46 protein-coding genes, 1 rRNA gene and 1 pseudogene are annotated in these 48,605 nt (G+C 43.5%); 37 read left to right on the top strand and 11 right to left on the bottom strand.

The features are described 5' to 3' along the window. Positions 1-4: 4 nt before the first annotated feature. From rrf to hisC, 8 genes are all read left to right on the top strand, one after another. Positions 5-119 (top strand): 5S ribosomal RNA (rrf, locus tag FTV48_RS08360). A gap of 298 nt (positions 120-417) precedes the next feature. Further along, positions 418-1,869, top strand: a complete 1,452-nt coding sequence (locus FTV48_RS08355) for an RNA polymerase factor sigma-54 (protein WP_179999999.1) — start codon at positions 418-420, stop codon at positions 1,867-1,869. 183 nt (positions 1,870-2,052) lie between these two features. Continuing rightward, on the top strand, positions 2,053-2,385 hold the full coding sequence (hpf, locus tag FTV48_RS08350; RefSeq protein ID WP_005172527.1) for a ribosome hibernation-promoting factor, HPF/YfiA family: 333 nt from the start codon (positions 2,053-2,055) through the stop codon (positions 2,383-2,385). A 133-nt stretch (positions 2,386-2,518) separates the two neighbouring features. Then, on the top strand, positions 2,519-2,770 hold the full coding sequence (ibaG, locus tag FTV48_RS08345) for a BolA family iron metabolism protein IbaG (RefSeq protein ID WP_004730742.1): 252 nt from the start codon (positions 2,519-2,521) through the stop codon (positions 2,768-2,770). 7 nt (positions 2,771-2,777) lie between these two features. Then, positions 2,778-4,034: a UDP-N-acetylglucosamine 1-carboxyvinyltransferase gene (murA, locus tag FTV48_RS08340; protein WP_005172524.1), complete on the top strand. Its 1,257-nt coding sequence runs from the start codon at positions 2,778-2,780 to the stop codon at positions 4,032-4,034. Further along, entirely contained in the window at positions 4,034-4,735 is a 702-nt protein-coding gene (gene hisG, locus FTV48_RS08335) for an ATP phosphoribosyltransferase (RefSeq protein ID WP_004646025.1), read from the top strand. The genes murA and hisG overlap by 1 nt, the downstream gene beginning before the upstream one ends. Before the next feature lie 186 nt (positions 4,736-4,921). Continuing rightward, entirely contained in the window at positions 4,922-6,223 is a 1,302-nt protein-coding gene (hisD, locus tag FTV48_RS08330) for a histidinol dehydrogenase (protein ID WP_081273097.1), read from the top strand. A gap of 151 nt (positions 6,224-6,374) precedes the next feature. After that, on the top strand, positions 6,375-7,466 hold the full coding sequence (gene hisC, locus FTV48_RS08325; protein WP_100328969.1) for a histidinol-phosphate transaminase: 1,092 nt from the start codon (positions 6,375-6,377) through the stop codon (positions 7,464-7,466). A 119-nt stretch (positions 7,467-7,585) separates the two neighbouring features. On the opposite strand, the gene FTV48_RS08320 is transcribed toward hisC, so the two are convergent. After that, positions 7,586-8,917 (bottom strand): anthranilate synthase component I family protein, encoded by a 1,332-nt coding sequence (locus tag FTV48_RS08320; protein ID WP_179999997.1) that lies wholly within the window; start codon positions 8,915-8,917, stop codon positions 7,586-7,588. A gap of 260 nt (positions 8,918-9,177) precedes the next feature. On the opposite strand from FTV48_RS08320, the gene FTV48_RS08315 reads away from it, so the two are divergent. The 6 genes from FTV48_RS08315 (at position 9,178) to FTV48_RS08290 (ending at position 17,338) form a co-directional block, all read left to right on the top strand. Continuing rightward, positions 9,178-10,224, top strand: a complete 1,047-nt coding sequence (locus FTV48_RS08315) for a DUF6160 family protein (protein ID WP_005172505.1) — start codon at positions 9,178-9,180, stop codon at positions 10,222-10,224. 188 nt (positions 10,225-10,412) lie between these two features. Then, the gene (locus FTV48_RS08310) at positions 10,413-11,246 is read left to right on the top strand and encodes a C39 family peptidase (RefSeq protein WP_005095859.1); all 834 of its coding nucleotides are present in this window, start codon (positions 10,413-10,415) and stop codon (positions 11,244-11,246) included. A 34-nt stretch (positions 11,247-11,280) separates the two neighbouring features. After that, complete coding sequence (locus FTV48_RS08305) at positions 11,281-12,486, top strand: hypothetical protein (protein ID WP_074384085.1); 1,206 nt, start codon at positions 11,281-11,283, stop codon at positions 12,484-12,486. A 12-nt stretch (positions 12,487-12,498) separates the two neighbouring features. Next, positions 12,499-14,163, top strand: a complete 1,665-nt coding sequence (locus tag FTV48_RS08300; protein WP_005095864.1) for an OmpP1/FadL family transporter — start codon at positions 12,499-12,501, stop codon at positions 14,161-14,163. Positions 14,164-14,170: 7 nt separating this feature from the next. Beyond that, on the top strand, positions 14,171-15,385 hold the full coding sequence (gene filE / locus FTV48_RS08295; protein WP_179999995.1) for a putative pilus assembly protein FilE: 1,215 nt from the start codon (positions 14,171-14,173) through the stop codon (positions 15,383-15,385). Between the two features lie 21 nt (positions 15,386-15,406). Then, positions 15,407-17,338 carry a hypothetical protein gene (locus tag FTV48_RS08290; RefSeq protein WP_179999993.1) on the top strand — a complete coding sequence of 644 codons (1,932 nt, stop codon included), beginning with the start codon at positions 15,407-15,409 and terminating at the stop codon, positions 17,336-17,338. Between the two features lie 65 nt (positions 17,339-17,403). Here the strand turns inward: FTV48_RS08290 and FTV48_RS08285 are convergent, their stop codons facing one another. Next, on the bottom strand, positions 17,404-17,952 hold the full coding sequence (locus FTV48_RS08285) for an NUDIX hydrolase (protein ID WP_167381261.1): 549 nt from the start codon (positions 17,950-17,952) through the stop codon (positions 17,404-17,406). A 123-nt stretch (positions 17,953-18,075) separates the two neighbouring features. On the opposite strand from FTV48_RS08285, the gene FTV48_RS08280 reads away from it, so the two are divergent. The 7 genes from FTV48_RS08280 to fghA all read left to right on the top strand — a co-directional run bounded on the left by FTV48_RS08280 (position 18,076) and on the right by fghA (position 24,079). Further along, positions 18,076-18,684, top strand: coding sequence for a CoA pyrophosphatase (locus FTV48_RS08280; RefSeq protein ID WP_005095870.1), 609 nt, complete (start codon positions 18,076-18,078; stop codon positions 18,682-18,684). A gap of 24 nt (positions 18,685-18,708) precedes the next feature. Further along, a complete protein-coding gene (locus FTV48_RS08275) occupies positions 18,709-19,236 on the top strand; it encodes a gamma carbonic anhydrase family protein (RefSeq protein WP_373683528.1) in 528 nt (175 codons plus the stop codon). 136 nt (positions 19,237-19,372) lie between these two features. After that, positions 19,373-20,038: a tRNA (adenosine(37)-N6)-threonylcarbamoyltransferase complex dimerization subunit type 1 TsaB gene (tsaB, locus tag FTV48_RS08270; RefSeq protein WP_074384091.1), complete on the top strand. Its 666-nt coding sequence runs from the start codon at positions 19,373-19,375 to the stop codon at positions 20,036-20,038. A gap of 16 nt (positions 20,039-20,054) precedes the next feature. Next, positions 20,055-20,879 carry an undecaprenyl-diphosphate phosphatase gene (locus tag FTV48_RS08265; RefSeq protein WP_005095875.1) on the top strand — a complete coding sequence of 275 codons (825 nt, stop codon included), beginning with the start codon at positions 20,055-20,057 and terminating at the stop codon, positions 20,877-20,879. Then, positions 20,873-21,694 (top strand): class I SAM-dependent methyltransferase, encoded by an 822-nt coding sequence (locus FTV48_RS08260; protein WP_074384092.1) that lies wholly within the window; start codon positions 20,873-20,875, stop codon positions 21,692-21,694. The genes FTV48_RS08265 and FTV48_RS08260 overlap by 7 nt, the downstream gene beginning before the upstream one ends. Positions 21,695-21,815: 121 nt before the next feature. Continuing rightward, on the top strand, positions 21,816-23,198 hold the full coding sequence (locus FTV48_RS08255; RefSeq protein WP_179999991.1) for a C13 family peptidase: 1,383 nt from the start codon (positions 21,816-21,818) through the stop codon (positions 23,196-23,198). 44 nt (positions 23,199-23,242) lie between these two features. Beyond that, positions 23,243-24,079 carry an S-formylglutathione hydrolase gene (gene fghA / locus FTV48_RS08250; protein ID WP_100355870.1) on the top strand — a complete coding sequence of 279 codons (837 nt, stop codon included), beginning with the start codon at positions 23,243-23,245 and terminating at the stop codon, positions 24,077-24,079. 383 nt (positions 24,080-24,462) lie between these two features. On the opposite strand, the gene FTV48_RS08245 is transcribed toward fghA, so the two are convergent. Continuing rightward, positions 24,463-24,741 carry a DUF2218 domain-containing protein gene (locus FTV48_RS08245; protein ID WP_005095882.1) on the bottom strand — a complete coding sequence of 93 codons (279 nt, stop codon included), beginning with the start codon at positions 24,739-24,741 and terminating at the stop codon, positions 24,463-24,465. Between the two features lie 171 nt (positions 24,742-24,912). Between FTV48_RS08245 and rpe the strand changes: the two genes are divergently transcribed. The 4 genes from rpe to FTV48_RS08225 all read left to right on the top strand — a co-directional run bounded on the left by rpe (position 24,913) and on the right by FTV48_RS08225 (position 27,799). After that, positions 24,913-25,599 (top strand): ribulose-phosphate 3-epimerase, encoded by a 687-nt coding sequence (gene rpe, locus FTV48_RS08240; protein ID WP_179999989.1) that lies wholly within the window; start codon positions 24,913-24,915, stop codon positions 25,597-25,599. Positions 25,600-26,228: 629 nt separating this feature from the next. Beyond that, a complete protein-coding gene (sugE, locus tag FTV48_RS08235; protein ID WP_005095886.1) occupies positions 26,229-26,546 on the top strand; it encodes a quaternary ammonium compound efflux SMR transporter SugE in 318 nt (105 codons plus the stop codon). Positions 26,547-26,620: 74 nt separating this feature from the next. Next, positions 26,621-27,103 carry a methylated-DNA--[protein]-cysteine S-methyltransferase gene (locus tag FTV48_RS08230; protein ID WP_100328961.1) on the top strand — a complete coding sequence of 161 codons (483 nt, stop codon included), beginning with the start codon at positions 26,621-26,623 and terminating at the stop codon, positions 27,101-27,103. A 33-nt stretch (positions 27,104-27,136) separates the two neighbouring features. Then, complete coding sequence (locus FTV48_RS08225; RefSeq protein ID WP_180000001.1) at positions 27,137-27,799, top strand: nuclease-related domain-containing protein; 663 nt, start codon at positions 27,137-27,139, stop codon at positions 27,797-27,799. A gap of 52 nt (positions 27,800-27,851) precedes the next feature. Here FTV48_RS08225 and FTV48_RS08220 read toward each other — a convergent pair whose 3' ends face one another. From FTV48_RS08220 to paaZ, 3 genes are all read right to left on the bottom strand, one after another. Continuing rightward, positions 27,852-28,787, bottom strand: coding sequence for a tRNA-dihydrouridine synthase (locus FTV48_RS08220; protein ID WP_179999987.1), 936 nt, complete (start codon positions 28,785-28,787; stop codon positions 27,852-27,854). 187 nt (positions 28,788-28,974) lie between these two features. After that, positions 28,975-30,414, bottom strand: coding sequence for an MFS transporter (locus tag FTV48_RS08215; protein ID WP_179999985.1), 1,440 nt, complete (start codon positions 30,412-30,414; stop codon positions 28,975-28,977). Between the two features lie 194 nt (positions 30,415-30,608). After that, complete coding sequence (gene paaZ / locus FTV48_RS08210; protein ID WP_179999983.1) at positions 30,609-32,720, bottom strand: phenylacetic acid degradation bifunctional protein PaaZ; 2,112 nt, start codon at positions 32,718-32,720, stop codon at positions 30,609-30,611. A 263-nt stretch (positions 32,721-32,983) separates the two neighbouring features. On the opposite strand from paaZ, the gene paaA reads away from it, so the two are divergent. The 12 genes from paaA (at position 32,984) to FTV48_RS08150 (ending at position 44,070) form a co-directional block, all read left to right on the top strand. After that, positions 32,984-33,928, top strand: coding sequence for a 1,2-phenylacetyl-CoA epoxidase subunit PaaA (gene paaA / locus FTV48_RS08205; RefSeq protein WP_179999981.1), 945 nt, complete (start codon positions 32,984-32,986; stop codon positions 33,926-33,928). Positions 33,929-33,961: 33 nt separating this feature from the next. Further along, positions 33,962-34,252: a 1,2-phenylacetyl-CoA epoxidase subunit PaaB gene (gene paaB, locus FTV48_RS08200; RefSeq protein ID WP_004279183.1), complete on the top strand. Its 291-nt coding sequence runs from the start codon at positions 33,962-33,964 to the stop codon at positions 34,250-34,252. A gap of 17 nt (positions 34,253-34,269) precedes the next feature. Then, positions 34,270-35,025 (top strand): 1,2-phenylacetyl-CoA epoxidase subunit PaaC, encoded by a 756-nt coding sequence (gene paaC, locus FTV48_RS08195; protein WP_179999979.1) that lies wholly within the window; start codon positions 34,270-34,272, stop codon positions 35,023-35,025. A gap of 31 nt (positions 35,026-35,056) precedes the next feature. Then, complete coding sequence (gene paaD, locus FTV48_RS08190; protein WP_179999977.1) at positions 35,057-35,557, top strand: 1,2-phenylacetyl-CoA epoxidase subunit PaaD; 501 nt, start codon at positions 35,057-35,059, stop codon at positions 35,555-35,557. Positions 35,558-35,632: 75 nt separating this feature from the next. Beyond that, on the top strand, positions 35,633-36,691 hold the full coding sequence (gene paaE, locus FTV48_RS08185; RefSeq protein WP_179999975.1) for a 1,2-phenylacetyl-CoA epoxidase subunit PaaE: 1,059 nt from the start codon (positions 35,633-35,635) through the stop codon (positions 36,689-36,691). Between the two features lie 42 nt (positions 36,692-36,733). Beyond that, positions 36,734-37,504 (top strand): enoyl-CoA hydratase-related protein, encoded by a 771-nt coding sequence (locus tag FTV48_RS08180; protein WP_179999973.1) that lies wholly within the window; start codon positions 36,734-36,736, stop codon positions 37,502-37,504. Then, the gene (gene paaG, locus FTV48_RS08175; protein WP_179999971.1) at positions 37,504-38,295 is read left to right on the top strand and encodes a 2-(1,2-epoxy-1,2-dihydrophenyl)acetyl-CoA isomerase PaaG; all 792 of its coding nucleotides are present in this window, start codon (positions 37,504-37,506) and stop codon (positions 38,293-38,295) included. Before FTV48_RS08180 ends, paaG begins: the two co-directional genes overlap by 1 nt. Positions 38,296-38,298: 3 nt before the next feature. Continuing rightward, entirely contained in the window at positions 38,299-39,852 is a 1,554-nt protein-coding gene (locus tag FTV48_RS08170; protein WP_179999969.1) for a 3-hydroxyacyl-CoA dehydrogenase, read from the top strand. Between the two features lie 11 nt (positions 39,853-39,863). Continuing rightward, positions 39,864-41,075 carry a 3-oxoadipyl-CoA thiolase gene (gene pcaF, locus FTV48_RS08165; protein ID WP_179999967.1) on the top strand — a complete coding sequence of 404 codons (1,212 nt, stop codon included), beginning with the start codon at positions 39,864-39,866 and terminating at the stop codon, positions 41,073-41,075. A gap of 60 nt (positions 41,076-41,135) precedes the next feature. Next, positions 41,136-42,428, top strand: a complete 1,293-nt coding sequence (paaK, locus tag FTV48_RS08160; protein ID WP_179999964.1) for a phenylacetate--CoA ligase PaaK — start codon at positions 41,136-41,138, stop codon at positions 42,426-42,428. A gap of 63 nt (positions 42,429-42,491) precedes the next feature. After that, positions 42,492-43,430: a phenylacetic acid degradation operon negative regulatory protein PaaX gene (paaX, locus tag FTV48_RS08155; protein WP_159516607.1), complete on the top strand. Its 939-nt coding sequence runs from the start codon at positions 42,492-42,494 to the stop codon at positions 43,428-43,430. 31 nt (positions 43,431-43,461) lie between these two features. Then, positions 43,462-44,070 carry a DapH/DapD/GlmU-related protein gene (locus tag FTV48_RS08150; RefSeq protein ID WP_179999962.1) on the top strand — a complete coding sequence of 203 codons (609 nt, stop codon included), beginning with the start codon at positions 43,462-43,464 and terminating at the stop codon, positions 44,068-44,070. A gap of 309 nt (positions 44,071-44,379) precedes the next feature. Here the strand turns inward: FTV48_RS08150 and FTV48_RS08145 are convergent, their stop codons facing one another. The 5 genes and pseudogenes from FTV48_RS08145 to FTV48_RS08125 all read right to left on the bottom strand — a co-directional run. Continuing rightward, the gene (locus FTV48_RS08145) at positions 44,380-46,848 is read right to left on the bottom strand and encodes a hypothetical protein (protein ID WP_179999960.1); all 2,469 of its coding nucleotides are present in this window, start codon (positions 46,846-46,848) and stop codon (positions 44,380-44,382) included. 30 nt (positions 46,849-46,878) lie between these two features. Continuing rightward, positions 46,879-47,520, bottom strand: a complete 642-nt coding sequence (locus FTV48_RS08140; RefSeq protein ID WP_179999958.1) for a PilW family protein — start codon at positions 47,518-47,520, stop codon at positions 46,879-46,881. 2 nt (positions 47,521-47,522) lie between these two features. Beyond that, on the bottom strand, positions 47,523-47,939 hold the full coding sequence (locus FTV48_RS08135) for a prepilin-type N-terminal cleavage/methylation domain-containing protein (protein ID WP_179999956.1): 417 nt from the start codon (positions 47,937-47,939) through the stop codon (positions 47,523-47,525). After that, positions 47,911-48,420 (bottom strand): Tfp pilus assembly protein FimT/FimU, encoded by a 510-nt coding sequence (locus FTV48_RS08130; protein WP_257222943.1) that lies wholly within the window; start codon positions 48,418-48,420, stop codon positions 47,911-47,913. The genes FTV48_RS08135 and FTV48_RS08130 overlap by 29 nt, the downstream gene beginning before the upstream one ends. 1 nt (position 48,421) lies before the next feature. After that, a pseudogene (locus tag FTV48_RS08125) lies at positions 48,422-48,605 on the bottom strand (hypothetical protein); the annotation flags it as partial.

Here is a 48,605-nt window from a genome sequence, read left to right as displayed (position 1 = left end):
TTGTGCTGGCGACAATAGCAAGAGTGAACCACCTGATCCCTTCCCGAACTCAGAAGTGAAACCTCTTTGCGCTGATGGTAGTGTGGGGTTACCCATGTGAGAGTAAGTCATCGCCAGCTCATTATTCGAAACACCCCCAACTTAACAGTTGGGGGTGTTTTTTTGTGCGCGGGGGGTATAGCAAAATCAAATATAGTAAAAATAATATTCTGAATTTACTCAAAACTCGAAACACCCCTTAGCGAAATCGTTAATGGGTATTTTTATTATTGTGAATCAAATATTTGAAAATTATTAATTTAGAAAAAATAGAAATTTGAAAGCCAGTTCGTATGTTTTTTGGTAAAACTGTGTTATAAAAATTAAAACGGCATAAAAATTGCTTATAGAATAAGATTTTTAATTAAGGGGGTAATAATGAGATTATCAGTGGGCTTAAAAATTGCGAACTCGCTGTCATTAACTCCACAATTGCAGCAAGCAATTCGGCTATTACAATTATCGAGTTTGGAACTGGAACAAGAAGTTCAACTGCAACTTGATAGTAACCCTCTATTAGAAAAAGTTGAAGAACAGATTACCCTTGAACGCTTATCGACACTTGAATCAAATAATGAACACAAAGACCTAACTAATGAGCTCAATGCGGATCACCTTCCCGATGACCTACCTGTAGATACCGATTGGGATGATGTCTATACTCATCAACCTACCAGCTTAGGTGCGGCTGAATTCGAAGAGCGCGAAGACAATCGTCAAGGGCATCAGAGCTTACAGGAATATATGCTTGAGCAAATTAACCTGTTAAATTTTTCACAGCTTGATAAATTAATCGCTTATTGCATTGTCGATTCCTTGGATGACAAAGGCTTTTTAGATGCTGAGCTGACTGAAATTACTGCATCGGTACAACATCTTCTATCCTTGATGGGGAGTGAGGAGGAAATTGAAGATGATGAAGTTGCGGTCGTATTAAAGCATATTCAGCGTTTAGATCCGGTGGGTGTAGGGTCTAGAAGTTTGGCAGAATGTCTATTGGTTCAGCTTGATCATTTACCTGCCTCAACGCCTTGCCGAAATGATGCAATCAAGCTTCTACAACATTATGAATTACTGATTAGTAATGAACTGCCAAAATTAATTAAACAAACCGGGCTAAATCCAGAGCAGTTACGCTGTGCGGTAGATTTATTAAAAACTCTGAAACCTCACCCGGGCTTGGAGTTTGAAAATAAAGAATCGGATTATCAGGTGCCAGATGTTGTGGTCATGAAAAAGAATAACGCTTGGCATGTCAATTTAAATCCGGATGTACTGCCAAAATTACGTGTCAATCCTTTCTATGCCAAAATGATTCGTCGTGCAGATCAAAGTGACGATAATCAATATTTACGTAACCAGATGCTAGAAGCAAAAAATTTCATTAAAAGCGTTGATGAGCGGCATAAAACATTATTAAAAGTGGCAACCTGTATTGTTGAACATCAGAAAATGTTCTTGGAAATTGGCGCTGAAGGGATGAAACCTTTGGTTTTAAGAGATATTGCCGAAGAAGTAGAATTGCATGAATCGACCGTATCTCGTGTGACCACCAATAAATATATGCTGACGCCGCGCGGCTTATTTGAATTAAAATATTTCTTCTCGAGTCATGTGGGCACGACTTCAGGTGGAGAGGCTTCATCTACAGCCATTCGTGCCAAGATCAAAAAACTGGTTTCTGAAGAAAATGCCCGTAAGCCTTTGTCTGATAATGCAATCGCCAATATATTGAAAAATGAAGGGATTGATGTGGCACGACGGACGGTGGCGAAATATCGTGAATCGTTACATATTCCTTCATCTTCTGAGCGAAAGGTCTTGATCTAAAATTTAAAATCTGGCTATTCTAAAGATTCATTATGACAGCATAATGAATCTTTTTTCTTTTGAGGAACAGTGAAAATGATTTGAATCAGTGCTTAAAATACGATTTTTGAGTTATAAGTTGCTGTATTTAAATTATTTTATATTGTGACTCTTCTAATCCTAACGAAGGTGAGGGATAGAACTATGCAAATAACAATTCGTGGACATCATTTATCTATTACGCCAGCAATTGAAGAACGTATAAAAACCAAATTTTCACAAATGACCAAGCATCTTGATCAGGTGAATAGTATGCAAGTGAAACTCTCTAAAGATCATCAAATTGATAAACGCTCCAGAAAAGGCAGTAGTAATCATATCGCAGAAGCGATTATCCGATTGCCGGGCATCGAGTTTTTTGCCCATGCCACAGCAGATGATATGTATACTTCCATTAAACTTCTGACAGAAAAATTAAAACGCCAGATCGATCGATATCGGGAAATACATTTACAGCAGCATGCTTTGGCTTTGTAAAGGACAAATGATGAAAAAGAGGTTTTAAAAGCCTCTTTTTTTTATATATATAATGTATGGATCCATGAATTATTTTTGCTATTTATAGTAAAATGGCTCGTTTTACACCCTTAGTCCTATAAGAGGTCTTGTGATGAATAATGAACAGCTCGCTGAAATTTTAGAAGCCGCTTTTCCCGAGGCGGATGTTGCTGTGAGTGGTCAGGGCGGAAAATTTGATCTCCGTATTGTGGATGATCAATTTGAAGGTAAGCGTCCAGTTGCACGTCAACAAGCTGTTTATGCTCCTCTCAATGCCCATATTGCCAGTGGTGCAGTTCACGCAGTGACAATTCGAGCAATGACAAAAGAAGAATGGCGCAAAGCAAGCTTATTTGGAGCTTAATAAATTAATGGATAAATTTTTAATTCAGGGCGGTATCAAGCTCGAAGGTGAAGTGCGTATTTCTGGTGCTAAGAATGCCGCGCTTCCATTATTAGCAGCAATGATTCTTGCCGATACGCCAATTACGCTCAAAAATGTTCCTGATCTGAAAGATGTGAATACATTGGTGAAGCTGATTGCCGGTCTTGGGATCACCATGACTTATGAAGGCGATACCGTTACTGCGGATACCTCGACATTAGATAACCAGTTTGCACCATATGAGCTCGTGAAAACCATGCGTGCTTCTATTTTAGTGCTTGGTCCTTTATTGGCGCGCTATGGTAGTGCAAAAGTGTCTTTGCCGGGTGGCTGTGCAATTGGTTCACGTCCTGTTGATCAGCATTTAAAAGCGTTGGAAGCTTTGGGTGCAGAAATTGAAGTTGAAGCAGGCTATGTGCATGCCAAAGTCGATGGCCGTCTTAAAGGTGGCGAAGTCGTTTTCGATATGGTGACTGTCGGTGGTACAGAAAATATTCTGATGGCTGCAGTCTTGGCCGATGGTGTGACCACAATTCGCAATGCAGCACGTGAGCCTGAAATCACTGATCTTGCGCAAATGCTGATCAAGATGGGGGCCAAAATTGAAGGTTTGGATACCGATACGTTAATCGTGACTGGTGTTGAAAGTCTGCATGGCTGTGAATATGCAGTGGTGGCTGACCGGATTGAAACGGGTTCATATCTGGCGGCGGCTGCAATCACAGGTGGTCGTATCAAAACCACACACACAGATCCATCCCTCATGGAAGCTGTGCTGGATAAATTTGAAGAAATGGGCGCAGAAGTCACTCGTGGCGACGACTGGATTGAGTTAGATATGCTGGGTAAACGTCCGAAAGCCGTAAGCTTCCAGACCTTGCCACATCCAGAATTTCCAACTGATATGCAAGCCCAGATCATGGCTGTAAATGCCATTGCTGCAGGCTTTGCGACAATTTCAGAAACGATTTTTGAAAACCGTTTTATGCATGTTCCTGAGTTGGCCCGTATGGGGGCAAACATTCAGGTCGAAGGTAATGATGCTGTCGTAACTGGGGTAGAAAAACTTTCTGCCGCACCCGTAATGGCAACAGATTTACGTGCTTCTTTCTCTTTGGTACTGGCAGCACTTGCCGCTGAAGGTGAAACACTGATTGACCGTATTTATCACATTGACCGCGGTTATGAAAATGTAGAAGCAAAGTTACAAAGTTTAGGTGCCCAAATTAAGCGAGTAAATTAATGAGCGATATGAGAAACGATGATCCAAACTTTGACGTAATGGGCAATTTTGATCATGGTTTAACTTTGGCATTAAGTAAGGGTCGTATCTTAAAAGAAACATTGCCACTGCTTGAAACAGCAGGGATTAATTTACTGGAAGATCCGGATAAATCACGTAAACTGATTTTCCCCACTACGCATAAACAGGTTCGTATTTTAATTTTACGTGCTTCTGATGTGCCGACTTATGTAGAAAATGGTGCAGCCGATATTGGTGTAGCGGGTAAAGATGTATTGATGGAACATGGTGCGCAAAATGTCTATGAACCATTAGACCTGAAAATTGCGGTTTGTAAATTGATGACAGCTGGTAAAGTCGGGATGCAGCGTCCTAAAGGTCGTTTGAAAATTGCGACCAAGTACGTGAATTTAACCCGGCAATACTATGCCAGCTTGGGTGAGCAAGTCGATGTGATCAAGTTGTATGGTTCAATGGAACTTGCACCATTGGTCGGTCTGGGCGATTACATTGTCGATGTGGTCGATACTGGTAATACCTTACGTGCCAATGGTTTAGAGCCACTTGAAGAAATCTGTAAAGTCTCTTCACGTTTAATCGTCAATAAAGCCAGCTTCAAACGTAAGCAAGCCTTGTTAAATCCGATTCTGGCTCAGCTTGAAAAAGCAGTCGAAGAACGCGAAAAGGCAAAACAGGCTTAAAATTGATTGCTTAAGAAACCGCCCAATCCGGGCGGTTTCTTATTTCTCTATATATCAGATTCTATTTAAATCCTTTCATCAATTTTACCCAAAGCTATTTTCAATAAAACTCATAGAGCTAGAGCACTATGTCTGCCGACAAAAGCCTAGAAAACAGGTAAACTAAAGCCTTCGAATTCAAACCTGATGGGTAAATTGATGCGACGTTTATCGACCCAAGATCAAAACTTCAAGCAAGCATTTGCTGACTTGTTGGCTTTTGAGACTGTGAATGATCCTGAACTTTTAAAAACTGTAGATCAAATTATTGCTGATGTTCGTCAGCATGGTGATGCACATGTTCTTAAACTCACTCAACAGTTCGATCGACATCCGGCGCATCAATTTTCAGAGCTAGAACTGACACAAGAGCAGCTCAAAGCTGCCTTTGAAGGTTTAACGACTGAAGTTCGTGAAGCACTGGAATTAGCTGCAGCGCGTGTGCGTGAGTTTCACCAGGCCCAAAAACAAGATGGCTGGACTTATGTCGATGCTTTGGGGAATACGCTCGGTCAGAAAGTGACTCCACTGGATCGTGTCGGGATTTATGTGCCGGGTGGTCTGGCATCTTATCCATCCTCAGTACTGATGAATGCAGTGCCTGCACATGTGGCGGGTGTCCCTGAAATTATTATGGTGGTGCCTGCCCCGAATGGTGAACTCAATCCATTGGTATTGGCTGCTGCATATTTGGCTGGCGTAACACGTGTCTTTACGATTGGTGGTGCACAAGCCGTTGCAGCACTCGCATATGGTACAGAAACCGTACCACCTGTCGATAAAATTACTGGTCCAGGTAACCGGTTTGTGGCTGCAGCAAAACGTGCGGTGTTTGGTCAGGTCGGTATCGATATGATTGCAGGCCCTTCTGAGATTCTGGTCTATGCCGAAGGCGAGAATAACGCTGAATGGTTGGCGATGGACTTATTGTCACAGGCTGAACATGACACTGTGGCACAAGCCGTTTTCATTACACCTGATGAAGCACTTTTAGATGCTGTTGAAAAGTGGATTGAAAAACACTTAGAAGCATTACCGAAAGCAGATATTGCACGTACTTCAATTGAGAACCGCGGTGCTTTGGTATTGGTAAAAGACCGTGCTGAAGGTGCTGAGCTGATTAACCAAGTGGCGCCAGAACATCTCATGCTATGTTTAGATGAAGCACAAGAGATGGCAGAAGATATTCGCCATGCAGGCGCGATTTTCATGGGTCGTTACACCCCTGAAGCGATTGGTGATTATTGTGCCGGGCCAAACCATGTCTTGCCAACTTCAGGTACAGCACGTTTTTCATCACCGCTGGGGGTTTATGATTTCCAGAAGCGATCAAGCCTGATCATGTGTTCACAAGAGGGTGTTAAAACCTTGGCGAAAACAGCAGATATTTTGGCACAGCAGGAAAATCTGGATGCGCATGCGAGATCGGCGCGTTATCGTTACCAGTAATTAAAAATATAAAACCTCTCCTTAACTCTCTCCTACTAAGGAGAGGGGAAATATTATAAAGAATGAATATTCCTCTCTCTGAATGAGCTTTAAGCATTGTTTTAAAGTGAATGTAAGAGAGGTTAGTAGAGGGAACTTTGAGAATTTAAAAATGAATATCACCACAGAACAAATGCGTTTTTGGAGTCCTGACGTACGTGAATTAGAACCGTATACGCCGGGTGAACAGCCAAAAATCCAGAATATTTTAAAACTGAATACCAATGAAAATCCGTATCCGCCATCGCCTAAAGTGGTTGCGGCAGTGCAGCAGGTATTGGCCAATTCAGCTGACGTTTTGCGCCTTTATCCAGATCCAGACGCATCTGAACTTAAACAGGCGATTGCGAAACAGCAACATGTGCCTGTAGAGACGGTTTTTGTCGGGAATGGTTCGGATGAAGTTTTAGCGCACATTTTCAAAGCATTCTTTGTTCAAGAACAGCCATTGCTTTATCCAGACATCACCTATAGTTTCTATCCGGTATATAGTCAGTTCTTTGGGGTAAAAACCAAAATTTTACCACTCAATGATGACTTTGAAATTGTGGTAGATGATTATAAACAGGCCAATGGCGGTATCATTATCACCAATCCGAATGCGCCAACCAGTATTGATCTTGGCTTGGGTGCGATTGAAGAAATTCTGCAAGCCAATCCAGATTCAGTGGTGGTGATTGATGAAGCCTATGTCGACTTTGGCGCTGAATCGGCAGTCAAGCTGGTTGAGAAATACGAAAACTTAGTGGTATGTCAAACTACATCGAAGTCGCGTTCTCTTGCAGGATTACGTGTGGGTTTTGCCATTGCTCAGCCACATTTAATTGCAGCACTTGAAGCAGTCAAAAACAGTTTCAACTCTTATCCGATGGATCGTTTTGCGATTGCGGCAGCGGTGGCTTCTTTTGAAGATCAGGAATACTTTGAGGCACAAAATCAGAAAGTCATTGCCAGTCGTGAAAAGTTGGTAGCTCAGCTGAATGAGCTTGGTTTTAAGGTATTACCTTCGAGTGCAAACTTTATTTTTGCCACATTCGTATCTAAAGATGCAGGTGAACTCGCGAGTGAGTTACGTGAGCGTGGTATTATCGTGCGTTATTTCAACAAACCTCGTATTAATCAATTCTTACGTATTACGATTGGTACAGATGAGCAAAATCAGCGTTTAGTAGATACGCTAAAAAATGAGATTTTGTGTAATTAAAATCCTTTCTAGCCTCCCGTTTTAAAGGGAGGCATTCTCACCTTTATTAAAGGTGAGAAGCATTGCTGCGCAAGGGGGAGATTTGTAGTAAAAAGCGAATCTTAAAATTCACTTTTTATTTATTCAGGCTGATACCAGGTATTTAACAGATCAAGCATCGCTGAAACCTTATCAAAGCATTCTTGATATTCCGCATCACAATCTGAAGAAATGGTAATACCACCACCGGCCCATAAAGAAATATCTTCCTGATACTTTTGAATCGAGCGAATCAGAATATTCCAGGAGCCAGTGCCATCGAAATTGAAATAGCCCATAGAACCACAGTAAGCACCACGTGGTGCACCCTCAAGTTCTTCAATAATCTGCATGGCCCGAATTTTGGGTGCGCCTGTAATCGAGCCACCTGGAAGAGCAGACATGAGTACTTCAAAAGGATTGATATCTGCTTTTAAAGTCGCTTCAACTTCACTGACCATATGATGAACTTGATTGAAGCTTTCAATACTAAATAATTTCGGTGTTTTGACCGAGCCTGTTTCGGCATAAACACTTAAATCATTACGTAATAAATCCACAATCATGACATTTTCTGCCTGATCTTTTTCTGAGGCTTTTAGGGTCTGTCTGGATTGTTCATCGAGCACTGGATCAGTAAAACGGGGCATAGTGCCTTTAATCGGTTTGGTAATAATTTTTCGCTTCGTTTCAAAATCAATGAACAACTCGGGTGAGCAGCTTAATAATTCAAAATCACCAATACGCAAATAACCCGCATAAGGCGCTTCGGTTAATGTCCAGAAGGCTTGGGCGGTTGCTAAGAGGGAACCTTGGGCACGACCATTAAATTCTTGTGTCAGATTAATCTGATAGCAGTCACCTGCAATAATATAATCCTGAATTTTCTGAAATGCCTTGCTGTAGACCGTTTTGGTCCAGCGTGAAGTACAAGGGCTTATTAACTGAAACGTCGGACGAATTTTATTTTGATTAAGTAAGTTCTGAATATAATCGAAGATCTGTTCTGCCTCTGGATCATCACTATAGAACATCCATCCCTCAGAGCTTGGTTTAATATAGGAAGAAAATTGACCGATAAATAAACCAGGTTGAGAGCGGTCCGGATACTGAATATATTGCTGAGCCGCATAATCATAGCCAATAAAACCGACATAACCTCCATGAAATCCATTCTTGTGAGGATTTCTTAATGCATCAATTTCCAAACTAAACTCAGATGATCTGGGTTGATATTGTTCAATTTCCACTCTTTGAAACGACTGAATATGTGATTGCTGCACAATAAAATATTCTTGAGCACAGCAGGCAATAAAAGGCTGACCATTATTATTTAAATACACCAGATGCCCCAATGTCTTTAATGCGGATAATACATCTGCAACCAGAGGTGATTTAAATTTTAAGGGGCGATGATAGAGAGCTTCGGTCATTCAGTTAAGCAGAGTTCAATATGACTCGCTATTTTATATCAAGAAGACAGGAAAATATTTTTAAATCATCAAATACCGTTTATCGGTAAGCATTGGATTGCGACCAACAACAGTTGATCAAATGATTGCTCGGAGATAACTTAGTTCTGCAAGCAAATTACTCAAGGAAAGATGCTTTGCGTTGTCAGAAAATAAAAAATACAGCGTGAACATTGAGTGATTCACAACCAAAAAAAATACTACTCTTGGGAGAGTAAACAATGAAAAAATTCACAAAATTAGTTCTGGCGACTTCAGTTGCATTTAGTGCCAATGCGATGGCGATGCAGGCAATGGATGAAGCATCTCTAAGCGAAACAACGGGTCAAAGCGGCATTACTATCGGGATCGGTATTTCAAAAATCGCTATTGAAAAGTTATTTATTCATGATAATGACGGTTTAGCTGTTGATAAAGGTGGGACAGGTACGGCAGGTGCAATCGTTATTCGCGGTACGACTGATGTAGCTCCTGATGCCGCTGCTCTTGCTAATCCGACTACTGCAACTCATGGTGTAGTAATTGGTGCTAACTATGATGATGGTGGTGCTTACTTACTTCAATCTCGTAATCTTGCTGACTTGGTGATTGATTCAGATGCTGGTGCAGGGGGGGCTAATCCTTTCATTAATATTGCAGCACAAGTATCAGGTCTTGATATCAAGATCGGTCGAATTGGTGTAACTGCATCTGGCGTAAAAGGTGTAGGTGATAATGTAGATACAATTCGTCGAGGTGGAGGTGCGGTTATAAATGATATCCTCAGTGGTTTAGAAGTTAAAACAGGTGTGATGGATGCAAATATCCAATTAGGTGCCGCACCTCAAGGTGCGATGATCAAACTGAATACTAAAATGGTTGGTGGCCTAGAAATTAAAAATCTAGGTATTCTGGATAATTCAACTAAAGGTGTAACTGTGGGACTTTCAGGTACAACTCCAGTAACTACACGTGAATCTGGTGAGATCTTCATTGAAAGTATTAAAATTGCAGATTCGAAGTCTAATGATTTAACGATTAGCCAAAACATTTCAGTATTTAATGATGCTTATGTAGGCACATCTAATACTGTGGGTAAAGCAGCACATATTCGTATTGTAAGTAATGATACGGGTGCTAAAGATCAATACATTCAAGGTATTCATTTAGGTAATCGTAACGCAACTTCATCAATTGGCGATATGGAAGTTCAAGGTTTGCAAACTTTCTACTCTCCAGCTCCGCTTACTTATACAAAAGGTGCAATCATTACCATTTCTGGCCACTAACATTTACTTTATAAAAGCGCGTGTTTACACGCGCTTTTTTTATGACTGAATCATTTATCCAAAAAATAAAAAAAATGCTGTATTTTTTTGAAAAAGAAGGTATCTTTCTAGTTACAAGGAAGTAGAGTGAATGCTCTATAAAAAGAAAAATAGGCGTATCATGCCCATTATAAGAAAAGTTAATAATTATGTTAGAGATCGCGTTGGGCTCGGCATTGATGTATTACGCTGCCAAAGAAGCTCTGGATATCAAAAAACAGCCAAATGGCGCTGTGCACTATACTGAAGTTCTTGATTCAAGAAATGACTCTTTTGTGCGTATGCACCGTGAAGCTGTACAAGTAAAGCCTGCACTTCTGGATCAATTTCAGGGCATTGTACGTCAAGCCTATGACTATAGTTGTGGTTCAGCAGCCCTTACCACCCTACTCAATGGTTATATCGGTACACAGCTAGATGAACAGCAAGTCATGAATGGACTGATGAAATTCGGCGAAACCGATAAAATTATTGAACGCCGCAGTTTCTCTTTACTTGATATGAAGCGCTTTGTCTCGGCTTTAGGGCTAGAAAGCGGAGGCTATCGAGGAGAGTTCAAAGATTTAGTTAATCAAGATCAGCCTGCTATTGTTCCAATTTCTTATGCCGGATTCAAACATTTCGTAGTTTATAAAGGCTATAAAAATGGCCGGGTGTATGTCGCAGATCCAGCACTCGGTAATATCAGTTTTGACGAGCGGCGTTTTCAGGATGTTTGGGAAAATAATACATTATTCCTGATTAATGTCCCTGAACAATATCGTAAAAACTTTCTGGCATTGAAAGAAGCCGACATGCGCCATGTGGAAGATGCCACGATTAATCGTTATGCCTTGGTCGACATGCAGTATCCACAGTTCTATATGGATAAAATTGCCGATAAAGCCTCGACGATCCGTATGGACCGTAATCGTAATATAGAATCAGAAAAATTTGGAGAATATCAATATAATTTCCTGAGATTGTATTACAAGAATAAATAAAATGAAAAATAGTAATAAAAATTAAAATGGTGAAATGGATATGAACAGTAAATGGATGAACAAGACGTTCTTGGCACTGAGCATTCAAATGGTTATGGGCGTTGCATTTGCTGCAGAAGAGCCGACACTGGGTGAATACGAAACGGTTGATGAGGAAGTTATTGTTGAAACTGCTGTACCTGTACAGGCCCAGACTGAGCAAGTGGAAACACAGGCTGCACAAGAGCCGGAACTCGGTGGATATGAAACAGCTGAAGAAGCAGTGAGTGAAACTGCCGCACCGGTAGAGGCTCAGACTAAACAAGTAGCAGATGCATCCCAAGCTTTACAGAAACAGGAAGGTGATGCTACCCAGGCAGCTAATCTGGAAGAAGTATTTACTTCAAATGAACGTCAGTACTCACTCATTAAAAAAGGTGATATTTCATCATATTACGATATCGATTATACCTACTATCGTGACACTCAACTTGATATTGAAATGGCTCAGGGTCAACTATATCAACTTCGTGTACAAGAGAATGCCACGCATAGTTTGACCAATACTTTCACATTCCAATATGGGGTGAAAGATAACCTGACCTTAACTGCATCCTTGCCTTTAGTGGCCAAGACCGACTTGTTAAAAGACACTTCGACTGCCGGACTAGGTGATATCAGTGTTGGGGCACGCTGGGAACCATTTCCATTAAAAGCTGGCCGTTTACCTTTAATTTTATTTGGTAATTTATCAACAAAAACGGGCGACAGTCCTTATGAAATCAATGCAGCGACAGATCTGGCAGCAGGGAAGGGCTATTACTCAGCAGGAGTGGGTGCCAGTACACGTAAATACATCGATCCGGTCGTGCTGTTTGCCTCCGTTTCTGCAAACTATGGTTTTAAAGAATCAGGCCTGAACCAGCGTCGCGGTTATCGCATTATTGAAGAGTTTGAACCGGGGATTAGTGGGGGTTTTGCATTCGGTTTCGCATACTCATTTAACTATGACGTTTCGATGACCATGTCCTATCAGCAAAGCTTTAATACGGGAGCTGAGTTTAGCTATAACACAGGAGAAAGCTACTCTGCCGCGGATCAGACCAGTTCCACCTTGGCAATTTCATTAGGGGTGCGAGTCTCTCCAGAAACGATTGTAAATGGTACCGTCGGCTTAGGGCTGACCGAAGATGCGCCTGATGTTTCGTTGGGGTTGTCATTCCCGCTTGATATTTTAGGTTTTGGTAAAAAAATCAGTTAATAGGGGTGTCGTATGAAAAACATTCGACTTAGCCCGTTATTAACAGGAATTATTCTTGCGGGCTGTTCAAGTTATACCTTTGCACAATTGGGAACCAACCTTTCGGTTGATTTACGTGCATTGTCCATGGGGAATGCAGTTACGGCGGATCCCCCGGGAGTCAATGCCATTCACTTTAACCCGGCTGCTCTAACTAAAATTGATGGTTTGCAAACCGAACAGCAGATTATTGTGGCGAATTTTGATATCCAGCGGGAGTTTACAGTGCCGGCTGGATATAACGTATTTGGCTATTCTGATGACCCTATCGTCTGTAATGATGGACCGGAAGTTTCATCTGATTTATGTACTGATTTTAAAGGGCCGGTCAGTGGTGATGTGGAATATGTCAGCCTGTATGTCCCTTTTCTGAAAAAGATGGTGGATTTAGGCGAAGGTCTCCCTTTGGCTGCGCCCACCATGGGGATTGCTTATAACCCGCCTGGATCTAAAGCGACCTATGCAACAGCGGTATATGCGCCTTTAGTCGCTGGTTTCGGTCATGAAGATGGTAATCCGGCAAACTTTATGGGCCAGCAAGTTGCTTTGGAGCGGATTACTTACCTGTCTCCATCGATTGGTTATGAGGTCAATGACCAACTGTCCATTGGTGCTTCTGTCGGAATGTCCTATCAAGCCATTGGGATGAAAACAGATTTACGTTTCCCGAATGAGCTAATCGGGATGTTGCGTATGATCGATGAAGTTGTCTGTACACCATTTAAAGAAAACTCCGACATTATTACCGATATTCTGTTGCTGGGGATCTGTAATGCGGATGAGGGAATGAACCCATTTGGCAAGTTTGGTCAGATGCAACTGGAGCTTGAACAGAATTTAAGTCCAAGCTATAACCTCGGGATATTGTGGGAGCCACGCGAAGATTTCAGTTTTGGTATGGTCTACCAAAGTGCGGCAAAAATGCGCTTAAAAGGTAAATATCATATTGATAATGCCAAAGCACCACAGGAAATGATCAAGGGTTTAATGACTTCACCGACGGGTCAGATTCTGGCAGCAATTCTTGGGTTTCCTAATTATATTCCATCCAGTGAGTCTGGTTTGGTGTCGATGGATTTTGAATATCCAGCGCATTTTCAGGCAGGTATCAAATATAAAGTTATGCCAGATTTGCAGGTAAATTTTGATATTGGCTGGACAGACTACAAGGTTTGGGATGAGTTTAAGTTCGAGTTTGACCGTACCATTTCAGCCTTAAAAATTGCCAAAATCTTGTCTGCTAATGTCACTGATTCTACGCTGGCTTTGCCGATGGGATTCGAATCGCCGTGGAATTTCGGAATCGGGATGGAGTATTCCGCCACCGACCGTTTAAAACTTCGCGCAGGTTATGAGCCACGAACCAGCGCTATTCCAAAAAATAAGCGCAATACGATGGTTCCTATTAATGGTGCACAGCTATTTGGATTAGGTGTGGGTTATCGTTTTGATGCAGATACTGATTTGGATCTCTCGATTGGTTTCTTGCGCAGTAAAGATCAAATTCCAGCAAATACCAGTAGTTTAGCCAACCAGACCGGCGTGAATAACCTGTTATTAAACCCATATGCAGGTTTAAACGTGAAAACAGATACCAAGATTACCATTTTAGGTTTGAACTATCGCACTCGTTGGTAAGGAAGAAATGATCAAGACAGAAAAAATTGGATTGAAAGTGGTACTGGCATTAAGTCTGGTACCCTTATCTTTTTATACAAGCGCCAGAGAATTTATTACCATTATTGGTCCAGATGGGCGACCATTAGTCGTGCCACGTAATCATAACCCACAGAAAAAAACAGAAGAAAAATCTCTAGCATCGAAAAAAATAGCAGTTGCAGTGGTTCAGTCACCTCCTGTAAAGCAAAACTTAGAAACAGTATCAGCCCTAGAAAATAGACCAGCAGAACTTAAGTCAGACCATAATCTGGTTGTACAACCAGTACAACCAGTACAACCAGTACAACCAGTACAACCAGTACAACCAGTACAACCAGTACAACCAGTACAACCAGTACAACCAGTACAACCAGTACAACCAGTACAACCGCAGATTGTGAAAGAACTGACAGAATCTAAGCCATTAATAAGATCTGAAACCCAATTGACTCAAATGCCTAAGGCCATGACACCCGCTTCAAGCCCGATGCTACAGAAAACCGGATTCAGTCAGATTGAAGGCGTGGACTATGTGGACAGTGAATATCTTGAGAATAAAGAATTTAATCTAGAAGGCAGGAAACGTTTCTACAGTATGCCCGAGGGCGTGGTAGATAAAAATATCGGCTCTACCCGAATCCAGACCATTGAGCGTGAAAAAGGGCTTGGTCAATCAGTATTAACATCCTTATTTAAAACGCCTACACTGGATACAGGTCCAGTGGTGCTGGCACAAAGTTATTACCGTATTTCACAAGCTGAAACTAGAGAGAGTTTGGGAAAACAGTGCTTTAATGACAAAAAAATCAAAAAAGCCAAACAGATCAGCCTTAAAAAAGAAGTCAATTTATGGCCTCGTGCGCCTTTGAAATCAGACGAGTTTGATTTTGAAGTCGTGCAATTACAGTCTGATATCAAGAATATTCAGATTAACTCTTATGCTTCACGCCAAAAAAATCCTACTTATTATTGGCCTTTTGTGGTCTTTTTAGACAATAGAGGCTGTGTTATGGAAGGAGCGGGTGGTTTTAAAAACCAGGAAGGACAAGCAAATATTATTCAACATGAGCGTATTGAAGGCATTATTCAGATCCCTGCGCAAAGTGAGTATGTGTTATTGACGCCTTTAGCCTCAGCAATCGATGTTGAAGACAAGATGCTCACTAATTATGGACAACTAAAATTAGTCGCCATTCGATAAGGACTATTCGAGTATAACAAGATGAAAAATAAAATATTATATCCATTTGCTTTAACTACACTTTTGGCTGCACTCGCAGGATGTGGTGGGGAGAGTGCCAATGTGATTCCAGAAAAAAATAATGAAGCCACGACCAATGGAACCTGTACAGCAGGGACAGATAATTGTGTGGAATGGGGGCTTGAATATCCGCTGGATGGCTTGAATTTTAATTGTAGTGGCGATAAAGAAAATACCTTCATTACTCTATTTGATAGTAATGCTGGCGTGGCATCCGGAACCTGTCAAAAGACGGATGAGGTTGAATTTTATATTCAGAGTTTTAGTTCAAGCAAAATTACTCTCGGCAAACTTAAGCTGAGCGATTATGCCACCTTTAGTACCCAGACTCAGCTCCCACGTTTAAGTGTGGTCGATATTGCAAAAGGAATTACTGGACGTCAGGTAAATAACTTAGATCAGAATGATCCTACAGTTCAGGTTGCCATGCGTCTGGTGAAAATTCTGCAAGCTCTGGCGATACAAGAAGGCCGTATTGTGAATCCAACGGATGTGCAGCCTTTGTATATTACCGAAGAAATGCGTAAAGACTTGGCTAAAGTGAGTGGAAATATCAGTCTGACGGATGCTAGCTTCGCCACAAAAATTAAGGATTTTATCGATGTTGACCAGATTTCTGATGAAGCTGCTTTTGCTACAGTGAAAAAACTGGTAACCATTGCCAATGCCGCGGTTTATCAGCCGGAATTTTCACTATTTTCAACCTCTGGTGTGATTGGTAGCATCCAGTCGGGTTCAGATGGACTGGTGGGATGCAATAAAACACCTTGTGATATTAAAGATCAGACTACCAAACATCTATTTGGTCATTTTATGCTAATCACAGACCGTCAGGGTTATACCTTTGGCAGTGGCCTGCAATGGCGTGATAGCCAGTTAAAACTGCCCGCAAAAAATCTATCTTCACTGGGTGGAATTAATGCTGAACTCATTCGTAATGTGAAACCTGCACAAATGACGGCCGATCCGCAAAGTTCATGGATTCATCCTACCAGCAAAACGATTACTGCACCTTATCGTTTAAATGTCGCAAATAACGCTACGCCACTTGAACTATATCGGGGCAGTTTGCTGAATGATTATGTGATTGCGGGTAAAGAAGCTTTTTATAAGATGGTCACTGGAAAAACACAGCTGGATGCATCTGATCAAGCCAGTTTAGGGGCATGGCGTCTGGATGCGGATGGTGATCAATATAATGGAAGTATTGATTTATATAAAATTTTCTCAATCAGCTATCTGGATCGTGCGGTATTTAAAACAGAGCAGAATGTAGCCAGTGGGGAGAAGTATATCTTCCCGATGTATGCCAATCTGGAGTTTAAGTTTAGTGATACAACGGTCAGTCCAGTCACTTTGGGGATTGTGATTGATAGTAATGGTGATGTGCGAACCAATATGCAATCTGAGAATAATCTTGCGACCGACCCAATAACAGGCTGTGAGGGCGATGTGCTTGATAACAATTTATTATTGAATGGCGTACAGCAATACCGGCTTGGAACTTTAGGCCGTGCATTTGTTCGTGATAAATCGGTTTCGATGCGTCTGATTTTGGCCAATGTAAAATTAGGGGATTTGAATGGTGCATTGGTTGGGGTCGATTCACGCATCCAGTCTTCACCAAATTCAAATGATTCGATTGTGATTGGCGGTGCTCTGCTGAATTTGTCCAATGTACTGGATACTGCTGCCGGTCAGAATGGGCGGGTCACCTTCCTGAATTCGGTCGGAGACGGCGTGCAATGGGCCAATACCTATGCCAGTTTCCAGAAAATTTATAACAATAATAATGAGGATGAAACGCCTGACGATATTGATCTGGCCAAACGAAGCGGTGGGTCTGTTGAGTTTAAACTTGCAGATTGTTATCGCGTCAAAGCTAAAGCGTAATGTCCCATAAATAAAAAATCCCATCTGCGTATGGGATTTTTTTATGCGCGCTCAATCTATTGGATTTAACCGGTATGATCCAGACGCGAACCTAAGGTTTCTAAATGCATCGGGAAAATATTATTTTTACGGTCTGCAAAATAATGTCTTAGTGTATGTTCTACACTTGGGAAAGCCAGCTCGGTCCACGGAATATCTGCTTCATCGAATAAACGTGCTTCGATGGTTTCCTCACCAGCACCAAATTTTCCATCAATCAGATTGGCTTTGAACAGCACATAAATCTGGCCAATACGCGGAATGTTATACATACAGTACAACTGCTCAATCTCCACTTCGGCTTCAGCTTCTTCACGGGTTTCCCGTGCAGCACCTTGCTCCATGGTTTCAAACAGTTCCATATAGCCGGCAGGTAAAGTCCATAAACCGTAACGCGGTTCAATGGCGCGGCGGCACAGCAGGACTTTATTGTCCCAGAGTACCAGCGCGCCACAAATGACTTTTGGATTAATATAATGAATAGAGCCACATGAATTACACACGCTGCGGATTTGCTGGTCGCCCAAAGGAATTTTTTCGGTCGTTTTATGTCCACAATTCACACAGAAGTTCATATTCATCATCAATGATAAAAGTAAGCTCAGGATAACTGAAAAATCAAAATTTGGCATCATTTCTATCCCGCTGAATCAAAAATCAGCTATGATGAAATTATGATCATGGCTAGGGCTGAAAGAATGGATGCGCGTGAGTTGACACAAAAGTTGCAGCAACGATTACGCTTTTCCAGGCGTATTCGATCTGCGCATGCTGCCGTGTTGATTGCGATCACCGATGAAGCTGATCCCAAAGTATTGCTGACCCGCCGTTCGGCCTATTTGAATAATCATGCCGGAGAGGTTTCGTTTCCGGGTGGCAAGCGCGATCCACAAGATACCAGCAATATTGTCGTGGCTTTAAGAGAAGCCTATGAGGAAACGGCATTAAATCCCTTTGATGTGCAGCTGATGGGGGACTTGCCCATGCAGAAAGCCCGTAATGGCATGCTGGTTAAGCCGATTGTGGGGCTGATTCCGCCGCAAGTGCAGCTGATTCCGCAACCAACGGAAATCGACCGGATTTTCTTTGCCTCATTGCAACATTTGCTTGAAGCCACGCCCACACCTTATGAAGTCCGCTTTGCCCAGCAATCTTTATATTTTCCAAGTATGCGGGTAGAAAATGAAGTGGTCTGGGGATTGACGGCACGTATGCTGATTTCTTTGTTCCAGTATGGATTGGATTATAAAAAAGACTGGCCATTCCTGCTCAATTCACCAAGTTTTAAACGCTCCAAATTTTTTTAACCATTGAACAGGATTTTATCAATGTTGTATAAATTTCAGGGACACACACCGACTGCTACACAGCAGCCATGGGATGGCTGGGTCGCACCAACGGCAACAGTAATTGGACAAGTCGAACTCGGGCAGCAGGTCAGCATCTGGTTTGGTGCCGTGGTACGGGCAGATAACAGTAAAATCAAACTGGGTGATTTCAGCAATGTGCAGGAAAATGCCGTGCTGCATACCGATGCCGGTATTGAGATGCAAATTGGAAATTATGTCACCATCGGACATCAGGCCATGTTACATGGCTGTACCATTGGTGATAACAGCCTGATCGGGATTCAGGCGGTGATTCTGAATCATGCGGTGATTGGCAAGAATTGTATTATTGGTGCCAATGCCCTGATTCCTGAAGGCAAGATCATTCCGGATAATTCGGTGGTGATGGGTTCACCGGGCAAAGTGGTAAAAACGCTGGATCAAGACAGTATTCAAAAGCTGAAAATGAGTGCCCTGCACTATGCCGGGCATTTTCAGAAATTTCAGGATCTGGAACAAATTCAGCTTTAATACGATGTTCTAGAAAATCATGATAAGCCTAGAATTTTCTAGGCATTTTTGTATCTGTTTCGGGAAAATCTCGCGTAGCGGATATGAGTGGAGTATTATATCCGCGTTTTTTATATTCTCTGAATTAAGGTTGTGCATGAAAGTGCTGGCATTGGAGACTGCCAATGAGCAGTGTTCCGTCTCTGTGATCGATGATACTCAAGAACTATTTTTTCAGCTTGATGCGCGCGCCAAGGCACAAACGCAAACGATTCTCCCAATGATTGAACAAGGTCTGCAAGATCTTGGGCTGGCGATTGGTGATTTAACCGCGATTGCTTTTAGTCGTGGTCCGGGTTCTTTTAGCGGCGTGCGGATTAATGCCGCAGTCACGCAGGCGCTGGCCTGGTCAAATGATGTGCCGGTGATTCCGGTGTCGACTTTACAGGCCTTGGCGCAGGCAGCTTACCGTGTACATGGTCTGACTGAAGTTTCTGCCGTGTTAGATGCACGCATGAGCGAAGTTTATATCGCGAGCTATCAACTGGATGCAGAGGGGATCATGCAGCCGGTCGATGAAGAACAATTATTAAGTTATGCCGAAGGCAGTCAAGCTGTTCGGTTTACGCCGGTGGGCTCTGGTGCTGAGCTGGTACAAACTGAAGCTTCAATGTATAAAAATGTGCATGCGACCGCACAGGATATTGCCAGCATCGCACGTGCAGCAGCACACACAGAAAACTGGGTCAGTGCAGAATTGGCGCTGCCGGTGTATTTACGTGATAACGCGTGGAAAAAAATTCCTGAACAAGGCAAAGCATAATTAATTAGGATAAAGCATGGATCTTTTACTGCTACTCAAAGCGGCAATCATGGGTATTATCGAAGGTATTACCGAATTTTTGCCGATTTCCAGTACTGGCCATTTAATTTTGGCATCAGAATTAATGAATTTCTGGACCAAGGAAAAGAGTGATGTATTCGTCATTGCCATTCAAATGGGTGCCATTGCAGCGGTAATTTATGAATATTGGGCCCGTCTTTGGGGAGCAGCAACCGGAATTGTCAGCGGTGAGCCACAGGGTCGTCGCTTAGGGATCGGCCTGATTTTGGCCTCGATTCCAATTATATTGATTGGACTGACCTTGGGGCAAACGGTCAAACAGTTTCTGTTTAATGATATTGCCATTGCCATTGGTTTGATTGTGGGTGGCCTGATCATTATCTGGATTGAAAAACATCCGCCTCAAGTTCGTGCACATGAAGTTGAAGATCTCAGTATTAAAGATGCCATCTGGATTGGTCTGATTCAGGTCTTGTCCTTGATTCCGGGAACCTCTCGTTCAGGTGCGACCATTATCGGTGCGATGTTTTTAGGTGTATCACGTAAGGCCGCGACTGAATTTTCATTCTTTCTGGGTATTCCGGTCATTATTGGTGCCGGCCTGCTAGACCTTTATCAAAGTTATGATGTGCTAAATACTACTGAAGACTGGGCCGTGATCGGGGTCGGGCTTCTGGTTTCTTTTATTTCGGCACTGTTACTCATCCGCGCGCTGGTGGCTTATGTCGCTAAACGCGACTTTATGATCTTTGCCTGGTATCGTATTGCTTCGGGTCTGCTGATTTTATTATTTGCCTATACAGGTTGGAAATTATGGTAAGCGCGATTCGCTTATATGCCGAATCTGACGATCAACAGAAAGCACAGCACTTCGGGGCTGTGCTTTCTTCTCGTGGGGTGCAGGTCGAAATTGAAACGGTTGAAAAACTCAATGCACGTTTCTTTCGTCTGAATCCTGAACTGGCCTTATGTGTGGATGAGAATGGACTTTGGCTTTGTGCCCATGGCATGAAAATGCAACCGGACTGGCAAGCCGAGACCGGACGTTTAAAACGTGCATCTTTAAAATCTGAAATGATTGCACGTGCCTGTCATTTAGCCGAGAAACCGAGCTTGATCGATGCCACCGCGGGTCTGGGACATGACAGTTTATTGATGGCGCATTTAGGTGCCCAAGTCACGCTGGTCGAACGACATCCCATATTATTTACTTTACTTGAAGATACCCATACCCGTGCACAATCTGATGTATTTCTGAGTCAAGTCGTATCACGGATTCAACTGGTCTTTTCTGATTCAGCCGATTATCTGAAGCAGCAAGCCGAGCAGCATCGAACTGTAGATGTGGTCTATCTGGATCCGATGTTCCCGCAGCGGGATCAGAACCAGCAGGCGGTTAAGAAACAGGCGCAAGTCAAAAAACAGATGCAGCTCTTGCACATGCTTTTGCCTGAAGATGGCGAAATGGATCTGGGAGATAACCTGTTGGAATTGGCGCAAAAAATTGCCAAACGTGTGGTGGTCAAACGTCCACGTCTGGCGGTGTTTTTGGCAGAAAAAGAACCTCATCATCAATGGCAGGGTGATGCCTGCCGTTTTGATGCATATTTTCAGCATGAACTTGTGGCTGAATAAGATAATTGTTTCAATATTAAGCAAGGATTTGTTGTATATTTAACAATTGGCATTGATAAAACCGTTATCAAGCATAAACTTATTCAGCACCTTAGCGAGCCACTGATCTCCTTGAAATTCTATGATCGACTTTAAACCCTCCATTAATTTTTGGCACGATTTTAAGAGCAACCAAATTGCCGGGATGTGGTTATTTCTGGGATCTCGGCGTTCATTGCAACTGGTTCGTCCATCGATCATGCAATTGGTGTTCTGGGGGATTCTGGGTGGTTGTGCCAACAGCCTATTTAGCTGGCTCAGTTCAGGCCGTATGGGAGATTTTAACTCTCAAGGTCTGATTAGTTATGCACTTTGGCCTTTTATTGCGCTGATTGTGGGTATCTTTCTGTCGCAACGGATCAATAACCTGCGTTTGATGCTGGTGCCGGCATTGTTATGGCTGGTTTTAGATACTCATATCATGCTGTTCCAGTGCCTGATTCAATATCTGGGCGATCTGGACTATCTGCCTTATATCCTCTATGACTATATTCCGACCCTGTTTGTCATGTTATTTGTCTGGCAAAGTCTGGCTGTGGTCTGGGTAATTTCACGTGAATTAAAATGGCCGTGGTGGGAACGTGCGCTGATTATGCTGGCGACCTTGTTTACGCTGGTGGTCTGGCAAATTTCAGTCAAAGATCAACCGATCTGGAAAGTCGAAGAAATTCCACCGAGCTTTGCCGAAGATGCATTTTATGCGCAGCCAATTTTGCTGAATAAAGCCCTGGAAAATATCGAATACGGTGAATTTGCCCAATCGCACTGGTATTTTATGGGCGTGGCTGGCGCAAGTTATCAGGATGTATTTCATTCTGAAATCGAGCGGATTAAAGAGCAGTTTGATACCCGTTTTGGCACTTATGGCCGTTCTATTGCTTTGGTCAATCATCCGGCGACACGTACCACCCTGCCGATTGCCTCCAAAACCAGTATAGAACTGGCATTGCGCCGTATGGGCCAGCAGATGAACCGTGAAAGTGATGTGTTATTTTTATATATGACCTCTCATGGTCTGCCAAATGTGTTTGAAATGGAAAATGCGCCGCTGGATTTGGCCCAGGTCGATCCAAAATGGTTACGTGAAACACTGGATGCAGCAGGCATTCGCTGGCGTGTGATTGTGATCTCGGCCTGTTTTTCCGGCAGCTTTGCTTCGGCCCTGCAGAATGACAATACCCTGGTGGTTACGGCTTCGGCAGCTGACCGTCAGTCTTTTGGCTGCTCCAATGAAGCGGATTATACCTATTTTGGCCGTGCATTCTTTGATGAAGCGATGCGTGAAAATAGCAGTCTGCAAGCCGCGTTCGAACAGGCCAGAGATACCGTAGCAAAATGGGAATCAGCGCAAGGCTTCGAGCCTTCAGAACCGCAATGGGTGATTGGCAAGAATATGCAATTGATGTTGCCACAGCTGGAACAACGTTTATTTCCGCAAACCAGTACAATGACACAATCACCTTAGATCAATGTCATCAGCAGATATGCTGCAATCATAAGGAATATGCCATGGAACTCGTACAGAACAATAGGAGCTTTGAAGGTGAACAGCGGATTTATCGCTTTGATTCGAAAGCACTGAAAACATCGACCAAATTTGGCATTTATCTGCCGCCTCAAGCCCTAGAAGGTCATAGCTGTCCGGCATTGTTTTATCTGGCAGGCTTGACCTGTACCGAGGAAACCTTTGCGATTAAGGCACATGCGCAGCGTCTGGCAGCACAATTGGGCCTGATTTTAATCACACCGGATACATCGCCACGCGGTGAAGCTGTGGCAGAAGGCGATCACTGGGATATCGGTCAGGGAGCAGGTTTTTATATCAATGCCACCGAAGCGCCGTGGGCTGAACATTATCAGATGGAAAGCTTCATCGTCGATGAACTCTATGCACTGGTCACAGAAGAGTTTGTGATTCAGCCGGGCAAGATCGGCATATTCGGTCACAGTATGGGCGGACATGGTGCATTGACTCTGGCTTTTAAATATCCAGAAAAATTTAGTTCAGTTTCGGCTTTTGCACCGATCTGTGCACCAAGCCAATGTCCTTGGGGAGACAAAGCTTTCTCGAATTATCTGGGTGAAAACCGTGAAGAATGGCTCAAGCATGATGCGACTGCACTGGTTAAAGAGAAAGGGGCTTTATTCGCTGACATCCTGATTGATCAGGGTTTTTCAGACCAGTTCTATAGCCAGCTGAATCCGGCGCTGTTCCAGCAGGCCTGTGATGCCGTGAACCAGCCGCTGACCTTGCGTGAACATCAGGGTTATGATCATGGCTATTACTTTATTCAAAGTTTTATGGATGACCATCTACAGTTTCATGCGGTACAGCTTCAGCCTTAAATTTAACATTATTCATATAAAAAAGCCCTGAATAACAGTAATGTTGATCAGTTAAGGAGTTTAGAAATAGACTCTTTAATTTTTTAGTCACTCACAGCGGAGTATTAATTTTATAAATCAAATTCTTGTAAATTATTTGTTACTTTGGTTTCGCCCAAAGTAACCAAAGGCATTTGTCATCCGCAAAACTCGTCAGCCACCATCGACTAGTAAGCTTGTCGCAGAAACAATCATTTTTAAATCTTGCGGTGCAATACACCTCATGCCTCAAACAGTTGCGGATGACTTTTCTATCTATCAGATATAATCATGAATTTGAAAAAGAAAATGCCAGTCAATTCCTTAACTGACTGGCATTACTGAATAACAGGGCTTTTTATCGCTTATCTTTGCCAGTCTGCTGTTAAATCTTCCTGTCCCATGCGAATGAGATGATCCAGAACCACATTTTCCAGTTTATCGAAATCGGTAGATTCATCGCTACTTTGGATGGTCACCAGCAAGTGCTCAGTCTGAGGAATTAACATCAGCTCTGCACTCGGAAAATGAATCAGGAACTGCTGGTCTGTTTCTTCGATGGTAAACTTATGCTTCCAGTGATTGGCCAGGCGTTTGGCAAGGCGCTGCGCCTGTTGAGTCTGGATCTGGGCGGTACTTTGCATTCTTACTCCTCTAAACTTTTTATCCTTGTCAGGACTTTAAACCAAATTGAAAGGCATTCATAAGCCTTAAAGCGTTACACAGCGTTTTATTCTTGCAACATCAAGGTCACAGTAGCCGGACTGGATTTGTTATAATGAGAAAAATCCAATTTTAGCTAGCCAGGTTCTCCCATGTCCAAGCCATATTTAATTGCACCTTCAATTTTATCTGCCGATTTCGCCCGATTAGGTGAAGAAGTCAAGAACGTCTTGGCAGCAGGGGCAGATGTTGTTCATTTTGATGTGATGGATAATCATTATGTACCGAATCTGACTTTTGGTGCAGGCGTTTGTAAGGCATTGAAAAACTATGGGATCAAAGCCCCGATTGATGTGCATTTGATGGTGAAACCGGTAGATCGTATGATCGGGGATTTCCTTGAAGCAGGTGCCGATATCATTACCTTCCACCCGGAAGCATCTGACCATATTGACCGTTCTTTACAGTTGATCAAATCGGGTGGTGCAAAAGCCGGTTTAGTCTTTAACCCGGCCACACCGCTGCATTATCTGGATTATGTATTAGATAAAGTAGATCAAATTCTGTTGATGAGTGTAAACCCGGGTTTTGGTGGACAGAAATTCATTCCGATGACTTTGGATAAACTGCGTCAGGCCCGTAAACTGATCAATGCTTCAGGGCGTGATATTCAGCTGGAAGTCGATGGCGGTGTTACCCCAAGCAATATTCGTGCAATTGCCGAAGCGGGGGCGGATATGTTTGTCGCTGGATCTGCTATTTTTGGCAAGCCGGATTATAAAGCTGTAATTGATGAAATGCGTGCAGAATTAGCCAAAGTCGGTCAGGTCCAACTCTAATCGCTAAAAAGTAGTATGCACATAAATATGTGGATAACTTTATGGATAAGTGTGTAGATATCCATGTGGGTAACCATATGGATATGTTGTGTAAAATGTGATCATTTGTAGCCAGATTGATTATGCCTTAGACGAAATTTGTATAAAAAGAACTCACATTTGGTTCTTTTTATACCTTCAAACCCCTCTTGTTTAGGGGTCGTTTATTCATCACAGGTTCATAATCATGTTAAATAAAAAGTGATCAATAGGTATTAAAATTGTATTTCATTGTGTAATCTCTTTGCTCGTTATTTAAATTTAATGGATGTGTATAACTTGATATGCTGCACTTATTTTTGTGAAATTGTTGTTGCTGAATTTGCCTGATCATAGGGGCTATTTCTGAATGATCATTTTGAATATCTACCATAATAACAGCAGCGACAAATGTCTTGAAGATTTGAGTAAGATCAGGTTAAGTTGCATCTCTAAGAGTCATGTTTTGTAAAAATAATCAGGTGTGCGTAATCTGGTTTTATAAAATTTTTTATAGGTAGGAGGAACGACCTCCCTTGTCTATTTCATGCTGAAATGCACAGGAAAAATCGTCAGGACGGCCTGATTCTTAGATAAAAGAGGAGGGCTGCATGGCCTGGATTGCACTTATATTCGCAGGTGTTTTTGAAATCGTTTGGGCATATTCCATGAAATTGTCCGAAGGATTTACCCGATTAACGCCAAGTATCATCACCATTTTCTTTATGATTCTCAGCTTTGCCTTACTGGCCTATGCCATGCGTACTTTGCCATTAGGCACAGCTTACGTGATCTGGACCGGAATCGGGGCTGTGGGTTCATTTCTGATCGGGATTTTAGTTTTGGGTGAGCCGACATCGGCCATGCGTATGCTGGCTGCAGTATTGATTATTTCCGGTCTGGTGCTGATGAAAGTATCTTCTTCATAATTTGTTTCAGCCTGTCTCGGTGAACTGAGTTAAAATAGAAAATAAACTCCGCTGATCCGGGACAGGGTGTAAGCATGAACTTAAGTTATCTCTATATGGATTCTCCAGTCGGTCAGTTACGACTGGTCGCGAATGACACCGCACTGGTAGCTGTGCTTTGGGATTGTGAACAGCCGAATCGGGTGAAACTGGCGACCTTGGTGGAAGATCTGCAGCATCCGCTATTGATTGAAACCAGACGCCAGCTTCAGGAGTATTTTGCTGGTCAGCGCAATGTTTTTGACTTGCCTTTGGACTTTGCCGGAACCGATTTTCAGAAAAAAGTCTGGCAGGCTCTGCTGAATATTCCTTATGGCCAGACCCGAAGCTATCGCGATATTGCCGAGCAGGTAGGTAATGTTAAAGCAGTGCGTGCCGTGGGTGCAGCCAACGGGAAAAACCCGATTTCGATTATTGCACCCTGTCACCGGGTGATTGGCAGCAGTGGTAAGCTGGTGGGCTTCGCCGGTGGTTTGGATAAAAAAGAAATTCTGTTAAATATTGAGCGAACGCATTAAGATCGAAGTCTTAAAATAAATGAAAATTAGAATATTGAACATTCCACATTACAGATATTAAGTTCGCTCTGGTCCAGTGTATGGTGGATTTTTCTGCTGTTCTTTGGCGTGATTGTTTTTAAATTATTTAAGCCATTTTTAAAAGGGAAATTAGGAGAATTTGCGGTTGCTGCCCATGTCAAACTGTATTTAAAAGACCCTGAATACATTCTGCTGAATGATTTGACCCTTCCAGATGGAGCAGGTGCCACCACACAAATCGATCATCTGCTATTAAGTCCTTATGGCATCTTTGTGATTGAAACCAAAAACTATAAGGGCTGGATTTTTGCAAGCGCGCGTCAGAAACAATGGACCCAGAAAATTTATAAAAACAGTTATACATTTCAAAATCCAATTCATCAAAACTATAAACACATCAAAGTTCTGGAACAATTACTGGCTGATATTGTGGAGCCAGATCTTTTGCATTCCGTGATTGTATTTATGCCGGATGCGGTATTTAAAACGCCAATGCCAAATGATGTATTTCGGGGCGCAGCTTGGACCGACTATGTGAAAAGTTTTGATCAACAGATGATTTCTGAAACGAAATTAAAACGGATACAACTGCGTTTAGAAAAAGAGCTTTTAGAAAAATCCTGGAAAACCAATCGGGAACATGTAGAAAGCTTAAAACAGCATAAGCAGCCTTAAAATGATTTATAGAATCAAAAAAAGCCTTTGAATCATTCAAAGGCTTTTGCATTTACATATTTGAAGCTTTCAGTTTTTCGGTAATCTCGGCCAGAACTTTAATCCGCTTTACTTCATCCCATAAGGCTTTGGCTTCAGGATAATGTTTCGACATCATGCCCAGCCATTGCTTGTAACGACCGACCATGCCAATTTCAGTTTTGGCGGAACCATTGATAAAGCGAATTTGCAGTTCCAGCAATTCATTCCAGTTCATCAAAGGTGCATCTGAATTTTGGCGGATACATTGGGTCAGGTCGGGTGTGGTCACGGCACCACGGCCAATCATCAGGTCTTCGCAGCCAGATTCTAGACGACACTGTTTGGCATCGGTATTGTTCCAGATTTCACCATTGGCAATCACATTAATTTTCAATGCTTCACGGATCGGTTGTAACTGGTCCCAAAAAGCAGGTGGGGTATAGCCATCGGCTTTGGTGCGCGCATGAATGGTGACCCAAGACGCTCCCGCATCTTCAATAGCATGGGCATTGTCCAGCATAAAGTTGCGATCCATATAACCCAAACGCATTTTCGCAGACACCGGAATATGCGCCGGTACTGCATCTCGCACGGCTTTGACTAACTCATGTACCACTTCGGGTTCATCCAGTAAAACGGAACCGCCGCGATGACGGTTCACGGTTTTCGCAGGACAACCAAAATTCAGGTCAATCGCCGGTGCGCCCATTGCGGCAACTTTGGCTGCATTTGCTGCCAGCATTTCCGGATTATTTCCCAGAAACTGCACATGTACCGGCGTACCCGCCGCCGTCTTGCCATCATTTAACAGTTCCGGGCAGTAACTGTGATAAACATGATCGGGCAGGATAGAGTCGGTGACACGGATAAACTCGGTCACGCACCAGTCAAAGCTACCTACGGATGTCAGCACATCACGCATAATCGGATCGGTTAAGCCTTCCATGGGAGCAAGCACAAGTTTCAACGGTGCACACCTGTAAATTTAAAACGGTGTTATACGTTTTTTTAGCCAGCCTGTCTAGGTTGGAGGGAGAATTGAAATTTGAGAACTTGAAAATTGAGCTTGTGGAATGGATATAAAAAAGGCCTTTAATGTGGATTAAAGGCCTTTCACAGTGAAGCTTAAGATGGCTGATTCATATCCAGCTATTTTAGTCAGCCAGTTTTTCGACTTTCATACTCTCACGATAATACTGACAGCCCTTATACAACAAGAAGAAGCCAATCACTCCGGCAATGGCATTGACGATCGAAATAGAATTACCAACCATCATCGTGTTCTGAAAATATTTATCCGTGATCAACGCCACAGCGGTGGTTCCGATGCCTAAGGCAATCAGGTTTGATACCAGCAGGAACTTGGCAGAGACCTGTGCCCGTAACTGGTTTGGTGTCAGCATTTGCGTAGCAGCAGCGGATGCAGGAATCGGGAAAGTAGAGAAGAACATCGCCACAAAAATCAGCGCAAATGAAAGCTGCATATTATCGACCTGAGTAAACAGCACACTCGGAATAATCAGCGCCGCACAGCCAATGGCACCGGTACGAATTGCAGCATCGCTATAGCCACGTTTCGAGAAGAAGTCGATCAGCCAGCCACAGAACAGGGCACCAGAGGTATTTGCCACTAAAATAATCGTCCCAAGGATATAACCGGTTTGACTCGCATCCAGACCGAAATTACGCATGTAATAGGCAGGTGCCCAGCCCAGCAGCGAATACAGCATCATGGTGTAAAAAGAAAAGCCGATAAAATGACAGAAAAAGGTCTTTTTATGTGTCTTGATAAAACCGATCGAATTTTTGAAAGAGGCTTTAATGACCTGACCATCCTGACCGACTTTCATGCCCTTACGTGCAGGCTCACGCACCGTCAAAACCATCAGCAGGGCCAGCAATACGCCTGGTAGACCCACAATCATAAAGGTAAGTTGCCAGGTTTTTACTTCACCAATGAGCGGTAAAGCCACGAAGCTGACATCTTTTAGCAGGCCAATCACATAGCCGCCAATCAGGAAAGCTAAACCCGAACCAATAAAGGCACCAATCGCATATACCCCGAGTGCACGGCCTAATTTATCTTTGGGAAATAAATCGGCAACGATTGAATAAAAGGCAGGGGAAAGCGCAGCTTCACCGGCACCCACACTCAAACGTGCAATAAACATTTGAATAAAGTTTTTACTGAGACCACAGGCCGCTGTAGCGAGGCTCCAGAATGCAATCCCGGTCGCAATAATTTTAATCCGGGACTTTCGATCCGCCAGCGCGGCAATGGGCAGACCCATAATGGCATAAAACAAGGAGAAGGCTAGACCCTGTAACAGGCTGAACTGGGTATCGCTTAGCATTAAATCGGCTTTAATCGGTTCAATCATTAAGGATAAAATTTGACGGTCTACAAATGACAGAATGTAAGCCACCATACAAATGACCACCACATACCATTGATAGGTGCTGCTTTCCGGTGGTGGTTCAATCTGTTCAGACAGCGGCACGGCCGTTTCTGTCGGTGTAAGCTCAAAACTTTGATTGGGCGGTTGAATCGTCCTTTCAACCATGTCTATGTCTAGCGATTTATCATTCATCATGCAACATCCTGTGCTGATCGTTTGAGATATTTATTTGATACTTTTAATTTATATATTATTTTTATTTTGTATCGTGTTTGATCAATCTAAAGTTTAATTGGATTGACGTCAATCTGTTTTTTAAGAATAGATACAAATAGTATTTGAATTGAAAAAAAAGGAATCATAATGATTCCTTTTTTGAGTTTAAATGTTTAGCCGCGCTCAACCAGGGTCAAAATATCATAGGTTGCGACCAGTTCATTGCGCTGATTTTTGACTTTAATATCCCAGACCACCACACCATGTGGTTTCTGTGCCGGATCGCGCAGTGCTTTTGGAGTTTTCTGCTTACAGGTCAGTTCTACCTGAATGGTATCGCCAATTTTCACCGGCTCTACAAAGCGCAAGTTGTCCATGCCATAGTTGGCAATGACCGGGCCTGGAGCAGCCTCGACGAATAAACCGGCCGCGGCAGATACCACAAAGTAACCATGGGCCACGCGCTCACCAAACAGTGATTCTGCCGCAGCAATTTTGTCCATATGCGCATAAAAGTGATCACCGCTCAGGCAGCCGAAATTCACCAGATCGGCTTCGGTCACGCTACGTCGTGCAGTCAGTAAACGCTCACCGATACGCAATTCATCAAATGATTTTTTGAATGGATGCACACGGTCTTCAAAGACCTGAGCACCAGCCGTCCAGCTATGACCGACTTGGGTCATGGCATTTGGCGAGCCTTGAATCGCAGTACGTTGCATATAATGTTTGACTGCGCGCAAGCCACCGAGTTCTTCACCACCACCGGCACGTCCTGGCCCACCATGCACCAGTAAGGGCAATGGCGAACCATGTCCGGTACTTTCTTTGGCACTTTCAGCATCCAGAATGTGTACACGACCATGCCATGGCGAAATTTTGCTGAGCAGTTGTTCAATATTTTCATCGGTATTGCGTACGATGGATGCCACCAGACTACCTTCGCCACGTGCCACCAGGTCAGCAAGTTGAGCCAGGTCAGTATATGGCATTAAAGTCACTACAGGTCCAAAGGCTTCAATCTTATGGATATTTTCTGCCTGAGCTGGCACTTTGCATACCAAAACTGTCGGTGGATAGCATGCAGACTTTTCAGCGCTTTGTACTTGAATCTTAAAGTCCTGACGCAAGTGGCTACCGAATACGATCTCTGCATCCTGGCTGAGCTGTTCAACTTTTGCCGCGACATCATATTTCTGTTTGACGCTGGCCAAAGCACCCATCGTCACGCCTTCCTGAGCCGGATCACCCACAACGACTTTTTTCAGTTTTTCAATTAGGCGACTCTGTACGGTGTCCAAAAGTTCAGCCGGAATGAATGCACGACGAATTGCGGTACATTTTTGTCCGGCTTTAGAGGTCATTTCACGGAAGACTTCACGGACAAATAAATCAATGCTTTCGTCATTGGCTTGTTCAGTCAAAATCGCGCTGTTGACTGAATCTGCCTCCATCGTGAATGGAATAGAGTAGGCATTGAGGTGCGGATGAGAACGGAGTTTTTGTCCTGTTGATGCTGAACCGGTAAAGGTGACCGTATCTTGAGGATTTAAATGATCAAATAAATCATAAATCTGACCGCAAATCAGCTGAAGTGAACCTTCTGGTAAAAAGCCGCTTTCATGAATAGCTTTGACCACGGCGTGGGTCAGCTCGGCACCTTCTGTTGCCGGTTTGACAATACAGGGTACGCCTGCCAGTAGCGTCGGTGCGATTTTCTCCAGCATGCCCCAGATCGGGAAGTTAAAGGCATTGATATGCACTGCGACACCGGCTTTAGGACTCAGTATATGTTTGGCGCCAAAGTTGCCTTGCTTGGATAGCGGAATCCATGCATCTTCAACCCATGCGGTTTCATCACTCAGTTCGCGACGCACCAAACTCGAATAGGCATATAAGGTCCCAATCCCGCCTTCAATATCAATCCAGGCATCTTTACGGGTACAGCCGGTTGCCTTGGCAAGTTCATAAAAGTCTTCTTTGCGTTCCATCAAATACTGTGCCACTTGCTTCAGTGCATTGGCACGTTGATGAAACGTCCATGTGGCAATAGTCGCACCTTTTTGTTTGGCATACTTCACCACGGCTTGGGTATCGATGCCCTGACTGCCAACTTGATAAACCGCCTCACCGCTAATGGCATGATAAACCGTACGTAAATCGGCTTGCGCTGTGTATTCTTGGCCGTACACCAGTGAAGCTAAGCTTTTGATGGCAATAGGATTATGAGTTGATTCAGTATCTTGATAATCCATTGTGCTTGAGCTGCTGTCTAACTCTAACATTGTAAAAACTCCATTTATGATACGTTTTGAGGGGTATTTTTAATTTTGATGTTTCATAATTTGTGTTGAAAAATTGAAAATGTCAATCATAAATCTGTGTTTAAAAATGAATAACAATAAAATAAAAAATATTAAATGATGTAAAACATATATTTACAAAAAATAAGGGATAAAAATTAAATGATACTAATAAATAGATATTGATTTTAATTACGTATCGTTTTAATTTGGGTGTATCAACACTTGGGATAAGTGAGGGAACAATGAATAACCAACAACAAATCTTCGATCAAAAGATTGAAAAGGATATTTCCATAGAGCCGAAGGACTGGATGCCGGATGCTTATCGTAAGACCTTGATTCGTCAGATCGGTCAGCATGCACACTCTGAAGTGGTGGGCATGTTGCCGGAAGGCAACTGGATTACCCGTGCACCGACCTTAAAACGTAAAGCCGTGCTGATGGCAAAAGTCCAGGATGAAGCCGGTCATGCTTTGTATCTGTACAGCGCTGCAGAAACCTTGGGTGCGGATCGTGACGACATGATGGATAAACTGATTGCCGGTCGCATGAAATATTCTTCAATTTTTAACTATCCAACCCTAAGCTGGGCCGATGTTGCAGCGATTGGCTGGCTGGTGGATGGTGCAGCAATTGTCAATCAGGTTGCGCTTTGCCGTACGTCTTACGGTCCTTATGCACGTGCCATGGTGCGCGTCTGTAAGGAAGAAAGTTTCCATCAGCGTCAGGGCTTTGAAGCCATGATGGAACTGGCCAATGGTACGCCGGAACAAAAGCAATTGGCACAGGATGCAGTGAACCGTTTCTGGTGGCCGGCACTGATGATGTTTGGTCCAAGTGATGATAATTCACCGAACAGTGCACAAAGTATGCAGTGGAAAATTAAATTATTCAGCAACGATGAACTACGTCAGAAATTTGTCGATAACACTGTATCGCAAGTCTTACAGCTTGGTTTAACCGTTCCAGATCCAGACCTCAAATTCAATGAAGCAACCGGACATTATGAATTTGGTGAAATCAATTGGGATGAGTTCTTTGCGATTCTTGCAGGCAAGGGACCTTGTAACCATGAGCGTATCGAAGCACGCCGAAAAGCCTGGGAAGGCGGCAAGTGGGTACGTGATTCCGCAGCCGTCTATGCGCAGAAACAGCAGCAACAGTCAGCAGCACAAAAAGTCGCTTAAAAAATAGTTTGATCAATATAAGGAAATTTGCTCATGAATAACAAAAACAACTGGTCACTTTATGAAGTGTTTGTGCGTAGTAAACAGGGTTTGAGTCACCGTCATGTCGGCAGCCTGCGTGCACCGGATGAGGAAGTCGCACTACAAAATGCCCGCGATGTGTATACCCGCCGCAATGAAGGGATCAGTATTTGGGTGGTGAAATCTGAACTGATTACCTCTTCACAGCCAGATGAAAAAGCAGAATTTTTTGAACCCGCTTTGGACAAGGTTTATCGCCATCCAACCTTTTATAACATTCCAGCTGGCATTGAGCACATGTAAAGGAAAAGGTGAAGATTATGACAAATCAAGTATTGGCAGAATTTCTTTTACATGTGGGTGACAGTCAACTGATCTTGTCACATCGTTTGGCAGAGTGGTGCGGTCATGCACCTGAACTGGAGCTGGATATTGCCTTGGCCAATATCGGGCTGGATTTACTGGGTCAGGCTCGTACTGCTCTTAGTTTGGCAGGTGAAGTGGAAGGACAGGGCCGTGATGAAGACAAGCTGGCTTATTTCCGCACCGAGCGTGAATACCGTAATTTACTGCTGTGTGAACAGCCGAATGGTGATTTTGCCCAGACCCTGGTACGTCAGTGGTTAATGGATCACTACCATGCTTTATTGTTTACCGCCTTAAGTCAAAGTCAGCATGCTGAGTTGGCTGCCTTTGCAGTGAAGTCACTCAAAGAAGTGAAATATCACCAGCGTTTTTCCACCACCTGGATGGAGCGCCTAAGTTTAGGGACTGCAGAAGCGCATGAGAAAACCCAACAAGGTTTAAACCAGTTATGGCGTTTTACCGAAGAGCTTTTTGTCCTGACTGCTGATGAAAAACAGTTGGTAGACACCGGCTTAATTCCAAATATTGAAGGTTTAAAAGCACAGTGGCTGGATACCATTACAGCCGAGTTAGCTCGATTTGAACTCACCCTGCCAGAGCTGGGTGCTTATCGTAGTGGTGCTAAACAAGGTTTACATACAGAACATCTCGGTTTTGTTTTGGCTGAACTGCAATACATGCAGCGCTCATATCCAAACATGAACTGGTAATTCGGCACAATCACAGGGAGTAGTGAGTCGCATGAATCTGATTAGACACGTAGAAGATCAATGTTGGGACGTTTTGCAGCAGGTTTCTGATCCAGAGATTCCAGTACTATCGGTGATTGATCTGGGCATGATTCGTGGCGTCGAGCTGAATCAGCAGGATGAAATTGTGGTGCGACTCACGCCGACCTATAGCGGCTGTCCGGCCACAGATGTATTAAAAGCAGAAATTACCCAGGCTTTCGAGGCGAACGGTTTGACGCCAGTCAAAGTCATTGTTGACCTGTCTGAAGCCTGGACCACGGACTGGATGAGTGAATCGGGCAAACACAAATTACAGCAATATGGTATTGCCCCGCCGCAAGGTCAGTCACATAGCTGTGGTACGCATGTGGCATTGACCGATGGCATCACCTGTCCACAGTGCTTAAGTAACAACAGCAAATTATTAAGTGAATTCGGTTCGACCGCCTGTAAAGCTTTATATCAATGTCGGGACTGCTTAGAAACTTTTGACTATTTCAAATGTATTTAATTGTAACGATTGCGCGGTGGGCAGGGTAAACCAATAACAAGCCTGAACACCGCCACCTAAAAGAAGGATTTTGCCATGAGCCAATTTATACCATTAACCATTAAATCGATTCAGCCACAAACCGAGCAGGCCATCTGTATTGCCTTTGATCTCGCGCCTGAACAATTGGACGCATTTCAATATCAGCCAGGTCAGCATCTCACCATCCGCCATTTAAGCGATGATGGCGAACTGCGCCGCTGTTACTCCATTTGTAGTGATACTCAGGAAGATATGAGTATTGCAATTAAAAAAATTGATCAGGGTCAGTTCTCGACCTGGGCCAATGATCATTTGAAAGCAGGCGATGTTTTAGAAGTGATGCCGCCGCAAGGGGTGTTCTTTCAAAAAGCAGCCAAGGCCGGTGGCCAGAATTATTTAGGGTTTGCAGCAGGCAGTGGCATTACGCCAATTTTATCGATTGTAAAGTCAGTGCTAAACCGTCAAGCGAAAGCAACATTCACGCTGGTGTATGGCAATCGTTCTTGGAAACAGACCATGTTTTCTGAACAGATTATGGATCTGAAAGATCGTTTTAAAGAGCGTCTGCAATTGGTGAATATTTTTTCCCGTGAATTGAACGATAGCGAGATTTTTAACGGGCGTATCAACGCAGATAAATTGCAGCAGCTGTTTCAGGCCAATCTGATTTCAGCCGAAGCAGATCACTGTTTCGCTTGCGGTCCGGAAGAAATGATGGCAGCGGTCGAAACGGTATTACCGACTTGGGGCATTCAACGCAGCAAGATTCACACTGAACGTTTTAATACCGGTACTGCACCGAAAGCAACCGCCCAGCAGATGGAAAGCCGCAGTGAAGAACGCGTCAATATCATCCTCGATGGTCGCGAGTTGATTGTGGAAGTCTCCAAACAGGATGACAGTATTTTAGATGCTGCGCTACGTGCCGGAGCGGACTTACCTTATGCCTGTAAGGGCGGCGTCTGTGCAACCTGTAAATGTAAGGTGCTTGAAGGTCAGGTCGAAATGGCAGTCAACTACAGCCTGGAAGAAGACGAAATCCAGAAAGGTTATGTGCTGAGCTGTCAGGCACGTCCGACCACGGCCAATGTCCGACTCAGTTTTGATGAATAACAGCTGAATTTACAGCATCGCGAGCATAGCAGGAGTTCAAGGATGACTTACATTAAAACCAGCTCACCCAAGCCAGGTGTAGTACTGATTGAGCTGAATCGCCCGGAAAAGCGTAATGCCTTAAACAATGCCACCTTGCAAGAGATTGCAGCCTGTTTACAGAATCTGGAAACAGATGTTGCTGTGAAAGCCGTGGTCATCACCGGAAATACGCAATGCTTTGCTGCCGGTGCTGATTTAAATGAGCTGGCACAGTTAGATGTGGTCAGTATCCAGCAGGATCAGCGGCCACTGCTGTGGAAAAAAATTGATGAATTTTCCAAACCTTTAATCATGGCCGTGAATGGTTATGCTCTTGGTGCAGGTTTCGAGTTGGCCTTGCATGGTGACATGGTGCTGACCGGAGAAAATGCCCAATTTGCCTTGCCTGAAATTGGTTTAGGCATGTTGCCGGGCGCCGGTGGCACACAGCGTCTGGCACGTTTAGTCGGTCAGCAATTGACGATGCGCTGGGCCATGACCGGTGAAATGATTTCAGCACAAGCCGCATTGCAACATGGCATGAGCAGCCAGATTTGTCCGACAGGATTGACCGTGCAATACGCACTGGAACTGGCAGAAAAAATTGCCAAGCAGGCACCGCTGGCCATTCGTGCCATCAAGCAATCTTTAAAGTCGATCCATGAAGTGACTTTAAGTCAGGGATTGAAGCTCGAGCGTCAACATTTTGTCTGGCTGGCGGCGACCCAAGATCGCCAAGAAGGCATCAATGCATTTTTACAAAAAAGAAAACCAGAATTTAGAGGTGTGTAATGGATTATCAAACAATTATTGTCGAAGAAAAAAATGCAGTGGGCTACCTGACCTTTAACCGTCCAAAACAGCTCAACAGCTTTAATGAAACCATGCATCAGGAAGTCTCCAGGGTCATCAAGGCCTGGGCCAAAGACAGCCAGATTCGTGCCGTGGTGATTTCAGCTGAAGGCCGTGGTTTCTGTGCCGGCCAGGATCTAAATGATCGTGTGGTCGATCCGAATGCTGATGCACCGGACTTAGGCCTGTCAATTGAAAAATACTACAACCCTTTAATCAAACTGATTACTGAAATGCCAAAACCGGTGATTTGTGCGGTGAATGGTGTGGCGGCAGGGGCCGGTGCCAATATTGCACTGGCCTGTGACATTGTAGTTGCTGCAAAATCGGCTTCCTTTATTCAGGCCTTTTGTCGTCTAGGTTTAGTACCAGATTCAGGCGGCACCTGGTTCTTGCCGCGTCTGGTCGGGCGTGCCCAGGCGATGGGCTTAGCGATGCTCGGCGATAAAATTCCGGCTGAGCGCGCAGCACAACTGGGCATGATCTGGCAGGTGGTTGAAGATGAGCAACTGCAAGCAGAAGCGAAAAAACTGGCCAAGCATTTGGCCAAGCAGCCGACTTATGGCCTGTCACTAATCAAAAAAGCCATTCATGCCGCAGCCGACAATAATCTGGATGAGCAGCTCATTCTGGAGCGTGATTTACAGCGTCTGGCTGGACGTTCAAGCGATTATAAAGAAGGTGTACAAGCCTTTATGCAAAAACGTACACCTGAATATAAAGGATGCTAAATCATGCAACAGATCAATTTCGAACACCTCAAAGTTGCTGTGGTCGGTGCGGGAACCATGGGGATTGGCATCGCACAACTGGCCGCCATGCACGGGCATCCGACCTATGTGTTTGACCTCGATCGCAGCAAAGTTCAGAGTGCCTTGACTGCTTTAAAGGCGCAGCTTGGCAAGCGGGTACAGAATGGCAAAATGACCCAGCAATTGCTGGAGAGTACCTTCGCCAATCTGATCGTGGCAGAGGATATTCAGCAGCTTGCTGATGCGGGCTTGATTATTGAAGCCATTGTCGAGAAGAAAGAAGTGAAACAAAACCTGTTTCAACAACTGGCTGCCATTTGCCCGGAACAGACAATTTTTGCTTCCAATACTTCCTCGATTTCCATTACTGCAATTGCCTCGGCGATTCCGAATCCGGAACGGGTGATTGGGCTGCATTTCTTTAATCCGGCACCAGTCATGAAGCTGGTCGAGATTATCCGCGGACTGAAAACTTCAGCAGCCATTGCCGATGCGGTATTTGAATTGATGAAGGACTGGAACAAGGTTCCGGTACGGGCCAAATCGACCCCCGGTTTTATCGTGAATCGTGTCGCGCGACCGTATTATGCCGAAGCCTTTCGCGCCTTGCAGGAAAATGCCACCACCCCGGAACAGCTCGATTACATCATGCGCGAATGTGGCCGTTTTGCCATGGGACCATGTGAACTCACAGACTTGATTGGGCAGGATGTGAATTTCTCGGTCACGCAAAGTGTCTATCAGGAATTTTTCTATGAGCCACGCTACCGCCCATCCTTGATTCAAAAAGAACTGGTCGATGCCGGCTGTTATGGTCGTAAGTCCGGTCAGGGTTTTTATGATTACACGCAGTCCAAGCCTGCGCCTGTATATGAATTGCCAGTGTGTTATGCCAAGTCGCTGAATAAGCTCAAAGTCACGGTAAAAGGTGAATGGCTACATTCCTTAGCCCTGATTGAACGTTTAAAACAGGCCTCTCATGTAGAGCTGAGTTTTCAGGCGGCAGAACAGAATGAAATCCTGATTGGTGATCTTTCCCTGCGATTATCGCTCGGCGAGTCGGTTGAACTGGCTTATCAGCATGACCCCGTGGTGTTGATGGACTGGCATGCAGATTGGGAAAATGCCCAGGCTATTCCAGTCGTTGCATCACCGGCGTGTAGTGCTGAACAGCGCCAGGCAGTGGAGCTATTCCTTATAGGTATGGATATGATACCTATTTGGTCTAAGGATCATCCAGGTCTTTATGTTATACGTAGTATTGCCATGTTGGTGAATGAAGCCTGTGAAGCAGTATTGCATGCTATTGCATCAGAGCAAGATATTGATTCTGCTATGAAATATGGTGTGAATTATCCTTGTGGTCCATTTGAGTGGGCAGACAGAATCGGATATTACACAATTTTACAAATTTTAGAAAATATGTATCGTATTTATGGTGAAGATCGCTATAGAACTAGTATATATTTAGCAAAGAAAGCGGTGCAGGGACATGCACAGGAAACTCAGCAGCAACCATTACGTGTTGCTGGCTAAAAGGAAGAATCATGGAACAGGTTTATATTTTTGATGGAATTCGCACCCCGATCGGACGCTATGCTGGTGGACTGAGCAGCATTCGTGCCGATGATCTGGCAGCGCTACCGATTCAATATTTGAAAGATCAGCATCCTACCTTGCCATGGGCAGAACTGGATGAAGTGATCTTGGGCTGTGCCAATCAGGCCGGTGAAGATAACCGTAACGTGGCGCGTATGGCTGCTTTACTCGCAGGGTTGCCTGAATCTGTTCCAGCACTCACCGTAAACCGTTTATGTGCCTCAGGTCTGGATGCGATTGGACTTGCAGCACGTGCCATCAAATCGGGTGAAGCACAGTTTATTTTGGCCGGTGGTGTAGAATCCATGAGCCGTGCGCCTTTTGTGCAATCCAAACCTACGACTGCCTTTAGCCGGACCCCTGAAATTTATGACACGACGATTGGCTGGCGTTTTATCAACCCAAAATTTAAAGCGCAGTTTGGCGTCGACAGCATGCCGGAAACGGCCGAAAACGTCGCTGAAAAATATCAGATCAGCCGTGTAGACCAGGATCTGTTTGCCTATCACAGCCAGCAGAAAACTGCAGTAGCGCAGCAGAAGGGTATTTTTGCCGAAGAAATTCTGCCGGTAGAGGTCAAAGGTCCGAAGAAAACCACCCTCACTATTTCCCAAGATGAGCACCCGCGTGTAGAGACGACGCTGGACAATCTGGCAGCCTTAAAAACCCCATTTCGTAAAGAAGGCGGTTCAGTCACTGCCGGCAATGCTTCGGGTGTCAATGACGGTGCAGCTTGCGTATTGCTGGGCAATCAGCAGTTTGCCGAGCAGTATGGTTTGAGCCCGAAAGCCAAAGTGATCGGGATGGCCAGCGCCGGTGTTGAAGCTAAATATATGGGTATTGGCCCGGTGCCAGCAGTACATAAAGTGCTGAAACAGACTGGCCTGAGTCTGGAACAGATGGATGTGATTGAGCTGAATGAAGCATTCGCAGCACAGTCGCTGGCCGTGATTCGTGAACTTGGCTTGCAAGACGATGATTCCAGAATCAACCCGAATGGCGGTGCCATCGCCTTGGGTCATCCGCTGGGTATGAGTGGCACCCGTCTGGTGATTACCGCCATGCATGAACTGAAACGCCGTAAAGGCAAATATGCACTGTGCACCATGTGTGTCGGTGTCGGTCAAGGTGTTGCACTGGTTTTAGAAAATATGGATTAAGAACATCATTCAATTAATGAAATAAATCGTGGTCAGGATGACTGCGTCAGGAGTAAGAATATGAATAACAATGCAATAGAAAAAATTGAAAAAGTATCGGTTGATGAGTTACGCAGTGTCCAGCTACAGCGTATGAAAAAGACGTTGCAACATGCTTATCAGAACAGTCCGGTTTATAAAAAGAAATTTGATGATGCGGGCGTGCATCCGGACGATTTTAACTCTCTGGAAGACCTAGCGAAATTCCCGTTTACCACCAAACAGGATTTACGCGATAACTATCCTTTTGGCATGTTCGCTGTGCCACAGGAACAGATTGTACGTGTGCACGCATCTTCTGGCACCACTGGTCAGCCGACCGTAGTTGGTTATACCCAAAATGATATTAATGTCTGGTCAGACGTGGTGGCGCGTTCATTACGTGCAGCCGGCTTGAGCAGTAAAGATATCATTCAGGTGTCTTATGGTTATGGTCTGTTTACGGGCGGTCTAGGTGCGCATTATGGCGTTGAGCGTTTGGGTGCAACCGTGATCCCAATGTCTGGCGGACAAACCGATAAACAGGCGCAACTAATCCATGACTTTAAACCGACAGCACTGATGGTTACACCATCTTACTGCCTGAATATTATTGAAGCGCTTGAGAAGAAATTTGGCACAGCCAAAAACTGTTCGATTAAAACCGGTGTATTTGGTGCAGAACCATGGACCAATGAAATGCGCAAGGAAATTGAAGAGCGTCTCGGCATTGATGCCTTGGATATTTATGGCCTGTCAGAAGTGATGGGCCCGGGCGTCGCCATGGAGTGTCTGGAATCCAAAGATGGCCCAACCATTTGGGAAGATCATTTTTATCCGGAAATTATCCATCCTGAAACCGGTGAAGTCCTGCCGGATGGTGAATTGGGCGAGCTGGTCTTCACCACCATTACCAAAGAAGGTATGCCGGTGATCCGTTACCGTACCCGTGATCTGACCCGTTTATTGCCTGGCACGGCACGTACCATGCGCCGTATGGACAAGATTGTTGGCCGCAGTGATGACATGATGATTATCCGTGGAGTGAATGTGTTTCCGTCGCAGATTGAAGAGCAGATTTTACAGATCCAGCAACTGATTCCGAACTATCAGATCCAGATTTGTAAACAAGGCCATCTGGATACATTGCATATCCGTACCGAAATGCGTAAAGATAGCAGTGATATTATGGCGCACCAGCTGGCAACTCAGCTAAAAAGCCAGATTAAAACCATGGTTGGTATCAGTGTCAGTGTCGAAGTTTTGCCAGAAGGCAGTCTGCCACGTTCTGAAGGCAAGGCACAGCGCGTTTTCGATATCCGCAAGTCTGCATGAAGTCCTACTGGATGATGACTAAATGGTCTATCATCCAGTTTCTACAAGGTAAAGTTAAGCGTAATGAATCCGAAATTAAAACAAATCATTGATGACTTTATTCAAAATGAAGCACTCAGCGGAACCTCATTAATCATGACCATCTTCGGTGACTGTATTTTTCATCGCGGTGGCATTATCAGTCTGGCCAGCCTGATCCAGCTCATGGATGTCTTCGGCTTTAATGAACGTTCAGTAAGAACTGCTGTATTTCGTCTGGTACAAAATGGCTGGCTGGTCTCGGAGAAAATTGGCCGCACCAGTTATTACCGTGTCACCGAAAGCAGCCGCCAGCGTTTTGTTATGGCTGACCAAAAGATTTACAGTTTTAGCCATCAGGAATGGGATCAGAAATGGGATCTGGTGCTGCTCAGTTCAGTGGAACTGGACAATAAACTGATTCTGAAAAAAGAACTGGAATGGCTGGGCTTTGCCAATATCGCCACCAATGTTATGGCCTATCCGGGCTGTGACCACCAGAAACTGCAAAACCTGCTGCTGAATTTGAAAATGACCGATCAGGTGGTGGTGTTTAAAGCCGAAACCTTACAGCTCTGGCAGGAATCTTATCCAACCGTGAAGCGCATGGTTGCTACCAACTGGCCGGTGCAGGAATTACATCAGCGTTATGAAAAATTTATCACCGATTTTCGGGAATTCTTTCATCTGGTGGAACAGGAAGATGAGCTAGATCCGCTACAGGCATTTCAGTTGCGTATTTTGCTGATTCATCAATTCCGCCGGATTTTATTAAAAGATCCGAATCTGCCTTTTGAGTTATTGCCATCTAACTGGCTTTCCCTGAATGCCCGTAATCTGAGCAGCAATTTATATCAAACTGTGGTTGCAGCAGGTGATGAATTCTTTATAGAAATCGCGCGGACTTCGGAAGGTTCGATGCCGCCGGTACATCCACAATTTTATAAACGTTTTGGCGGTTTGCGACTAGAAGCCGTCAGTTAATCTAATTCTGCATTTTTAAAGGAATAAAATAATGCCGTGTTATGCCATTGATGGTGTGATTCCTGTGGTCAGCCCTCGCGCTTATGTACATCCACAAGCCGTCTTGATTGGGGATGTGGTGATTGAAGAGGGCGTATATATCGGGCCTTTTGCCACCTTGAGAGCTGACTTTGGCGGGATTCACATCCAGAGAAATGCCAATGTTCAGGATTCCTGTACCATTCATGGCTTTCCCGGCAGTATTACGCTGGTTGAAGAATATGGCCATATCGGACATGGCGCGATTTTACATGGCTGTATCATTCGCAAAAATGTACTGGTGGGCATGAACAGCGTGATTCTGGATGAAGCCGAGATTGGTGAAAATACCATTATTGGTGCCAATAGTATGGTCAAGGCCAAATCCCAGATTCCAGAAAACTCATTAGTGCTGGGTAGTCCGGCGCGGGTCATCCGTCCTTTGGACGCCAAAGAAATTGCCTGGAAAAGCAAGGGAACGCAGGAATATATTCAGCTGACAGAGCGCTGTCTTTCCTCAATGCAGGAGGTCAGTCCTTTAATAGAAGCTTCCGCAGACCGGCTCAGTTACAAAGCTTTTAAGGCAGAGTATCAGATCAAGCAAAATAGCCTAGATGATTAAGTTAGAAAGATGATCCTATCCAATCAATGAGTTCTGCATATTAAAAAGAGAGAGTGTATGAATAACAAAGAATTTAAAGATCATTTTTCACAAGCTTCCAAAAACTACGCACAATACTGGCCATAGTATCCACTGGCCTTAGCTCAAGTGCTGGCTGAAAATGGCCTGTTTTTTTAAATATTTAGATAAATCAAAAATTAAATTGGTGTTGGGGAAAGTTTTAACCTAATGTGGCTATTATTCTAAGCTAAAGTTGAATAGCTATATAAAAGCCAGCTCATGAATGTCACTAAGCCAGCTTTCATAAATTTACAAGTATCTAGCCCATCGGGTGTTAGCACTTTCAGCTTTTAATCCACTTCCTGTGTTTGGTGTACCAGAACCATTTTCACCTTGCGTTGGTAATACAATATTAGTTCCTCCCATAATATGGTTGGCGATTAACCCTCCACCAACCCCTTGAGTGCCGATGGTCCCTGTGATGGCATTCTGGTTATTGGTGAGTCCACATCCCTTAGAGGTTGTCACACCTTTACGGCTGAGCACACTGCCATAAATGCGGCTACATGCACCAATATGAATCTGTTCATTTGCCATCAGGGCAACCGTGCCTAAGTCCAATTTATCAAGCGATTGACCATCGATAGTGACTTTTTTCTTACTTTTATCTGGGTTCTTATCCATAGTGTAAAGAAACTCATTGTCATTTTTACACAAATTGATAGGTATTAAATACCGGTCTGACAATGTTGCGGGTATGGTGCTGGCAGGATTAAGGTCGAGCTTGGTGACCGTTTTTAATCTGCGATTGCAGATCAAAGATATTTTATCTGCTCCTTCGCGGATGACCTGATAGGGTGCATAGATACGTGGAGAAAAAGCAATTGACCAAATTTCTCCTTCAGCCAGAAAGCTATTTGTATAAGCGTTGGTCAAGCTATCCGATTGCCAATTTGCAGCCCCTGCAAATTCTAATGTGCCTTCAAAGTACATGATGCCCGGAGCGAGAGTGGCATTGTCTAGTGAAGACGGGGTAGAAATTGAACGGACACGCCACCGGTTTAAGGTATTACCATAGCTATAATCATTGTCTATGCCCAAGGTTTTACCTACGCTAATTCGTGGGAGATAACCAATAATTGGACTGGTACATTTACCACTACTAACCGTCTGACAAATTGCACCGGTATAGGTCTGGCCATTAAGCGTGTAGTCACCAATAGAAAATCCTGCTGCATTAACTGCTTCTTTGGTGCCATCAGCCTTCAAGATATATTGACTATTATTTTCATAGATATAAGTAAGAGTATTGGATCTGTTTTTTAATTGATTGAGAAAAACACGGTCAAATTTTCCACTTCTAGTAAAAATATAATTTGCATCTTGCTTATAGGCGGTAACATCTACTTTGTTTTTAAACTGTGTATTGTCATTGATTCCTTTCCTAATGGCTGCTTCATTGATCACTGGATTTGAACTAAAATAGGTTTTCAGTGCTTCTATTTTTGCTTTAGCTTCATCACTGTTTCGAGTAATACTGTCGGCTCTGCCTGAAACAGAGGTGGTACCACCAACCGAGTTTACGACAGTGGTAGCTGAATAGACATCTTTTGCAGAGCCACTGATTCCAAGTACCACTTTATTGGCATAGATATTTTCAGCTTTTGCCCCAGCAATTGAAACCTCTACCGTTTCCCTGCTTTCAATATTCTTTGCGCGTGCACCTGCACCTGTTATTAAAACGTTACCTCCTGCTTTAATATTGTTGGCACTCGTATTGGTGTGAAGCTCAACCTCATTTTTTGCATAAATATCCTGTGCCTGGCTTCCTGTCCATAAGGTGACATCTTTGCTAGATTCGATCTTCCCCGCTTTGGCTGAGGTATTCATACTTACCCAGCCATTTGCTTTGACATCTTTGACGCTAGCCCAGCTGAGCGTGACATTGCCCATTGTTTCAAGATTATCGGCTTTAGAGTTGCCACTTAAAGTTATATCACCAATAGATTGGATATTTTTTGCTCTTGCACCTGTTTGCAGGCTAACCGTGCCTAAGGCTCTGATATTCCCAAAGTTATCGCCTGTTAAAAGAGTGACCTTACCTCGGGTGGTGACATTAATAATAGCCTCGCCACAGTTTCGATGTCCGCAGTCAATATAAACGTCATCCGTGGCATTAATATTTAATTCGGAAATATTTTTAGTTTCGAATAAAAGATTTAGAGTAAGGCTCCCTTCAACATTCATGGTTACTTTTGCATTTGGAGATTCAGATTCAATTAATGTAGAACCTGAAAATACAGTATTTCCACCGAAGCTTATAACGCTTTCTTGATTAATGGTGGGAACAGTGCCCTCTGTTAATACAATATTATAAATTGCCCTAATCGTTGTAGCGGCTTGGGAGCTGAGATTATTGGCACTGATATCTGCGCTGACTGTACAAGGACTACCCTGAGCGAGACAGCCTAAGACTTCAATATTTTTTACCACAACTTGCTGGGTATTTTCTTCGGTTTGGAGGCTAATACTTCTGCCTCTCAGTTCAGGAATATTACTTATATTAATTTTTGCTCTTTCAAAAAGATATTCTCTAAAAGCACTTACACCTGCCCAACCCATAATTTGAGCATTGGTTTGTGCATGGGCTGCAGTCGCTGCCTCCTTCTTGGTCGTCAGTGCTCTAGCAACAGTAGCCGTAATCAGCATGACAGTGATTCCAATGAGCAATACCAGAAGAATGGTGGCCATGCCTTGTTGCTTTTTAAATGTACGCATTGCTCATCCTCATATTTAAGTAATCCGGCATTAAATATTATTTAAGCAAATAGAAGACCTGATCTGTTTGACACTAGAATGCTGGCCTTTAGCTGTCACCGTGACATATTTGGAACCTGAGGGATTATCTTTACTAATTCCATAAGGTGTACACTTTTTTCCGCCAGTCAGGTTTTCAACTTTAAAACTAAAAACAGGTGCTGTGGTTGCTTCGATATTTTTGTTTTTAATGGTAATTAATGGACTTCTGGTTGTATGTGTACTATTCCATATTGATGAAGTCTTAAGATCTGCATCTGTTCCACAATTTTTTATATTTTCGAGTAAATAAAGCCGATATTCTTTATTCTCAATATCATTATTAGACAAGATTGCTTGGCATTTAAGAATTGTAGGTGTAGTTATATCTGGAGTAAAACGTAAGTACAAAATATCTTTACTTGCATCCATTGCAATATCATTGGTATTACCAGAACCATAGCCAGCATTTTGAATCACTTTTTGTAAGATCAGCATTCCTATTTGGACTTGAGTGTCATATTCTGCATCGAAAGAGGCTTCGAGACTGACCTGAGAGATCTGCTTGAATAGCATGAGCATCATGATCATACAGAGCATTGCAATAACCAGTCCGACCAACAATTCGACCAAGGTGAAGCCATTCTTTTTCATCTTTATCTCCCTACCACATAGCAAGTCGGGTCGATAATGCCCTTAGCACAATTGGTCGCTACTGTTGCAGAAGTGGTACTCGCAGCAAGAACTGGCCATTCTATGGTTTTAGGTTCAGCAGAAATTTTTTTAGTGGAACATCCAAAGTAATATTTCTGGCTGCTGTTGATTTCATAAGGAGTGGTTAAAACCCTGTCACATACATTGATTACATCAGTTTTATCATGAGCACCTTGTAAGCGGTTTTGAATTTCATTAACTACAATAAAACTTATATTCATGTCTTTTTGAATGCTTAACATATGCTTGATAGCTGCGCTACTTCCAAGAACAATAATTGCAAACAGAACCAGAGCAATCAACGACTCCATTAAAGTAAAACCACCCTGACTAACGGATAATAATGGTTGCTGTTTCATTGTTCTTTCCTATAGTCAGTGTAGGATTTGATATGTTTGAGCATGTGGAGCCAGAAACAAGTGTACCTACATAGTTGAAATCTAAACAATTAAGAGAGGCAGCTCCTTGCTGAATTGTAATATTTGAAAGCTCAAAACTTTGAAGGGCATCATCAGGTTCATCTAGAGGACATGAGCCATATACGACTTTAATTACAGTCTTAGGTTTTGGCTCTAATGAGTCTTGCCATGGATAAATACATACAGAGGCGGCAGCTTCATTAAAAGAAGTGTTGTTTTTATTTCTGATCGCTTTTGCTTTCGCTTGAGAAATAGCATTTTGAATACTAGAAATAGCATTATTAACTTGGCTTTGATCAATCCAGGCACGTGTTAAAGAACTACCTATAAATAAAAGAATTGTGAGCACAGTAATTGTGATCATTAATTCAATCAGTGTAAAACCCGTTTGGGATCGTATGAACCTGTTTATCTTGCTCATCTCATTTTGCCCAATCTGTACCACTACCACATCCGGGCGTTAAACTTCGTGCTCCATCACTTTTTAAAGTTAGCGTACAATTGGTCACACGTGCCTGTGTTCCAGTTGCAGTCAAGGTGTAGGTAGCACCATCTGACACATAGGTATATGCAAAATCAGTTGAACTAGGATTCCATGAGGTAAAT

Source organism: Acinetobacter sp. YH18001 (assembly GCF_013416975.1).
In the GTDB taxonomy this organism is placed as follows: domain Bacteria; phylum Pseudomonadota; class Gammaproteobacteria; order Pseudomonadales; family Moraxellaceae; genus Acinetobacter; species Acinetobacter pseudolwoffii.
The sequence above is the reverse complement of the archived record's forward strand: the minus strand, read 5'-3'. Positions and strand labels throughout refer to the sequence as shown.

What these genes read in the sequence shown, in the direction of transcription:
- FTV48_RS08260 (WP_074384092.1), top strand. Translation starts at nt 20,873, where the DNA reads ATGGTAAGCGCGATTCGCTTATATGCCGAATCTGACGATCAACAGAAA.
- filE (WP_179999995.1), top strand. Translation starts at nt 14,171, where the DNA reads ATGATCAAGACAGAAAAAATTGGATTGAAAGTGGTACTGGCATTAAGT.
- FTV48_RS08290 (WP_179999993.1), top strand. Translation starts at nt 15,407, where the DNA reads ATGAAAAATAAAATATTATATCCATTTGCTTTAACTACACTTTTGGCT.
- paaE (WP_179999975.1), top strand. Translation starts at nt 35,633, where the DNA reads ATGAGCCAATTTATACCATTAACCATTAAATCGATTCAGCCACAAACC.
- murA (WP_005172524.1), top strand. Translation starts at nt 2,778, where the DNA reads ATGGATAAATTTTTAATTCAGGGCGGTATCAAGCTCGAAGGTGAAGTG.
- paaD (WP_179999977.1), top strand. Translation starts at nt 35,057, where the DNA reads ATGAATCTGATTAGACACGTAGAAGATCAATGTTGGGACGTTTTGCAG.
- FTV48_RS08135 (WP_179999956.1), bottom strand. Translation starts at nt 47,939, where the DNA reads ATGAAACAGCAACCATTATTATCCGTTAGTCAGGGTGGTTTTACTTTA.
- paaB (WP_004279183.1), top strand. Translation starts at nt 33,962, where the DNA reads ATGAATAACAAAAACAACTGGTCACTTTATGAAGTGTTTGTGCGTAGT.
- paaK (WP_179999964.1), top strand. Translation starts at nt 41,136, where the DNA reads ATGAATAACAATGCAATAGAAAAAATTGAAAAAGTATCGGTTGATGAG.
- FTV48_RS08305 (WP_074384085.1), top strand. Translation starts at nt 11,281, where the DNA reads ATGGATATGAACAGTAAATGGATGAACAAGACGTTCTTGGCACTGAGC.
- FTV48_RS08280 (WP_005095870.1), top strand. Translation starts at nt 18,076, where the DNA reads ATGGATGCGCGTGAGTTGACACAAAAGTTGCAGCAACGATTACGCTTT.
- rpe (WP_179999989.1), top strand. Translation starts at nt 24,913, where the DNA reads ATGTCCAAGCCATATTTAATTGCACCTTCAATTTTATCTGCCGATTTC.
- FTV48_RS08255 (WP_179999991.1), top strand. Translation starts at nt 21,816, where the DNA reads ATGATCGACTTTAAACCCTCCATTAATTTTTGGCACGATTTTAAGAGC.
- FTV48_RS08130 (WP_257222943.1), bottom strand. Translation starts at nt 48,420, where the DNA reads ATGAGCAAGATAAACAGGTTCATACGATCCCAAACGGGTTTTACACTG.
- hisD (WP_081273097.1), top strand. Translation starts at nt 4,922, where the DNA reads ATGGGTAAATTGATGCGACGTTTATCGACCCAAGATCAAAACTTCAAG.
- paaG (WP_179999971.1), top strand. Translation starts at nt 37,504, where the DNA reads ATGGATTATCAAACAATTATTGTCGAAGAAAAAAATGCAGTGGGCTAC.
- paaC (WP_179999979.1), top strand. Translation starts at nt 34,270, where the DNA reads ATGACAAATCAAGTATTGGCAGAATTTCTTTTACATGTGGGTGACAGT.
- pcaF (WP_179999967.1), top strand. Translation starts at nt 39,864, where the DNA reads ATGGAACAGGTTTATATTTTTGATGGAATTCGCACCCCGATCGGACGC.
- FTV48_RS08145 (WP_179999960.1), bottom strand. Translation starts at nt 46,848, where the DNA reads ATGCGTACATTTAAAAAGCAACAAGGCATGGCCACCATTCTTCTGGTA.
- tsaB (WP_074384091.1), top strand. Translation starts at nt 19,373, where the DNA reads ATGAAAGTGCTGGCATTGGAGACTGCCAATGAGCAGTGTTCCGTCTCT.
- FTV48_RS08170 (WP_179999969.1), top strand. Translation starts at nt 38,299, where the DNA reads ATGCAACAGATCAATTTCGAACACCTCAAAGTTGCTGTGGTCGGTGCG.
- paaX (WP_159516607.1), top strand. Translation starts at nt 42,492, where the DNA reads ATGAATCCGAAATTAAAACAAATCATTGATGACTTTATTCAAAATGAA.
- FTV48_RS08355 (WP_179999999.1), top strand. Translation starts at nt 418, where the DNA reads ATGAGATTATCAGTGGGCTTAAAAATTGCGAACTCGCTGTCATTAACT.
- FTV48_RS08285 (WP_167381261.1), bottom strand. Translation starts at nt 17,952, where the DNA reads ATGAACTTCTGTGTGAATTGTGGACATAAAACGACCGAAAAAATTCCT.
- FTV48_RS08265 (WP_005095875.1), top strand. Translation starts at nt 20,055, where the DNA reads ATGGATCTTTTACTGCTACTCAAAGCGGCAATCATGGGTATTATCGAA.
- FTV48_RS08315 (WP_005172505.1), top strand. Translation starts at nt 9,178, where the DNA reads ATGAAAAAATTCACAAAATTAGTTCTGGCGACTTCAGTTGCATTTAGT.
- paaZ (WP_179999983.1), bottom strand. Translation starts at nt 32,720, where the DNA reads ATGTTAGAGTTAGACAGCAGCTCAAGCACAATGGATTATCAAGATACT.
- hpf (WP_005172527.1), top strand. Translation starts at nt 2,053, where the DNA reads ATGCAAATAACAATTCGTGGACATCATTTATCTATTACGCCAGCAATT.
- ibaG (WP_004730742.1), top strand. Translation starts at nt 2,519, where the DNA reads ATGAATAATGAACAGCTCGCTGAAATTTTAGAAGCCGCTTTTCCCGAG.
- FTV48_RS08230 (WP_100328961.1), top strand. Translation starts at nt 26,621, where the DNA reads ATGAACTTAAGTTATCTCTATATGGATTCTCCAGTCGGTCAGTTACGA.
- FTV48_RS08150 (WP_179999962.1), top strand. Translation starts at nt 43,462, where the DNA reads ATGCCGTGTTATGCCATTGATGGTGTGATTCCTGTGGTCAGCCCTCGC.
- FTV48_RS08310 (WP_005095859.1), top strand. Translation starts at nt 10,413, where the DNA reads ATGTTAGAGATCGCGTTGGGCTCGGCATTGATGTATTACGCTGCCAAA.
- FTV48_RS08245 (WP_005095882.1), bottom strand. Translation starts at nt 24,741, where the DNA reads ATGCAAAGTACCGCCCAGATCCAGACTCAACAGGCGCAGCGCCTTGCC.
- FTV48_RS08140 (WP_179999958.1), bottom strand. Translation starts at nt 47,520, where the DNA reads ATGAAAAAGAATGGCTTCACCTTGGTCGAATTGTTGGTCGGACTGGTT.
- FTV48_RS08215 (WP_179999985.1), bottom strand. Translation starts at nt 30,414, where the DNA reads ATGATGAATGATAAATCGCTAGACATAGACATGGTTGAAAGGACGATT.
- hisG (WP_004646025.1), top strand. Translation starts at nt 4,034, where the DNA reads ATGAGCGATATGAGAAACGATGATCCAAACTTTGACGTAATGGGCAAT.
- fghA (WP_100355870.1), top strand. Translation starts at nt 23,243, where the DNA reads ATGGAACTCGTACAGAACAATAGGAGCTTTGAAGGTGAACAGCGGATT.
- hisC (WP_100328969.1), top strand. Translation starts at nt 6,375, where the DNA reads ATGAATATCACCACAGAACAAATGCGTTTTTGGAGTCCTGACGTACGT.
- sugE (WP_005095886.1), top strand. Translation starts at nt 26,229, where the DNA reads ATGGCCTGGATTGCACTTATATTCGCAGGTGTTTTTGAAATCGTTTGG.
- FTV48_RS08180 (WP_179999973.1), top strand. Translation starts at nt 36,734, where the DNA reads ATGACTTACATTAAAACCAGCTCACCCAAGCCAGGTGTAGTACTGATT.
- FTV48_RS08300 (WP_005095864.1), top strand. Translation starts at nt 12,499, where the DNA reads ATGAAAAACATTCGACTTAGCCCGTTATTAACAGGAATTATTCTTGCG.
- FTV48_RS08320 (WP_179999997.1), bottom strand. Translation starts at nt 8,917, where the DNA reads ATGACCGAAGCTCTCTATCATCGCCCCTTAAAATTTAAATCACCTCTG.
- paaA (WP_179999981.1), top strand. Translation starts at nt 32,984, where the DNA reads ATGAATAACCAACAACAAATCTTCGATCAAAAGATTGAAAAGGATATT.